Source organism: Pseudarthrobacter sp. WHRI 8279 (assembly GCF_040224115.2).
Taxonomy (GTDB): domain Bacteria; phylum Actinomycetota; class Actinomycetes; order Actinomycetales; family Micrococcaceae; genus Arthrobacter.
In genome coordinates, this window is the sequence record NZ_CP168162.1 from 1,031,901 (window position 1) to 1,088,925 (window position 57,025).

Below are 57,025 nucleotides of genomic sequence, written 5' to 3' on the forward strand. Positions count from 1 at the left end.
TCGGGTACGCCCGAGCAGCTTGCCAAGTCCACCGCCAGCCACACGGCAGCATTCCTGGCAGAAATCCTGGAGTAGGGGCAGAAAACTACCCCGTTATATTCCCTTGCGCGTATGCGAGTTTCAGGCTTGAGTGCTGTCGTGAGAAACTAACCCGGTGACTCAAACAACAGTGCCCGTGATCTTTGACCTGGACGGCACTCTTGTCGATCCGGCCGGTGGGATAACAGACGGAATAGCGTCGGCACTGCGTGCCGTCGGGCTGCCGGCTCCCGGCCAGGACCTGCTGCACTCGATGATCGGCCCGAAGCTCAGTGATTCGCTGCTGACCGTGGCGCAGGTGCCGGCGGAGCTGCTGGACGAGGTGATCCGCCTCTACCGCGAGTATTACGTGGCCACCGGAATCGCGCAAAGCCGGATCTATCCTGGCGTCCGCGAAGTCCTGGAGTCCTTCGCTGCGGCCGGGCTTCCGGTTGCTGTTGCCACCCAGAAGCCGCAGCGCCTGGCCCGCACGGTCTTGGAGCACCATGGGGTGGACGGGCTTTTCCACGGCATCCACGGTTCCGCGGATGACGAGAGCGCTGTGGAAGGGGTCCCGGTGGGCAAGACCGGGATCATCGCTGCTGCCCTCAAGGATCTGGACACGCAGCATGCCGTGATGGTTGGGGACCGGGCGCAGGATGTTTCCGGCGCCCTCGCCAACGGCCTGGACTGCATAGGAGTGGCGTGGGGATTCGCCCCGGACGGCGAACTGGAGGAGGCCGGCGCGGTGGCCATCGTGGAAACCGCGGAAGGCCTCGCGGAACTGATCGGACGGATGCAGGCTGCCCGCGCGGCTGCAATGGGCGGGGTGAGCAACGATGGCCATGTTTGATGCGGTGCGCTGGACCACGCGCAGCCTGATCTCGGGCACCTGCCGGCCCACCGTCGTCGGCCTCGAAAACGTCCCGGATGACGGGCCGTTCATCGTGGCCCCCAACCACCTCTCCTTTTTCGACAGTGTCATCGTCCAGGCGCTGATGCCGCGGCCGGTCGCCTTCTTCGCCAAAGCCGAATATTTCACCACCGGCGGCGTCAAGGGCAAGGTCATGAAGGCCTTCTTCGAGTCTGTCGGCTCCATCCCCGTGGAACGGGGCGAGCAGGCGGCCAGCGTGCAGGCGCTCAAGACGCTGCTGGACATCCTGGAATCCGGCAAGGGCATCGGCATCTATCCGGAAGGGACCCGCTCCCGGGACGGAATCCTCTACCGCGGACGCACCGGCGTCGGATGGCTTGCCCTGACCACTGGTGCCCCGGTCATACCCGTTGGACTGATCGGAACCGAGAATCTCCAGCGCGCCGGCGAAAGCGGGGTAAAACCCCAGCATTTCACCATGAAGGTGGGGGAGCCCCTGTACTTCGACAAGACTGGCCCGGACCACTCGCTGCCGGCCCGCCGGGAAGTGACGGACCGCATCATGGACGCCATCGCCGAACTCAGCGGCCAGGAACGGTCCACCAGCTACAACCAGAGCAAGGCTGCGGAGTAGCAGAATACCGCCGGCCGCGGCTGCGCAGGCCGGCCGGGTGGAATTTTCTACCCGGCGCGCCTCAGTAGACTGTATAGGTGGCAAATCCAGCAAGTTACAGGCCCAAGACGGGTGAAATTCCCACCAACCCAGGGGTGTACCGGTTCCGTGACCAGCACGGCCGGGTGATCTACGTGGGGAAGGCGAAAAGCCTCCGCTCCCGCCTGAACTCCTACTTCGCCAACCCTGCAGGACTGCTGCCCAAGACCTACGCCATGGTCCACGCTGCCAGCAGCGTCGAATGGACCGTGGTGGGCAGCGAACTTGAGTCGCTGCAGCTGGAGTACACCTGGATCAAGGAATTCAAGCCGCGCTTCAACGTGGTCTTCCGGGACGACAAAACCTACCCCTACCTGGCCGTGACCATGAACGAAAAGTATCCCCGGGTCCAGGTGATGCGGGGCGACAAGCGGAAGGGAACCCGCTACTTCGGCCCCTACACGGCCGGTGCCATCCGCGAGACGATGGACACCCTGCTTCGCGTCTTTCCCGTACGCAGCTGCAGCGCCGGTGTGTTCAAGCGCGCTGAAGCGAGCGGCCGGCCCTGCCTGCTGGGCTACATCGATAAGTGTTCAGCCCCCTGCGTGGGCCGGATCTCCCCGCCGGACCACCGCGCCCTGGCCGAGGACTTCTGCGCCTTCATGGGCGGTGAAGCCAAACGCTTCATCGTCAAGCTGGAAAAGCAGATGGCTGAAGCCGTGGCGGAGCTTGACTACGAGCGCGCCGCCCGGGTCCGCGATGACATCACCGCCCTGCGCAAGGTCTTTGAACGCAATGCCGTTGTGCTCGCAGACGAGACTGACGCCGATATTTTCGCCCTGCACGAGGATGAACTTGAAGCCGCCGTCCAGGTGTTCCACGTCCGCGGCGGGCGGATCCGCGGCCAGCGCGGCTGGGTGGTTGAAAAGGTGGAGGATTCCACCACCCCCGACCTCGTGGAGCATCTCCTGCAGCAGGTTTACGGTGAAGACGGCGACAGCCACGGAAGGCTGCCCCGCGAGGTCCTGGTGCCCGTGACCCCGAGCAACGCCGAAGAGCTGGCGCAGTGGCTCGGCGGACTCCGGGGTGCCAAGGTGGACATCCGCGTGCCGCAGCGGGGGGACAAGGCCACGCTGTTGTCCACGGTGCGGGAGAACGCCGAACACGCCCTGAAACTTCACAAGACCCGGCGCGCCGGGGACCTCACCGTCCGGTCGCAGGCGCTCCAGGAGCTGCAGGAAGCACTTGACCTTCCGGTCCCGCTCCTGCGCATAGAGTGCTTCGACGTCTCACACGTCCAGGGCACCAACGTGGTGGCTTCCATGGTGGTGGTGGAGGACGGGCTGCCCAAGAAATCCGACTACCGGAAGTTCTCAGTCACCGGACCCGCTGCGGCCGACGATACCGCCGCCATGCACGATGTCCTCACGCGCCGGTTCCGCCACTACCTCCAGGACAAGTCCGCGCAGGTGGATGAGGCCGCCCTGGCCGGTGCCGCTGACAAAGCGGACCCGGACCCCACACCCGACCAGGCGCGGGACACCGCCCTGGACACCACCACGCCAGCACCACGGGCAAAGTTCGCCTACCCTCCCAACCTGGTGGTGGTGGACGGCGGCAAGCCCCAGGTGAACGCTGCAGCCCGCGCCCTTGCGGACCTGGGCATCGAGGACGTGTACGTGGTGGGCCTCGCCAAACGCCTGGAGGAGGTATGGCTGCCGGACAGTGACTTCCCGGTGATCCTCCCCAGGACCTCGCAGGGACTCTACCTGCTGCAGCGCATCCGGGACGAGGCCCACCGGTTCGCTATTTCCTTCCACCGGCAAAAGCGCGGGAAAGCGATGACCGTCTCCGCCCTGGACGGGGTGCCGGGGCTCGGGGCGTCCAAACGCAAAGCCCTCCTGGCGCACTTCGGTTCGGTCAAGGGGGTCAAGGCCGCCTCCGCCGCCGAACTGTCGCAGGCGAAAGGCATCGGACCGGCCCTTGCCAGCGCGATCGTCAACCACTTCGCGGCGGACGGGCCGGGCGCTGCTCCGGTGCCGGCCATCAATATGACCACCGGCGAAGTGATCGAAACTTAGCGGAGTTCGGCGAAACTTGGCTAGGGTAAAGATCGGGGTTTCCGCCAACGCGGCAGCCTGCGCGACAACAACAGGAACGGGGCGGACCTAATGGCAGACACGACGGCGGAATCCGGAGCCGGGCAGGACGGGCTGCAGCCCGTCAAGCCCCTCGAAGCGGAGCTGCTGGTGGTCACCGGAATGTCCGGCGCCGGGCGGAGTACAGCCGCTGACGCCCTCGAGGACCACGGCTGGTACGTCGTTGAAAACCTGCCGCCGCAGATGCTGGGAACCTTGGCGGAACTGGTATCCCATGCCCCGCAGTCCATTCCGCGGCTGGCAGTGGTCATCGATGTCCGCAGCAAGGGCCTGTTCGCGGATATCCGCGCCGCGCTGGGAGCACTGGCCGCCAGCGGCGTCACGTTCCGCGTGCTCTTCCTCGATGCCAGCGACAACGTCCTGGTCCGCCGCTTCGAGCAGGGACGCCGGCCGCACCCCCTCCAGGGCGGCGGCCGCATACTGGACGGCATCGCAGCCGAACGGGAGCTGCTGCAGGAACTGCGCGACAGCTCCGACGTCGTGCTGGATACCTCCGGCTACAACGTGCACGGCCTGGCCACGGCCATCACCGAACTGTTCAGCGAAACCGGCCCCGTGGCACTGCGCCTGAACGTCATGAGCTTCGGTTTCAAATACGGCCTGCCCGTGGACGCCAACTACGTGGCCGACGTCAGGTTCATCCCCAACCCACACTGGGTTCCCCAACTGCGCCCGCACACGGGCCTGGACAAGGACGTCAGCGATTACGTGCTGGAGGCAGAGGGCGTCAAGAACTTCGTGGACCGCTACGTCATGGCCCTCGAGCCCGTCCTGGACGGCTACCGCCGCGAGAACAAGCACTACGCCACCATCGCCGTGGGCTGTACGGGCGGCAAGCACCGCTCCGTGGCAGTCGCCGTCGAGCTTTCCAAGAAACTGGCGCAGTACCCGCGCGTCACGGTGACCACCACCCACCGGGATCTGGGCCGGGAGTAATGTCGCTCTTCACCGGCGCCCTGCCACTGGTCCCGCCCGCGGGGTCCGCAGCGGGCCAGCATGACAAGGGCCCCAAGGTTGTTGCCCTGGGAGGCGGCCACGGCCTTTCCGCATCGCTTTCTGCCCTGCGCCTGCTCACCTCCGACCTGACGGCCGTGGTGACAGTAGCGGACGACGGCGGATCGTCAGGGCGTCTGCGCGAAGAGTACGGCGTCCTTCCGCCCGGCGACCTACGGATGGCGTTGTCCGCCCTGTGCGACGACACGGACTGGGGGCGGACCTGGCGGGACGTCATGCAGCACCGGTTCCGCCCAGGCAGGGGCTCGGGCGGTTCCCTGGACGAACACGCCATGGGAAACCTGCTCATTGTGACCCTCTGGGAGCTGCTGGGCGACGCCGTTGCCGGGCTCCGCTGGGCAGGCGCACTGCTGGGCGCACGCGGCCAGGTACTGCCCATGTCCACGGTGCCGCTCACCATCGAAGGGGACGTCCGGGTCAACGCACCCGACGGCGGCTCCGACCTGCACACCATCCGCGGCCAGGCCCGCTGCGCCGTGGCGGGGTCGCTGGAGCAGGTGCGGCTCCTTCCCGAAGCGGCGCCAGCCTGCGTCGAAGCCCTCACGGCCATCGAACTGGCTGACTGGGTCATCCTGGGCCCCGGCTCCTGGTACACCTCCGTGCTGCCCCACCTCCTCCTGCCCGAGATGCGCCAGGCTCTGTGCCAGACTCCGGCCAAGCGCTGCCTGACCATGAACCTGGCCACGGACACGAAGGAAACAACAGGCATGACCGCCGCCGACCACCTCGACGTGCTGCGGCGCTACGCCCCGGACTTCAGCGTGGACGTGGTCCTTGCCGATCCCGCCTCCGTCCCGGACCGGCAGGAGTTCGAGAAAGCCGCCGCGATGATCGGCGCCGAGGTTGTCTTGGGTAAAGTAGGGGCGTCGGGCCGCCGTCCCGTCCACGACCCTTTACGTCTGGCAACGGCGTACCAGGACATTTTTGGGAACAGTTAGGAAGGTGCCATGGCACTGACAGCATCGGTCAAAGAAGAACTGTCCCGTCTGGACATCAAAAAGTCATCAGTGCGCAAGGCCGAGGTCTCCGCCATGCTCCGCTTTGCGGGCGGGCTGCACATCATCTCCGGCCGGATCGTCATCGAGGCGGAAGTGGACCTCGCCTCCACCGCCCGGCGCCTGCGGGCAGCCATCGCCGAAGTCTACGGACACCAGAGCGAAATCATCGTGGTCTCCGCCGGGGGACTGCGCCGCGCCAGCCGCTACGTGGTCCGGGTGGTGCGCGACGGCGAGGCGCTGGCACGCCAGACCGGCCTCCTCGACGGCCGCGGCCGTCCCGTGCGCGGACTGCCGTCCGCCGTCGTTAACGGTTCCGCCGCGGACGCCGAAGCCGTCTGGCGCGGCGCCTTCCTGGCGCACGGTTCCCTGACCGAACCCGGACGTTCCTCGTCCCTGGAGGTCACGTGCCCGGGGCCGGAGTCCGCGCTGGCGCTTGTGGGCGCGGCACGCCGGCTGGACATCCAGGCGAAAGCCCGCGAAGTCCGCGGCGTGGACCGGGTGGTCATCCGCGACGGGGACACCATCGCGGCCCTCCTCACCCGGATGGGCGCCCATGACGCCCTGATGGTCTGGGAAGAACGGCGGATGCGCAAGGAAGTGCGTGCCACCGCCAACCGCCTGGCAAACTTCGACGACGCCAACCTGCGGCGCTCGGCCCAGGCGGCCGTGGCGGCCGGCGCACGCGTGGACCGTGCCCTTGAAATCCTTGGCGACGACGTTCCGGACCACCTGAAGTACGCCGGTGAACTCCGGGTGGCGCACAAGCAGGCCAGCCTGGATGAGCTGGGACGCCTGGCGGACCCGGTCATGACCAAGGACGCCATTGCGGGCAGGATCCGCCGGTTGCTGGCCATGGCGGACAAGCGCGCCCTCGACCTGGGCATCCCCGGGACTGACGCCAATGTGACGCCTGAAATGCTGGACGAGTGACAGCCCCATAGAATCAAAAAGATTCCGGGCGCCAGCCGCCCGGATGCATAATCCGAGAGTTACCAACCGGACCGAATGTCCACGATATTGGAGGATTTTGTGACCGAGTACGTATTGCCCGAACTCAGCTACGATTACGCCGCCCTGGAGCCGCACATTTCCGCGCGCATCATGGAGCTGCACCACAGCAAGCACCACGCAGCCTACGTGGCCGGCGCCAACAACGCCCTGGCCCAGCTGGCGGAAGCCCGGGAGAAGGGCGACTTCGCCAACATCAACCGGCTCTCCAAGGACCTCGCATTCCACACCGGCGGGCACGTCAACCACTCGGTGTTCTGGAACAACCTTTCCCCGGACGGCGGCGACAAGCCCGAAGGCGAACTCGCGGCAGCCATCGATGACGCGTTTGGCTCCTTCGACGCCTTCCGTGCCCAGTTCTCCGCGGCAGCACTTGGCCTGCAGGGTTCCGGCTGGGGCTTCCTGGCCTACGAACCCATCGGCGGCAACCTGGTCATCGAGCAGCTGTACGACCAGCAGGGCAACGTGGCGCTCGGCACCACCCCGCTGCTGATGCTGGACATGTGGGAGCACGCCTTCTACCTTGACTACGTCAACGTCAAGGCCGACTACGTCAAGGCGTTCTGGAACATCGTCAACTGGGCCGACGTCGCAAAGCGCTTCGAAGCAGCCCGCACCAACGCCACGGGCCTCATCACCCTCCCGTAGTGAGGTACACCGCACCAACGTGTAACAAACTTCACAATCCGGACATATAAAGGCCGGGATGTGGACGGTCCGCCCCCGCACTTGCGGGGGCGGACCAAGTTAAACGTAAGATAGGTCACGGAAGGCGGTTAGCCTTCAGCAATGAGGCTGGTCGCCCTCCGTATGTAAATCATCTCTGCCCAATGGCGTGCGGGATCTGTTAGTTGGCTTGATAGCCCGCTCAACTAGTTGTGCTTCTGAAAGCACCAAGGAGACTGAAAAAGTGACGACCCGTATTGGTATCAACGGCTTTGGCCGTATTGGCCGCAACTACTTCCGCGCAGCACTCGCACAGGGCGCGGACCTGGAGATCGTTGCCGTCAACGACCTCACCAGCCCCGAAGCACTCGCGCACCTCTTCAAGTACGACTCCGTCGGCGGCCGCCTGAAGGAAACCATCGAGGTCAAGGACGGCAACATCGTCGTCAACGGCACCGTCGTCAAGGTGCTCGCCGAGCGCGACCCCGCCAACCTGCCGTGGGGCGAGCTGGGCGTGGACATCGTGATCGAATCCACCGGCTTCTTCACCAAGGCTGCCGATGCCCAGAAGCACATCGACGCGGGCGCCAAGAAGGTCCTGATCTCCGCACCGGCCTCGGACGAGGACATCACCATCGTGATGGGCGTGAACCACAACCTCTACGACAACGCCACGCACCACATCATCTCCAACGCATCCTGCACCACCAACTGCCTCGGCCCGCTGGCCAAGGTGGTCAACGATGAGTTCGGCATCGAGCGCGGCCTCATGACCACCGTGCACGCCTACACCGCGGACCAGAACCTGCAGGACGGCCCGCACAAGGACCTGCGCCGCGCCCGCGCCGCCGCCATCAACATGGTGCCCACGTCCACCGGTGCTGCCAAGGCAATCGGCCTGGTCCTGCCGGAGCTCAAGGGCAAGCTGGACGGCTACGCCATCCGCGTGCCCGTGCCCACCGGCTCCGCCACCGACCTCACGGTCACCGTCTCCCGCGAGACCACCGTGGAGGAAGTCAACGCCGCCCTCAAGCGCGCTGCCGAATCCGAGGAGCTGCAGGGTTTCCTGACCTACACGGACGAGCCCATCGTCTCCAGCGACATCGTCGGCGATCCCGCTTCGTCCATCTTCGACTCCGGCCTGACCAAGGTCATCGGCAACCAGGTCAAGGTTGTTTCCTGGTATGACAACGAATGGGGCTACTCCAACCGCCTCGTCGACCTCACGGAGCTTGTCGCAGCCAAGCTGGGCTAGGGTTAGAGACATGACATCAAACACCCTCAACGAACTCATCGCTGAAGGTGTCCGCGGGCGGTACATTCTGGTTCGAAGTGACCTGAATGTGCCGCTCGACGGCTCTACAGTCACTGACGACGGCCGCATCAAGGCCTCACTGCCAGTGCTGTCAAAGCTCACGGACGCCGGTGCCCGCGTGCTGGTAACAGCCCACCTCGGCCGCCCCAAGGGTGCACCCGAGGAGAAATACTCCCTTCGGCCCGCAGTAAACCGCCTGGCTGAACTGGCCGGCTTCAAGGTCACCCTCGCCGCCGATACCGTCGGCAGCGCCGCCAAAGAAGCAGCAGCATCCCTGCAGCACGGCGAAGTGCTCGTCCTCGAGAACGTCCGGTTCGATCCCCGCGAAACCAGCAAGGACGACGCCGAGCGCGGCGCCTTCGCTGACGAGCTGGTGGCCCTGACCGGCGGGAACGGCGCCTACGTGGACGACGCCTTCGGGGCGGTGCACCGCAAGCACGCCAGCGTGTACGACGTCGCCACCAGGCTTCCGTCGTACCTTGGCGACCTTGTGCACACCGAGGTGGAGGTCCTGCGGAAGCTGACCACGGACACCCAGCGCCCCTACGTGGTGGTGCTCGGCGGCTCCAAGGTCTCGGACAAGCTTGCGGTCATCGACAACCTGCTGGGCAAGGCCGACACCATCCTGGTGGGCGGCGGAATGCTCTTCACGTTCCTCGCGGCAGCCGGGCACAAAGTGGCCTCCAGCCTGCTCGAGGAGGACCAGATCCCCGTGGTCCAGGACTACCTCAAGCGCGCAGCAGACGCCGGCACGGAGTTCGTGGTCCCCACGGACGTCGTAGTGGCTGAGAAGTTCGCGGCAGACGCCGGCCACGAGACTGTCCCCGCGGACAACATCGAGGGCAGCAGCTTCGGCGCCCAGGGCATCGGGCTGGACATTGGTCCGGATTCGGCGGCAGCATTCGCCGAACGGATCAAGGGGGCCAGGACGGTGTTCTGGAACGGTCCGATGGGGGTCTTCGAGTTCGAAGCGTTCTCCGCCGGAACCCGCGCCATCGCCCAGGCACTCACGGAAACCGAAGCTTTCACCGTCGTGGGCGGCGGCGACTCAGCCGCTGCGGTACGCACGCTCGGGTTCGCCGACAACCAGTTTGGGCATATTTCCACCGGCGGCGGCGCCAGCCTGGAATACCTCGAAGGCAAGGAACTGCCGGGGCTCAGCGTCCTGGACCGTTAGGCCCTGCCCGGTACTTCCGGCAGCAGTACCTGAACCTTCAGTCCCTCCGGCCGGCAGGTTGCCCACGGCAGCCTGCCGGCCGAACACTTATCAAGAACTTTTTGGAGAACACGTGACAACGTCAACGAACGGCGCTTTCGACCGCAAACCATTCATCGCGGGCAACTGGAAGATGAACATGGACCACGTGCAGGGCATCACCCTGCTGCAGAAGCTTGCCTGGACCCTTTCCGACGCCAAGCACGACTACAGCCGGGTCGAGGTTGCCGTCTTCCCGCCGTTCACCGACCTCCGCGGCGTCCAGACCCTTGTCCAGGGCGACGACCTGGACATCGCCTACGGTGGACAGGACCTCTCACAGTTCGACTCCGGCGCGTACACCGGCGACATCTCCGGACAGTTCCTGAACAAGCTCGGCTGCAAGTACGTCCTGGTGGGCCACAGCGAACGCCGCACCATCCACAACGAATCCGACGACGTCCTCAACGCCAAGGTCAAGGCTGCCTTCAAGCACGGCGTCACGCCCGTGCTCTGCGTCGGTGAAGGCCTGGAGATCCGCCAGGCGGGCACGCACGTCAACCACACCCTGGAGCAACTGCGTGCCGGTGTGTCCGGGCTGACCGCTGACCAGGCCGCCGAACTGGTAGTCGCCTACGAGCCCGTCTGGGCCATCGGCACCGGTGAAGTAGCCGGGCCGGAAGACGCACAGGAGATGTGCACGGCCATCCGTGCCGAGCTCGAGCAGCTGTTCGGAGCGGACACCGCCGCGAAGACCCGCCTGCTGTACGGCGGCTCGGTCAAGGCCAACAACGCCGCCGCAATCCTCAAGGAACGCGACGTTGACGGTCTGCTGGTGGGCGGGGCGAGCCTCGATCCGGCCGAGTTTGCTAATATTGTCAGGTTCGAGAGTCACCTGGTGACGGACTAGTCCGTCCCGCCGCACACACTCCCGCAATTCCAACTTCCTGAAAGGCCGTCGTGGACGTTCTTCATGTCATTCTGCAGATCCTCCTGGGCATCACCAGCCTCCTGCTGACGCTGCTCATCCTCCTCCACAAGGGACGGGGCGGCGGGATGTCGGACATGTTCGGCGGCGGCATGAGCTCCGGGCTCAGCTCCTCGGGTGTGGCCGAACGCAACCTGAACAGGTTCACCGTGGTCCTCGGAGTAACCTGGGGCATGGTCATTATTGCCCTGGGCCTCATCATGCGCTTCAGCGGCGGCGGGGACTCCTGATCCCGTAGGTTGGGACAAGGCCCTGCGCGGACACTGCCGCCGCGCGGATCAGGGAACTAAACTGTGGCTGTCGGTTCCCGACAGCCACAGTTTCTGTTTAAGCAGGCAGGAGTCCTTCGATGATTCACCCGGCATCAGGCTTTCGCGGTACCCGGGCGGGCGTCACGGAAGGGACGGGTTCAAGCTTCCAATCTGAGGACCACGGCAAGGCGCTTCCCCGCATCCAAATCTCCTACTGGTGCGCAAAGGGGCACGAGACGAGGCCGGTTTTCATCAAGCTTCCCGACGACCAGATTCCACCGGTGTGGGACTGCCGGCGCTGTGGCGCCCCCGCCTCACGGGACGGCCAGGCAGCTGCTGCCGCGGACGCCATGGACGACGGCTACAAGACACACCTTGAATACGTTAAAGAGCGGCGCTCCGGCCAGGACGCCGAAGACGTCCTGGCCGGAGCGCTGGAAAAGCTACGCGCCCGCGGCGTCCTTCCGGACGAGCTGCTGCGGGACACGTGAAGCGGCGTTCTCGTCAATCAGCCACAGGGTCCGGGACGTGCCCCGCGGACCGGCTGCCGGAACCTGGACCGGATTGGCGCCGGCCAGCGCCAGCCCTACGGCGCCTGCCTTGTCCTCTCCCGCCACCACCATCCAGACTTCAGAAGCGGTGTTGATGGCCGGCAGGGTCAGGGAAACCCGCAGCGGCGGCGGCTTGGGTGAATTCCTGACACCCACCACGGTGCGTTCCTTTTCGCGGACGCCGCCCTGCTCAGGAAAGAGCGAGGCGATGTGCGCGTCCGGGCCCACACCCAGCAGGACAACGTCCAAGCGGGGGAGGGCGGCGGGTTCCTCCGGCCGGTCATCGGACATGTCCGCAGCGTGTTCGGCCGACGCAGCCTGCCGAAGCCTCTCCGCGTAGTCCTCGGCCGCTTCTTCTGGGCTGTCGAAGTCATCCGAAGTCCCGGGCTCGTGGATCCGTTCAGGGTCCACAGGAATGTGCGAGAGCAGGGCCTCGAACGCCTGGGTGGTATTCCGGTCGGGGTCCCCGGCGGGAAGGAAGCGTTCGTCGCCCCACCAGAAGTTCACCTTGGACCAGTCCACGGCGGGAGCCGCCGGGGAGTCCGCAACAGCCTTGAGCGTGCCGATACCCACGGTTCCGCCGGTGAGCACCACGGTGGCCTCGCCGAATTTATCCTGCACATCAACGAGCTTTGTGATCAGGCGGGCGGCAATGGCGGCCATCAGGACGGACGAGTCAGGATGAATGCTTACTCTTGGGTCAACGCTCACTGGGTCGGACGCTCCTTAGATTGGTACGTGGCAGTCCAATAGTAATCACTTCCCCAAACACCTCGTCGGGGTCCAGGCGGCGGAGCTCCTCGGCGAGGCAGTCCCGCAGGCTGCGGCGCGGAAGCGAAATCCGCTGCGCCGGCTGGCCGGGCTGGGTCAGCTCGGCCACTGACAAACCGGGCCGGAAGAGCTGGATGTCCCCGCCGGGCCGCGTCAGCCGGACACGCCGGATGCCCGTCCCGGCAGGGTCGGCGACAATGGTCACCGGAGCGTCCAGGGTCAGCGTCAGCCAGGCCGCGAGGAGGATGGTGCTCGGGGAATCCGAGGCACCCTCGACGGCCACGGACGTGACGGGGGAGGAGTCCACCTGGTCGAGGACGGCCGCAAGCTGGATGCGCCAGTTGGTCAACCGGGTCCAGGCGAGGTCGGTGTCCCCGGCTTTGTACGTTGACCGGATGTTCTCCAGGGCACGCTGCGGGTCGGGTTCGTTGGCGGAGTCGGTGATGCGGCGGTGGGCGATGCGGCCGATGGAGGTTTCGCAGGCGTTCTCCGGGGCGCCGTGCGGCCACCAGGCCACGATCGGTGCGTCCGGGAGCAGCAGCGCGGCCACCAAGGACTCGCTCTCGTGGGAGAGCTGGCCGTAGCCGCGCAGCACGATCACCTCGGAGGCACCGGCGTCACCGCCCACGCGGATCTGGGCGTCCAGCCGGTCCGGGGCCGTAGCTCCGGCGTCGGCCAGGACGATGATCCGGCAGGGGTGTTCACGGCTGGCTTCGTTGGCGGCCTCGATGGCCTCCTCCTCCAGCCCGGATTTGGTGACCACCACGAGGGTGAGCACCCGGCCCAGCGCAATCACGCCGCCCTGCTCGCGCAGGGACATGATCTTTTTGGAAACCGTTGAAGTTGTGGTGTCCGGCAGGTCTACAATCATGGCCTTCTCCAGGTTCGTCCGTCGCGGGCCAGCAGCTCGTCAGCCGAGGCGGGGCCCCAGCTGCCCGGGGCATAGGGCTCGGGCTGCTCGTTCAGCTGCGCCCAGTACTCCTCGAACGGGTCCAGGATCTTCCAAGACAGCTCCACTTCCTCGTGCCGCGGGAACAGCGGCGGCTCGCCCAGGAGCACGTCCAGGATCAGCCGCTCGTACGCCTCTGGGCTGGACTCGGTGAACGAGTGCCCGTAGCCGAAGTCCATGGTCACGTCCCGGACTTCCATCTGCGTGCCCGGGACCTTGGAACCGAACCGGATGGTGACGCCCTCGTCCGGCTGGACACGGATCACCACGGCGTTCTGGCCAAAGTCGTCCTCGGCATGGTCGCGGAACAACAGGTTGGGTGCCCGCTTGAACACGACGGCGATTTCCGTCACCCGCCGTCCCAGGCGCTTGCCGGCGCGCAGGTAGAACGGCACCCCGGACCAGCGGCGGGTATGGATGTCCACCCGGATGGCGGCGAAGGTTTCGGTGGTGGAATTGGCGGGGATGCCTTCCTCTTCCAGGTAGCCCTGGACCTGTTCGCCGCCCTGCCATCCGCCGGTGAACTGCCCGCGCGCCGAATGCGCGGAAAGGTCCTCGGGGAGCTTGACGGCGGCGAGTACCTTTTCCTTCTCCGCGCGCAGGTCGTCGGCGTTGAAGGAGATGGGCTCCTCCATCGCCGTCAGGGCCAGCAGCTGGAGCAGGTGGTTCTGGATCACGTCGCGGGCCGCGCCCACGCCGTCGTAGTACCCCGCCCGGCCGCCCGTGCCGATGTCCTCGGCCATGGTGATCTGGACGTGGTCCACGTAGTTGGCGTTCCACAACGGCTCGAACAGCTGGTTCGCAAAACGCAGCGCCAGGATGTTCTGGACTGTTTCCTTGCCCAGGTAGTGGTCGATCCGGAACACCGCGTCCGGCGGGAAGACGGATTCGACGATGTCATTGAGCTGCCGGGCGGACTCCAGGTCGTGCCCGAACGGCTTCTCGATCACCACGCGGCGCCACTTGTCGCCCTCGGCCTGTGCCAGGCCGTGCTTGGACAGCTGCCGGCACACCTGCTCAAACGCCTTGGGCGGGATGGAGAGGTAGAACGCATGGTTCCCGCGGGTGCCGCGCAACTCATCGAGCTCGTCGATGACTTCACCCAACCGCTCAAAGGCGTCGTCGTCGTCGAACTCCCCCTGCACAAACCGGATGCCCTCGGACAGCTGGTTCCACACCGCCTCATCAAAGGGGGTGCGGGCGTAGGCCTGCACGGAGGCCTTCACCTCGGCGGCGAAGTCCTCCTTGTCCCATTGGCGCCGCGCGAAACCCACCAAGGCAAAACTGGGGGGCAGCAGGCCGCGGTTGGCGAGGTCGTACACGGCGGGCATGAGCTTCTTGCGGGCAAGGTCGCCGGTCACTCCGAAGAGGACCAGTGATGACGGACCGGCGATCCGGTTCAGGCGGCGGTCACGCGGGTCGCGGAGCGGATTCCGCCCACGGCCAGCAGACTTCCTGCCGTATTCAGTTTCTGGCATGGTGCTTTTTGTGCCTTAGCTTTCAGTAACGGAGGCTGACCTGGCGGACAGCGCAGCAATGATGTCCTGCAACTGTGCCACACCGGCGGCCCGGTCAGTGAGGTGCAGGCGAAGCACGGGACGGCCGTGGTCGGTCAGGACCTGGGCATCGCCGGCAGCCTGCGCGGCAATCAGCTCCCCGAACGTGAAGGGACGCTCCGGGATGGCAAGGTCCTCCGCGGAGGCGGCCGTGACCTGGAGGAACACCCCGATGCCCGGGCCGCCCTTGTGGAACTGGCCCGTGGAGTGGAGGAACCGCGGGCCCCAGCCAAACGTCACGGGCCGGCCGGACACGGTGGCCAGCTCGTCGCGGATGCCTTCGAGCTGTGCGAACGAGAGGCGGTCGAAGTAGGCCTGGACGCTGAGGTAGCTGTCGCTCTCCAGCGTGTCCAGCAGTGCCTTCACGGCGTCCTCAGCGGTACGGGCGTCACCGAGCCAGTCACCGCCGCGGACTTCGATGGACCCGTCAACAAACGCTGCCGGAGTGGGCTCGGGCTGGGCGTCCAGCAGTCCGCGCGCGGCCACCTTGGCGGCCTCGACGTCGGGCTGGTCGAAGGGGTTGATGCCCAGCAGGCGTCCGGCCACGGCGGTGGCGAACTCCCAGACCATCATCAGGGTGGGCAGTCCGCCGGCGATGGCAACCTCGTTCTCACCGAGTTCGACGTCGGCATCGGCTGCCACCAGCCGCACCACCAGGACGTCCGGCGCGCCGATGGTGGCCTCGGGTGAATTGGGGCCGGCAACTACCGGAAGCACACCGGTACCCAGCTTGCCCGTGGACTCTGCGATCAGCTGCTCAGCCCAGTCAGCGAAGCCCACAATGCCCGAGCCGTCCTCGGCGATGACGATCTTGTTCCGTAGGGGGCTGGTTCCGCCCAGGGCGGTTCCGAGTGCCAGGCCGATGTTTTCCGGCGCGTCATCGTTCAGGATCTCCGCTGCCTCCTCGGCCTCATCCAGGAAGGCCTGGATGTCCACCCCGGCCAGGCCGGAGGGAACAAGACCGAAGGCGGTCAGCGCGGAGAAGCGGCCGCCCACGTTGGGGTCGGCGTTGAAGACAGCGCGGTAGCCGGCCTCGCGGGATGCCTTGTCCAGCGGGGAACCGGGGTCGGTGACGATGATGATCCGGCTCCTGGCATCGATTCCGGCGTCGTTGAACGCCTTCTCGAAGACCCGCCGCTGGGAGTCCGTTTCAACGGTTGAGCCGGACTTGGACGAGACCACGATCGCGGTCCCGTCCAGCCGGTCTGCGAGGGCGGCGCGGACCTGGTCGGGGTCCGTGCTGTCCAGCACTGTCAGCTCGACGCCGGCGGTGCCGGCAATAACCTCTGGAGCCAGCGAGGAGCCGCCCATGCCGCACAGCACGATGCGGGTAACGCCTTCTGACTTCAGGGCGTCACGGAGTTCCAGGATGTCCTTGACCAGCGGCTGGGAGACGGTGGCCGCCTCCACCCACCCGAGGCGGATTGCCGACTCGGCCTCCGCATCGGGACCCCACAGGGTGTGGTCCTTGGCGAAGATGCGGGTGGCAATACGGTCCTCCACGAGGACCGGGAGGTGCAGTTCCAATGCCTGCTGTGCGGCACCGGTGGCGTCGTAGCTGAGAGTGGTCATAGTGGGTTAGGAAGCCTTCCGTGCAGAGGCGAGGGCGCCCTCGACGTCGGCCAGCAGTTCCTTCCAGCTGGCCACGAACTTGTCCAGGCCTTCGGATTCGAGGATTGCGACGACGTCGTTGTAGGAGATGCCGAGCTTCTCCAGGGCGTCGAGGGTGGCGTTGGCTTCGGTGTAGGTGCCGGTGACGGTGTCCCCGGTGACCACGCCGTGGTCGAAGGTGGCGTCCAGGGTCTTCTCGGGCATGGTGTTCACGACGCCCGGGGCTACGAGTTCTGTGACGTAGAGGGTGTCCGGGTAAGCCGGGTCCTTCACGCCGGTGGAGGCCCACAGGGGGCGCTGGGGGAGTGCGCCGGCTTCGGCCAGCAGGGCCCAGCGCTCGGTGGCGAAAAGCTCCTCGTAAACCTGGTAGGCCAGGCGGGCGTTGGCCAGGCCGGCCTTGCCCTTGAGTGCCTTGGCTTCCTCGGTGCCGATGGCGTCGAGGCGCTTGTCGATTTCGGAGTCCACGCGGGAAACGAAGAACGAGGCAACGGAGTGGATCTTTGACAGGTCGTGGCCGTTTTCCTTGGCCTGCTCCAGGCCTGACTGGAAAGCGTTGATGACGGCTCGGTACCGCTCCAGGGAGAAGATCAGGGTCACGTTGACGCTGATGCCTTCAGCCAGGGTGGCGGTGATGGCTTCGAGGCCCTCAAGGGTGGCCGGGATCTTGATAAGGACGTTGTCCTTATTGACCCGCTTGAACAGGTGCTTGGCTTCGGCAATGGTGCCTGCCGTGTCCCAGGCCAGGCGGGGGTCCACCTCGATGGAAACGCGTCCGTCCACGCCCTTGGTGGCTGCAGCCACCGGTGCGAAGAGGTCGCAGGCGTCGGCGACGTCGGTGGTGGTGATCTCGAAGATGGTGTCCTCGACGCTGGCACCGGCTGCTGCCTGCTTGGCGATGGTGGCGTCGTAGTCGGTGCCTGCCGTGATGGCGGCATGGAAGATGGACGGGTTGGTGGTTACGCCAACCACGTTCTTCTCTTCGATGAGCTTGGCCAGGGTGCCGGTATCCAGACGTCCGCGGGAAAGGTCATCGAGCCAGATGGAAACTCCGGCGTCGGAGAGCTGCTTGGTGGGAGTAGTCATAGTTCTGTATCTCCTGGAAATCGTTGGTTAGGCCTGGAGGCCTGCGAGGGAGTCCTTGGCGGCAGCGGCGACGGCCTCTGCGGTGATGCCGAACTCCTGGAAGAGGCGCTTGTAGTCTGCGGAAGCGCCATAGTGCTCAAGGCTGATGGAACGGCCGGCGTCACCGACGAATTCCTTCCAGCCGAGGGCAAGTCCTGCTTCGACCGATACGCGGGCCTTGACGGCGGCGGGCAACACGGATTCGCGGTAGGCGGCGTCCTGCTTGTTGAACCATTCAACGCAGGGCATGGAGACAACGCGGGCGGCGATGCCTTCGGCCTGCAGGGCCTCGCGGGCCTGCACGGCCAGCTGGACCTCGGATCCGGTGCCGATGAGGATTACGTCCGCCGGGACGGTGGCGCCGTCCTTGGACGCTTCGGCAAGGACGTAGCCGCCCTTGGCGACGCCGGCAACGGAACCGAAGGTGTCGCCGTCGGCCTCGCCGTCGCCGCGCTCCCATGTGGGGATGTTCTGGCGGGTCAGCACAATGCCGGCGGGGTTGCTGTGGTTCTCCAGCATGGTCTTCCAGGCGACAGCTACCTCATTGGCGTCACCGGGGCGGACAACGTCCAGGCCCACGATGGCGCGCAGGGATGCGAGCTGTTCCACCGGCTGGTGGGTGGGGCCGTCTTCGCCGAGGCCAATGGAGTCGTGCGTCCAGACGTACAGCGACGGAACACCCATCAGGGCGCCGAGGCGGATGGCGGGGCGCTGGTAGTCGCTGAAGATCAGGAACGTGCCGGAGAACGCGCGGGTGCGACCGTGCAGGCTGATGCCGTTCACGATCGACGCCGCGGCGTGCTCGCGGATGCCGAAGTGCAGCACGCGGCCGTACGGGTTGCCGGACCAGGCGTCGGTCTGCTTGGAGGCAGGAACGAACGACGGCGAGCCTTCGATGGTGGTGTTGTTGGACTCCGCGAGGTCCGCCGAGCCGCCCCAGAGTTCGGGGAGGACCGGGCCCAGGGCGTTCAGGACCTTGCCGGAGGCTGCGCGGGTGGAGACGTCCTTGCCGGCCGGGAAGACCGGAAGGGCTGCGTCGAGGCCCTCGGGCAGTTCCTTGGCCTCGATGCGCTGCAGCAGCTCTGCTCCAGCGGGGTTGGCGGCCTGCCAGGCGTTGAAGGATTCCTCCCACTCCTTGCGGGCGGCAGCACCGCGGTCCACCACGGCACGGGCGTGCGCCAGGACGTCCTGGTCAACATCGAAGGACTTCGCGGGGTCGAAGCCCAGGACTTCCTTCAGCGCCGCTACTTCCTCGGCACCCAGGGCTGAACCGTGAATCTTGCCGGTATTCTGCTTCTTGGGCGCCGGGTAGCCGATGATGGTGCGCAGCGAAACGATGGAGGGCTTGGACGTCTCGGCCTTGGCAGCGAGGAGCGCCGAGTAAAGCTCCTGGACGTCCTCCTTGTATTCGCCGGTCTTGGTCCAGTCAACGCGCTGGACGTGCCAGCCGTAGGCCTCGTAGCGCTTCAGGACATCCTCGGTGAACGCGATGTCGGTGTCGTCCTCGATGGAGATGTGGTTCTCGTCGTAGACCACCACGAGGTTGCCGAGTTCCTGGTGGCCGGCCAGTGAGGAAGCCTCGGCCGTGACACCTTCCTGGAGGTCGCCGTCGGACGCGATGACCCAGATGGTGTGGTCGAAGGGGCTTTCGCCGGCGGGAGCATCGGCGTCGAACAGGCCGCGCATCCGCCGCTGCGAGTAAGCGAACCCAACGGACGACGCCAAGCCCTGGCCCAGCGGGCCCGTGGTGATCTCGACGCCGGCGGTGTGCTTGTACTCGGGGTGGCCGGGGGTCAGCGATCCCCAGGTGCGCAGGGCCTCGAGGTCCTTCAGTTCCAGGCCGTAGCCGGAAAGGAACAGCTGGATGTACAGCGTGAGGGAGGTATGGCCCGGGGACAGGACGAACCGGTCACGGCCCAGCCAGTCCGGATTGCGGGGGTCGTGGCGCATCAGCTTCTGGAAAAGAAGGTACGCGGCCGGCGCCAGGCTCATGGCCGTTCCGGGGTGGCCGTTTCCAACCTTCTCCACCGCGTCCGCGGCCAGCACGCGGACAGTGTCCACCGCACGCTGGTCCAGGCTGGTCCAGGACAGTTCTTGCTCTTCCAAATGTGGCACGAAAACCGGGCCCCTCTCTGTGCTGATGGCAGGTGGCACACCGGGTCCGCATGAAGGCACGCTGTGTGGCGCCCGCTGCGGTGTGTACCAGCCGTTCACCATCGAAACGTTGATCTTTCACTCAGCCACTGGCAGCTGGGAATGCGTTTTCCACCGCTTCCTTGCTGCGTGCTGATCTGGTGACAGCTTAGCTCTATTCCATTCTGCGGGCGGCCCAAATCTCACGTTTTGGACGCAATTTCCGCTTATGTGAATGCGTCTGAAGTGAGGTTGAGTTAATCTGCTCGAATTGGCGCGCGAGCGATCATCAGCACCAACAGAACACTTGCCGGGCGCCGCCGGGCGCCGTCGGTGGACCGGCCGTGGCGGGGAAGCCGGCGCGGTATGATATTCGGAGGCCAGCGCCGGGCTGGGGGACACGTGCCAGCCGCCCGGACTCCCGCTGTTGCGTGGATCACTGCTCCGCGGGCGCCCGGTTCAGGGCGGGGCCGGATGACATAGCTGGACAGCCAGACAGAACTGCCAACAGAACGGGTGACTGCCACCGTGAGCACAACAGGTACGACGCTGAACGCATCACGGGCTTCCCGGCCCGGGATCGCCCGTAAGGCAAAGGCGTATCTCGCCCTCACCAAGCCCCGGGTCATCGAATTGCTCCTGGTCAGCACGCTGCCCACAATGATTTACGCAGAGCGCGGGTTTCCGTCCATCGGGCTCATCCTTGCCACCCTGGTTGGCGGCGCCTTCGCCGCAGGCAGCGCCGGGGCCTTCAACTGCTACATCGACCGGGACATCGACAAGCTGATGCACCGTACCGAGAACCGCCCGCTGGTTACCGGTGAAGTCACGCCGCGTGAAGCACTGATCTTCTCCTGGCTCCTGGGTGCTGCCGCCATTGCGATCCTCTGGTTCGGGGCCAACCCCCTGTCCGCCTGGCTCGGTTTGGGTGCAATCTTCTTCTATGTGGTGATCTACACGATCATCCTCAAGCGCCGGACTGCCCAGAACATCGTGTGGGGCGGTGCCGCCGGGTGCTTCCCGGTGCTGATTGCCTGGGCTGCGGTCACCAACTCTGTGGAATGGCCGGCCGTCATTCTCTTCATGGTCATTTTCCTGTGGACGCCCCCGCACTACTGGCCGCTCTCCATGCGCTACGGCGAGGACTACCGCAACGCCAAGGTCCCCATGCTCGGCGCCATCGCCGGCGCCAAGGTGGTCTCGGTGCAGGTGGTCCTCTACGCCTGGGCCATGGTGGCCTGCTCCCTGCTGATGGTTCCGGCCGGCGGAGCGGGTTGGGTCTACACCGTCACCGCAGTCCTCGCCGGTGCCTGGTTCCTCTACGAATCACACGCGCTCTACAACAGGGCACAGCGTGAGGACATCTCGGACAAGCGGGCCATGAAGGTCTTCCACGGTTCCATCAGCTACCTCACCCTCCTGTTTATCGCCCTGGCCGTCGACCCGTTCATCGGGCCCGCCGTCATGGCGGGCTGACGGCCACACCATCGAATTCCTAGACCTCCCCTGGCCGCGGCCGGGGGAGGTTTTTTATTGAGCACTGCGTAAGGGAACGCCACGGCAAGCATTCATGAAAAGGACCGTGACAAATCTGTCATGTGGGTCACTTTAACCTGTCATGACACGTGATGCTGTGGTTACGGTGGGTCTGAACCTGCTCCCGATCAGAGGAATGTCAATGCCGCAGCCGCCCCACGCACCCATCCATACGGTCCCGAGCCACAGCCCGCCCAGGGCGGGCGGCAACAATAGGTCCGGGTTCCGCCGGCCGGGCTTCCTGTCGCATCTCGGGGCCGACGTCCCTGCCTCACTGGTGGTGTTCCTCGTTGCCCTGCCCCTGTCCCTGGGCATCGCCGCAGCATCCGGGGCCCCCGTCATGGCCGGTCTCATCGCTGCGGCGGTTGGCGGCATCGTGGCGGGAAGCCTGGGCGGATCACCCCTGCAGGTGAGCGGACCGGCGGCCGGGCTGACCGTCGTCGTCGCCGGCATTGTCCAGGAGTTCGGTTGGCAGGTGACCTGCGCGATCACCGCGGCTGCCGGTCTGGTCCAGCTCCTGCTGGGCATCAGCCGCGTGGGACGCGCCGCCCTTGCCGTCTCGCCTGTGGTGGTCAAGGCCATGCTGGCCGGCATCGGCGTCACCATCATCCTTCAGCAGCTCCACGTCCTGCTCGGATCGCAGGCAGCCGGCCCGGCCCTCGAGAACCTTGAAGCCCTGCCGGCAGCCATCACGGGAGTCGAACTGCACGCCGCGCTGCTGGGCCTTACCGTCGTCGTCATCCTCCTCGGCTGGAAGTACCTGCCCGCCGCGGTGCGCCGTGTGCCGGGACCGCTGGCCGCCGTCGCTGCCGGAACGGCACTCTCGGCGGCGTTCGCCCCCAACGTTGAACGCATCTCCTTCACCGGCTCGATACTCGATGCCGTCACCCTGCCGCAGCTGCCTGAGGGCAGCTGGCGGGCAGCAGCATTTGCCGTGCTGACGATGGCTCTGATCGCCAGCATTGAATCCCTCTTGTCCGCCGTGGCCGTGGACAAGATGCAGAACGGGCCGCGAACCAACCTGAACCGTGAACTCGTGGGGCAGGGTGCTGCAAACATCGTTTCCGGGTCGCTGGGCGGGCTGCCCGTCACCGGAGTGATTGTGCGCAGTGCCACCAATGTGGAGGCCGGGGCTGTGTCCCGGGCCTCCGCCGTGCTGCACGGTATTTGGGTTGTGGCCTTCTCCGCCCTTTTCGCAGGGCTGATCCAGCTGATTCCCCTGTCCGTCCTTGCCGGACTCCTGGTGGTCATTGGCGCACGCCTGATCAAGGTGGCAGATATCCGGACCAGCCTCCGGACCGGTGAGCTGCCGATCTACGCAGTAACCCTGCTCTGTGTGGTCTTCCTGAACCTACTCGAGGGCGTCATGATCGGCCTTGCCTTCGCAGCGGCCAGCGTACTGTGGCGTGTCCTGCGGGCAACAGTCCACGCCCAGGCACCCGTGCTGCCGTCCGGATCCTGGCGGGTCGGCATTGAAGGGTCGTGCAGCTTCTTCGCCCTGCCGCGGCTTAACCGAGTGCTGCACTCGGTACCGGCCGGCAAGCACGTGCTTGTGGAGCTCAACGCGGACTACGTGGACCATGCATTCCGGGAGGCGCTGCTCGCCTGGCAGCGGCAGTACCAGGCCGCCGGCGGTACGGTGGTCCTTGAACATCACGGGAACACGCTGTTCCGGGACGCGGCGGACCAGGCGCCAAAACGGCAGGAATCGCAGGAGCTTCCGCTGCCGCCGCGGACCTCGTGGCAGCCCGCCCAGGACGAACTGGCGGTGGGAATTGCAGGACAAAGCACGCGGCCGCCGTCGCCGGTTCTGCTGGGCATCAACAAGTACCACCGCCGCTTCGCGGACAAGGTCCGGCCCCTGGTCCAGGACCTGGCAGAGGGGCAGAACCCGGACACCCTGTTCGTGGCCTGCGTGGACTCGCGGGTGAACCCCAACCTGATTACCAGCAGTGGTCCAGGCGACCTGCTGACGTTGCGCAACATTGGCAACGTCGTCTGCCACGACGGCCAGGACGCCTCGATCGACTCTGCCCTCGCCTTTGCCCTGAAAGGCCTGGAGGTGGACTCCATCGTGATCTGCGGGCACTCCAACTGCGGGGCCATGAAGGCCCTGATGGAGGACGCGGAGGGCAAGGGGTCCGGCGCGCTGGGCGCCGGCTTCGACGCCTGGCTGGACCACGCCAGGCCAAGCTACGACAGACTCCTGGGCCATCATCCCGTGGCGGCCGCCGCTGCTGCCGCCGGCTATTCCGCGGTGGACCAGTTGGGCATGGTGAACGTGGCCGTCCAGCTCGCCAAGCTGGAAAGCCATCCGCTGGCAGGTCCCGCCCTCGCCTACGGACGGGTCCAGGCAACAGGCCTCTTCTATGACATCGCCACGGCCCGGGTGGTGCTTGTCCGTCAGGAGGGTATCGAGTTCCTGGACCCGGAACAGGCTGCGGACATGTCCAGGGCCCGGGCGCAGGCCGGCTAAGAACGGCATCGCAGGCAAGCAAAAGGCCGCCCCGGTTCAGGAACCGGGGCGGCCTCTTCGGTTGCAGGCAGATGTAGTTAGGCCACGGGGCTTGACCTGGCGATGTCCCACGCGTTTGTTGCAGCGCCCATAAGCATTGCGGCGCCGAGCATGTGGGCTGCCACCAGCAGCGCCGGGATGCCGTTGTAGTACTGGGTGAAACCGATGACGGCCTGCAGCACAGTCACGCCGAGGAGGCCCAGGACAGCTGTCAGGATGGGGCCCGTGATCCGCCGCAGCAGCACCAGCGCCAGCGCAACCAGGGTTCCGGCGGTCACCAGGTAGGCCGGGACGGCGTGGATGTGCGAGAACAGGTCCCAGTCCAGCCCGTTGCGCGGTGCATCGGCGTCGCCTGCGTGCGGACCGGCTCCGGTGACCACCACACCCAGCATGACGGCGACGGCGGAAAAAAGCGCGACGGCGGCCGTCACCGGACGCATGACCCCCGGCAGGGCGGCCAGGGCTGCCGTGCGGAACCGGCCGGTCCGGCCGAAGGCCCGGTTGACCAGCAGCGTGGCCAGCACCACCAGTGCCATGGAGACCAGGAAGTGGAGGCCTACCACCCAGGGGTTGAGGTTGGTGAGGACCGTGATGCCGCCGATCACGGCCTGCGCGGGAATGCTGGCCAGCAGGCCCAGTGCCAGCAGGAAAAGGTCGCGCCGCTCCTTGCGGAGGTTCCACAGGTAGACCAGCATCAGTGCGGCGACGGCGGCCAGCGCGAAGGTGAGGAGGCGGTTGCCGAACTCGATGAACCCGTGGATGCCCATCTCGGGCGTGTTCACCAGGGACGTGTCCGTGCAGCGGGGCCAGGTGGGGCAGCCTAGGCCGGAGGAGGTCAGCCGGACCGCTCCGCCGGTGAGCACCAGCAGGGTCTGCCCGATCAGGGATGCCACGGCCAGACGGCGGACGCTCTTGTCCACGGTGCGGGGCAGCCGTGACGCCAGGCGGCCGGCGAACTGGGGAAGGCGGAAGGCGGTGCTCACGAGTATCTCAATTCCACTTGAACCAACGGATTGCTGCGGCCCCGGCAGTAACTGTCCAGAGCACCAGTATGAGGGAGGCTGCGCCGTTCAGCGCACCGTGCAGGAAGGCGTCCCGGAGGGCTTCGCCGAGCGCGCCCGAGGGGAGGAGTCCCACGATCTGCTGGGCGGCGGCGGGCAGCCGTTCGGCAGGAATAACGATTCCGCCGAGGGCTCCGAGGAGGATCCAGAGCAGGTTGGTGATGGCGAGCGTGGCTTCGGGGCGGACCGTCCCCGCTACCAGCAGCCCCAGGGCGGTGAACGCCGCCGCGCCCAGCGCGAGGAGGAGCAGCCCGGGAACCCACCCCGCCGCCGTCGGCTGCCATCCGAGGGCAAACCCGACCGCTGCCACCACGGCAACCTGCAGGCACAGCACTGCCAGGACGGAGAGCACCTTGCCGGCAATCAGCCCGCCCCGGCCCAAGGGGGTGGTGGACAGGAAGCGCAGCACACCGTACCGGCGGTCGAATCCCGTAGCGATGCCCTGCCCGGTAAACGCCGTGGACATGGCGCAGAGTGCAAGGATCCCCGGGACTGCCACATCAATGCGGCTCGGACCCAGGCCGTCCAGGAACGGCGTAACGGTCAGGCCAACGAGCGCAAGCAGCGGCAATACCACCGCGAGGATCAGCTGCTCGCCGTTGCGCAGCATGGCAAGTGCCTCGTATTTGCCCTGCAACAGGATGCGCCGGAGCAGGGGGGCCGGCCGCTGCAGGGCAGGTGCTCCCGCCCCGGTGGCGGGTGCGGTGCCCGCGGGGGTCGGGTTCATCGGATGTCCTTTCCCGAGATGTCCAGGAAGACGTCTTCAAGGCTACGCGCCTGCAGGGCCATGGCGGCGGGCATGACGTCGTGCAGTGCCCACCATTCGGCCAGTGCGGCAAGGTGCTTGGGAGTCAGGGCGCCGGTAGCGGTATAGCTTCCCGCCCGTTCCTCCAGGACCACGACGTCGGCCGGCAGCACGCCGGACAGGTCCAGCCCCGGCGCCGCGTCGAAGGAGAGGGTGCGCACATGGTCTGCGCCGGCGTCCACGGCGGGTCCGCGCTGCAGCAGCTCCTGGACTGTTCCCTCCGCGACGTTCCGGCCGCCGTCAATGATGTACACGTAGTCCGCCAGCCGCTGGGCGTCGTCCATCAGGTGAGTGGTGAGGATGATTCCCATCCCCGCATCGCGCAGTTCCCCAATCAGCTCGAACACCAGCTGGCGGGACTGCGGATCCAGGCCGGCGCTCGGCTCGTCAAGGAACAGAACCTCCGGCCTCCCCACCAGAGCGGCGGCGAGGGCCAGGCGCTGCTTTTGTCCGCCCGAAAGCCGCCGCACGGTGGTCCGGCTGAAGGTGTCGATGCCGAGCCTTTGGACAAGGTCGTCCACGGGCCAGGGGTGTGCATAAAGGCCGGCAATGTGCCGCAGCAGGGGGAGGGGACGGGCCGACGGCGGGAGGCCGCCGTCCTGAAGCATCACACCGACGCGGGAGCGCAGGTCCGCGCCTGCGGTTGCGGGGTCCTCGCCGAGCAGGGAGATGGTACCGCCGCTGCGCCTCTGCAGGCCCTGGGCACATTCCAGGGTGGTTGTCTTTCCGGCACCGTTGGCACCCAGCAGCGCTGTGACCTGCCCGCGCCCCGCTGTCAGTGAGACGCCGCTCACCACGCGGAGCATTTTTCCGTCCATGCTGGAGAGCGGGCCTACATCTTTAACAAGCCCGTTGATGGACAGGACGGGGGACAGGGGCAATCGCACCCCAGTATTCTACGGGAAGTAGTATTAGCGGCAGTCCGCTGCGTCCCGTCAACGGGAGTTTTTGTCCAGATATGCAGGGTTCCGGGCCGGCAATGTCAAGTGGTGGGAGCAACGCGGGGTGGTTAGGCCGCTTGCAGCAGCTGGTTTAGCCGGTTGGCTGGGGTATCGAGGTTGAGGGTCGGTCGGGGGCGGCGGTTGAGCTTTGCCGCGATGCGGTTGAGGTCCTCAGGGGTATGGGCCGAGAGGTCGGAGCCTTTTTCGAACCAGAACCGCAGGAGCCGGTTGGTGTTTTCATTGGTGCCGCGCTGCCAGGGCGAGTGCGGGTCGCAGAAATAGAGCGTGGTTTCCAGCGCGGTCTGGATCTTCGCGTAGCCGGCGAGTTCTGTGCCGCGGTCCCAGGTGATCGAGCGGCGCAGGTGCTCCGGGAGGTTCGCCATTTCCCGGATCATCGCGGCGGCGACGGTTTCGGCGGTATGGTCCCCGGGCAGGTGCAGCAGGATCGTGAACCGGGTTGAGCGCTCCACGAGAGTGCCGATCGCGGTCCCGTCAGAACCGATGATCAAGTCACCTTCCCAGTGCCCGGGGACCGCCCGGTCCTGGACCTCGGCGGGGCGTTCGCTGATCTTGAACGCCTCCTTGTAGGGGCTGCTCTTGAGCCGGTCGGCGGTGTGGGGGATGCGTTGTTTACGTTTCAGGCTGAGGTTTTCGGCCAGGTCTTTCCGCAGGCTTCCGCGGGTTTGGACATACAGGGCCTGGTAGATCGTCTCGTGGCTCACCTGCATAGTCTGGTCACCGGCAAAGTAAAACGCCAGCATCGACGAGATCAGCTTCGGACTCCACCCATCGTCCATCCACACCGCGATCAGCCGGCACAAATCCTCGTCCTCGATGAGCTTGAAGGGCTTGGGCCGGCGGCGTGCCTGATGGGCTCTGGTGTGCGCGGCTTTAGCGTTGTACCTGCCCTCGGCGTCACAGTTGCGGTTGACCTCCCGCCAGATGACGGACTTGTCCCGTCCGATGGCCGCACCGATCTTCGCGTAGCTCATCCCGGCTTGCCGGCCCATCTGGATCATCCCCCTCTCGGCTTCGCTTAGTGCCCGCCCGCAGGAGACCTCCACGGACGGGGCAGGATCTGCCAGGCCGCCATGGGCCGAGATGCTCAGCGTCATCTGACCAGACTCGGCCCACCACTTCTTCCCGGTCCCGCGCGAGGCTCCGACACGCCGTGCAGCCTCACTGACGGACGCGCCGGAGCACACCAAATCAAGAAAATCATCACGAACATGGACAGGAAACAACTTCGGCATCAAACGCTCCATCAATCAGAACGTTGCAACCACCATATGAATCTGCCGCCGGTGAGGTCTGCATATCTGGACAAAAACTAGAAGGTGGGGGCGGGAGGTCAGGTCAGCCTCGCCTTACTGGAATGCGGGACTAAATTACGACACTATTGTGTTGTGTATTCCATGACCAACGCTACTGCTGTGCCTGTTGCCCGGCACGGGGCCTCCGCTGTTACAGCGGAACGCGGCGCCATGCCCGCGGGCCCGGTGGCCGACGCCGATGAGCGCACCCGCGACCGCGTCCTTGCGGCCGTGCTGGAACATGGACCCGTCAGCGCCGCCGAACTCGGGGACCTCCTCGGATTCACACCGGCCGCCGTCCGCAGGCACCTGGACCACCTCTCCCGTGCCGGCGTCATTGAAGTCAAGCGGGTTGCCAAATCCGGCAGCGGCGCAGGCCGTCCGGCACGCCGCTACGTCCTCAGCTCCCAGGGCCAGTCGAGCCTCGGCAACGACTACCTGGACATCGCCGCCCTCGCCCTCCAGCAGCTCCAGGAGATTGCCGGGCCGGACGCAGTGCGGGCCTTCGCCGTCGAGCGTTTCGCCGACATGGAACGCAGGTATGCGCCGGAAATCGAAAAAGCCGGCCCCGACATCACCGACCGCGCCAAAGCGCTGGCAGAGGCCCTGAGTCGCGATAACTTCGTGGCCTCGGCAGCCTCCATCGAGGCCAAAGCTCCACTGCCGGCCGCCCTTTCCAGCGTCCAGCTTTGCCAGGGCCATTGCCCCATCCAGCAGCTCGCTGCCCGCTTCCCCGTGTTCTGCGACGTGGAAACCGACGTGTTCTCCAGGCTGGTGGGCGTTGACGTACGCCGGCTTTCCACCCTGGCCCGCGGCGGCCACGTGTGCACCACCCACATACCCACAGGCAGGCTGTCTTCAGGAGGGCCCACAAGCCCCCCGGAAGCCCCCGCCAGCCTGAATGAAGTAACCAACCATCAGCAAGAAAGGCCGTGATGACGGACCAACTATCAGAGAAAGCAGTAGCCGAAAACACTGTGATCTCGGAGATTCTCGAGAAGAATCCCGAGCTTCACGGCATCGGCAACTACGAGTACGGCTGGGCCGACAAGAACGATGCCGGCGCCAACGCACGCCGTGGGCTCAACGAAGAAGTGGTCCGGGACATTTCGGCCAAGAAGAGCGAGCCGGAGTGGATGCTCGATCTCCGCCTCAAAGGCCTGAAGTACTTCGACCGCAAGCCCATGCCCACCTGGGGCGCGGACCTTTCGGGCATCGACTTCGACAACATCAAGTACTTCGTCCGCTCCACCGAGAAGCAGGCTGCCACCTGGGAGGACCTGCCCGAGGACATCAAGAACACGTACGACAAGCTGGGCATCCCGGAGGCCGAGAAGCAGCGCCTGGTTTCCGGCGTCGCCGCCCAGTACGAGTCCGAGGTTGTCTACCACCAGCTTCGTGAGGACCTTGAGCGCCAGGGTGTCATCTTCCTGGACACCGACACCGCACTCAAGGAACACCCGGAAATCTTCCAGGAGTACTTCGGTACGGTCATTCCGGTGGGCGACAACAAGTTCGCGTCGCTGAACACCTCAGTCTGGTCCGGCGGCTCCTTTGTCTACGTCCCCAAGGGCGTCCACGTTGACATCCCGCTGCAGGCATACTTCCGCATCAACACGGAAAACATGGGCCAGTTCGAGCGGACCCTGATCATTGCGGATGAGGACTCCTACGTCCACTACATCGAGGGTTGCACCGCGCCGATCTACACCTCGGACTCGCTGCACTCCGCCGTTGTGGAGATCATCGTGAAGAAGGGCGCCCGCGTCCGCTACACCACCATCCAGAACTGGTCCAACAACGTGTACAACCTGGTGACCAAGCGCGCCATCTGCGAAGAGGGCGCCACCATGGAATGGGTCGATGGCAACATCGGCTCCAAGGTCACCATGAAGTACCCGGCCGTCTACCTCGTGGGCGAGCACGCCAAGGGCGAAACACTGTCCATCGCGTTCGCAGGCGAAGGCCAGCACCAGGACACCGGCTCGAAGATGGTGCACATTGCGCCGAACACCAAGAGCTCCATCATCTCCAAGTCCGTGGCCCGCGGCGGCGGACGCGCGGCCTACCGCGGCCTGGTCCAGGTCCGCGAAGGTGCCAAGCACTCTGCCAACACCGTCCGTTGCGACGCGCTGCTCGTTGACACGATCAGCCGCTCGGACACCTACCCGTACATCGACATCCGCGAGGACGACGTTGTCATGGGACACGAGGCAACTGTTTCCCGGGTCAGCGAAGAGCAGCTCTTCTACCTGATGTCCCGCGGCATGCGCGAAGACGAGGCCATGGCGATGATCGTCCGCGGCTTCATTGAGCCGATTGCCCGCGAGCTCCCCATGGAGTATGCACTTGAGCTGAACCGCCTGATTGAACTGCAGATGGAAGGGTCCGTCGGATAACGATGACTGAAATCACTACTGAAAAGGCACGCATCGGCGCGCCTTCAGCCCAGCCGTTCATCGACGGCTTCACCGAAGAAGGCGAGAGCCTCTCGCCGATTAACGCCGCAGCCTCCAAGGCCCCGCTGGCCGGCGAAGCGGTCAAGAGCCACTCCCACGGTGGCGGCGTTGGCATCCCGGACAGCTCGCGTGCCGGCCGCCTCACGTCCTACAAGCTTGCCGACTTCAAGCCGCTCACCGGCATGGAGGAAGACTGGCGCTTCACCCCGCTCAAGCGGCTCCGCGGGCTGCACTCGGAGGTCCTGTCCGGCGCGGCACCCACCGTCGTCGTCACCGGCCCGGAGGAAGTCACCGTGGAGAGCGTCGGCCGCGACGACCGCCGCATCGGCACCGCCGGTATTCCCGAGGACCGCGTCTCCGCCAACGCCTGGGAGAACTTCGCCGGCGCCACCGTGGTGACCATCCCTTCGGAGTTCGAAGCACTGACCGAAGTCAGCGTCGACATTGAAGGCACCTCGCTGGACCCGGCTGCCCAGCACCTGGTGATTGTTGCGGAGAAGTTCTCCAAGGCAGTTGTTGTCCTGAACCACCATGGATCCGCCATCGTGTCCGAGAACGTGGAGATCATCGTGGAAGACGGCGCCAGCCTGACCGTCATCACGCTCCAGGAATGGAACGACGACGCCGTCCACGCCTCGTCCCAGCAGGCGAAGATCGGCCGCGACGCCAAGCTCAAGCACGTCATGGTGAGCCTCGGCGGCGACCTGGTCCGCGTTACGCCGTCGGCCCGTTTCACCGCCACCGGCGGTGAGGCTGAAATGTTCGGCCTGTACTTCGCCGACGCCGGACAGCACCTTGAGCAGCGCCTGTTTGTTGACCACGCCGTGGCCAACTGCAAGTCCAACGTGCTTTACAAGGGCGCACTGCAGGGCCGCAACGCCCACGCGGTGTGGGTTGGCGACGTCCTGATCCGCAAGGAAGCCGAAGGCACCGACACCTACGAGGCCAACCGCAACCTGCTGCTGACGGACGGCGCGCGCGCCGACTCCGTGCCCAACCTCGAAATCGAGACCGGGCTGATCGAGGGTGCAGGCCACGCCAGCGCCACCGGCCGGATGGATGACGAGCACCTGTTCTACCTCATGGCACGCGGCATTCCCGAGGATGTTGCCCGCCGCCTGGTGGTCCGCGGCTTCCTGAACGAGATCATCCAGCAGATCAAGGTCCCCTCCATCGAGGAGCGGCTGACCGAGGCTGTTGAGCACGAACTCGCTCTGACGGACAACTAGAAAGCACGGAGCACGGTTACAGATGACTGACCAGCCAAAGGGCGAGCTTGTCTGCAAGGTGGATGAAATCCAGCTGAAGCAGGCGCTGCGGATCCTGATTGATGACTACCCGGTGGCGATCGTCAAGGACTCCATGGGGGAGATCCACGCGATCGGCGACACCTGCTCGCACGCGGACATTTCGTTGTCCGAGGGCGAGGTGGAGGGCTGCGCCATCGAGTGCTGGGGCCACGGCTCACAGTTCGACCTGCGCAGCGGCGAACCGCTGCAGCTGCCCGCCTACGATCCCGTTCCGGTGTTCGCCGTCGAGATCGTCGGGGACGAGGTCTATGTGGACGTCACCAATGTCCTCAACGGCGCCGAGGCTCCCAACTTCAGCTAGCACCACAGAATTACGAACCACCTTCCAGACAGAGACCGCACCGCCGCCGCCCAGGCCCGGTGCAGAGGAGAACAAGACACATGTCTACTCTTGAGATCAAGGACCTGCACGTCAGCATTGAGACGGAGCAGGGCACCAAGGAAATCCTGAAGGGCGTCAGCCTGACCATCCGGACGGGCGAAACCCACGCCATCATGGGCCCCAACGGCTCCGGCAAGTCCACGCTGGCTTCCACCATCGCAGGCCACCCGCGCTACAACGTCACCAGCGGCACCATCACCTTGGACGGCGAAGACGTCCTGGAGATGAGCGTTGACGAGCGTGCCCGCGCCGGCGTGTTCCTGGCCATGCAGTACCCGGTGGAGGTCCCCGGCGTGAGCATGACCAACTTCCTGCGCACCGCCAAGACCGCCATCGACGGCGAAGCACCCAAGCTCCGCACCTGGACCAAGGACGTCAAGGCTGCCATGGAGCAGCTGCGCATCGACGCCGACTTCGCCCAGCGCAACGTGAACGAGGGCTTCTCCGGCGGTGAGAAGAAGCGGGTGGAAATCCTCCAGCTGGAACTCTTCAAGCCCAAGTTCGCCATCCTGGACGAGACCGACTCCGGCCTGGACGTTGACGCGCTCAAGGTGGTTTCCGAGGGCGTCAACCGTGCGCACGCCGAAGGCAAGATGGGCACGCTGCTCATCACCCACTACACCCGGATCCTGCGCTACATCAAGCCTGATTTCGTACACGTGTTCGTGGACGGCCAGGTTGTTGAGGAAGGCGGCCCGGAGCTTGCCGACCGCCTTGAAGAAGAAGGCTACGACCGCTACGCCAAGGGTGCCGGCGCTGCCGCTGCACCCGCCGTGGCGCAGGCCTAGTAAGGACGCCCGCCATGACCGAAATCAACGCGGCACGCACCAGCCTCGAGGACGTCGAGGAGGCGCTGAAGGATGTCATCGACCCTGAACTCGGCGTCAACATCGTTGACCTTGGCCTGCTGTACGGCCTGAAGTACTCGGACGACGACGGCGCGCTGCTGATCGACATGACCCTGACCACCGCGGCCTGCCCGCTCACCGACGTGCTCGAGGAGCAGGTGGGAAAGGCCCTGGACGGCGTTGTTGACGACTGGCGCCTGAACTGGGTCTGGATGCCGCCGTGGGGTCCGGAACGGATCACCGACGACGGCAAGGACCAGATGCGGGCCCTCGGCTTCAACATCTAATTTAAGTACGACGACGGCCGGTTACCTTCATCGCGAAGGTGACCGGCCGTCGTCGTTGGGGCTAGTAGGCGGGGAGACCTCGACGGGTTACAACGTCGGTGCCGAGAACGTGTCGCACTGGTTGATGTCGCCGGTTTCGTAGCCCGTGTAGAACCAGCGCTGGCGCTGCTCGCTGGAGCCGTGGGTCCAGGCCTCGGGGGAGACCCGTCCGGTGGCCGCCTCCTGGATCCGGTCGTCACCAACAGCGGAGGCAGCGGACAGGGCGTCGTTCAGGTCCTGCTGGGTGAGGGGCTCCAGGAACGGTTGGCCGTCGGGTCCGGGCTGGGTTGATGCATGCTTGGCCCAGAGCCCGGCGTAGCAGTCGGCCTGGAGCTCAACGCGCACGGCCCCGGATTCAGGTCCCTGCGGATCCTGCTGGGCCTGGTCCAGGGTGCCCAGCACGTTCTGGATGTGGTGCCCGAACTCGTGTGCCACCACATACTCCTGGGCCAGGGGTCCGCCCGAGGAGCCGAACCTGTCCACCAGCTCCTGGAAGAACCCGGGATCGAAGTAGGCAGTGGTGTCGGCGGGGCAGTAGAAGGGTCCTACGGCGCTGGACGCCGTGCCGCAGCCTGTGCTGACGCCCTGCTCGAAGATCACCGTCTCCGGCTGCGGGTACTGCACGTTGTACTGCTGCAGGTAGGCAGGCCAGAAGGCGTTCAGGCTGTTCACGGTGCCGGTGATGCGGCAGTCCACCCGGGCGTCCGCGTCCGCTCCTGTCTGGCAGGCCGGCGCGGTGCCCTGGCTCTGCGGCTCCTGGCCCGCTCCTGCCAGGCCTTCCAGCAACTGTGGATTGACACCCAGGAGTGTCGCGATGAGCAGGATGAGCCCACCGCCGATGCCGCCGCCCACTTTTACTCCGCGGCCCATGCCGCGCCGGTCCTGGACCTGGGAGGGGTCCAGCTGCACGTTGTCGTTGAAACTCATAAAGTCACATTACCCGCGGACCCGGAGATCAACCGGTGCCGGCCGGTAAAGTTGATCCGATGCCTTTCCTGAACAGAATCCAGCGCTGGGCCGGGGAACGGCCCCACGACACCGCCGTCGTGATTGCCGGACGCCGCCTCTCCTGGGCGGAGCTCCGGGATTCCGCTGCGGCGCTGGTGCCCCACACCAAGTCCGTGACCTCCCTGTGCGAAGCCAACTCGGTCCACTTTGCGGCAAAATTTGCGGCGGCACTGGCCAGAGGACGGCAATGCGCCGTCCTGGACCCCTCGTGGCCGGGCCCGCTGCAGGAGGACATGAAGCGGCGCGTGGAGGCGTGCGCGCAGCCAGCAGCGGTATCCCCGGATGATGAGCTCGCAGACGGCGATCCCGGGTCCACCTTCCTGATAGGCCTCACCTCCGGCACCACCTCCATCCCGAAAGCCTTCACGCGGTCCCGGCGGTCCTGGCAGGAATCCTTTGAGGCCTCCATCGAATTCTTCGGGCTCCGCGCGGACGATGTGACCCTGGCCCCGGGCCCCCTCGCCGCCAGCCTCAACCTGTACGCCCTGGCCGAATGCCTCTACGCCGGTTCGGAGTTCCAGACCCTCGAAAGCTTTGATGTGGGCGACGTCCATGCCGCCATCACCCACGACCGGGTCACCCGGCTGGTCCTGGTGCCCACCATGCTGCGGATGCTCAGCGAGCGCGGCCTGACCGGATGCGTCGACGCTTCCGGCGTGCGGACCATTATCTGTGCCGGCTCGAAGCTCGACGTGAGGACCCTTGAGGCAGCCCGCCGCTGGGCTCCGAACGCCACCATCTTCGAGTACTACGGTGCTTCCGAACTGAGTTTCGTCTCGGGGGCGGGGCTGGCCGCGAGCCAGCCGGCCGTGCTCGGCGAAACCGGGATCGGCCGGGCGTTCCCGGGTGTCGACGTGCGGATCCTCGATGACGAAGGGCTGCCGCTGCCAGACAGGGAACCCGGAAACATCTGCGTCCGCAGCGCCATGGTGAGCAACGGTTATCTCTGGGGTGACGACGGGGAGGCGCTGAAGTCCTATGGCGGCTGGTTCACTGTGGGGGACCAGGGGTACCTGGCCGGCGGGGAACTGCACATCCTGGGCCGCCGCGCGGACATGATCCTCACCTCAGGCAAGAACGTCTATCCGCATGAGGTGGAGCTGGCACTGTCAGCGGTACCCGGTGTGTCCGCCGCCGTCGCGGCCGGGATGCCCGACGACCTGCGCGGTGAACGGGTTGTGGCCGGCATTGTTGCATCCCATGGTGGAATAACTGCCACCCAGCTTCGTACCGGCCTTGAGGACATCCTTGCCCGGGACAAACGCCCCCTCCAGTATTACCTGCTGAGCGACCTGCCCACCACGGACCGGGGCAAAGTCAGCCGCAGCCTGCTGCTGGACTGGATCAGGTCCCGGGACCGCAGGGTACGCAGCCTTGACAGCTGAGATGCTCCCTCCGGACCGGCAGCCCGTCATCATTGCCGCCCTCCGGACCCCGGTGTGCCGCACCAACGGTGCGCTCCGGAGCCTGCGGGCCCACGAGCTGCTCGCGCCCGTGCTCCGTGGACTCCTGGCTGGAACGGGGGTGGAACCTGGCAGCGTGGCCGATGTCGTGATCGGCAATGCCGTGGGCGGCGGGGGAAACGTTGCCCGCCTGGCCCTGCTGGCGGCGGGACTGCCCGTCAACGTTCCGGGGATTACGGTGGACCGCCAATGCGGCTCCGGGCTCGACGCGGTGGTCCTGGCGTCGCGGCTGGTGGCAGCGGGCGGAAACCCGCTGTACCTCGCCGGAGGGGTGGAGAGCACCAGCACAGCGCCTTTGCGCGCGTACAGGAACGGCGACGGCGGCCCGGAGTTTTACGCCCGGGCACAGTTTGTGCCGGACAGCTTCGGCGATCCGGACATGGGAGTGGCCGCGGAAAACGTGGCGCGGGAGTTTGGCGTGGGCAGGGAACGGCAAGACGCATTCGCGCTGCGCAGCCACCGGCTGGCATTGGCGGCCAGGGACGCAGGAGTGTTCGACGGCGAACTGGTTCCGTTGGACACGGACGCCGGGACTGCCGGCGCGGACGATGGTCCCAGGCGGGGACTGACCGCCGCGGTCCTGGCGCGGTTCCCGGCGGCCTTTGTGGACGGGGGAACTGTCACCGCAGGGAACTCCTGCTTCGACGCCGACGCCGCATCCGCCGTCGTCGTCACGTCCCTGCAACGTGCGAGGCAATTAGGGGCGGGCGACGGGTTCCTGGTGCTGGGCAGCGGCACTGCGGGAGTGGCCCCGGAACTGCTGGGCGTCGGTGCGGCCGCCGCGGCGCGGGACGTGCTGTCAGCCGCGGGGGTCCCGGCGGACCAGGTGGACCTGGTGGAATTCAATGAGGCTTTCGCATCGCAGACGCTTGCCTGCCTTGACCAGGTGGGGATTGACGCTGAACGGGCCAATCTCGACGGCGGCGCGCTGGCCCTGGGCCATGCTTACGGCGCGTCCGGGGCAGTCTTGGTGACCCGGCTGCTGGCCCAGGCACGCCGGTCCGGAACCCCGGGCAGCCTTGCGCTGGCCATGATCAGCAGCGCCGGCGGCATGGGAACTGCGGCGCTGCTGGAATACCAGCGGCTTTGAACCCTTCCCGGGGCTCAGTCTTCCGCTTCGCCGAGGCCGCGGGCGGCGAGCGCCTCGCCCGTCTGGCGGGCGAATGCCACCGACGTGATGAAGACAGGCAGGATCAGGGCGCGCGGATTGCGTTCCAGGCCCCTTGCCCGGGCGGAGTCCCGGACGTCGGCGAAGGTGCCGGCGATGTAGGGGATGCTGCGCAGCATGATGGCGATGGTCAGGGCAAACCGCTCGGGGTCGGCGCCAAACCGTTTGAAGGGGCCGGCTGCGCTGACCACTCCGTCAAGGAGCCGCTGTACGGGGGTGGTGGCGGTGAGCAGGGAGGCTGCCACCACGCAGACCAGGATGTTCAGGACAATGCGCGCGGCCGTGGGTGCTCCCAGCATCCACCACTGGAACACGCCGATAACCAGCAGCACGGCGGCGAGCGGGCGGACGGCGGCCCAGAGCTTCTTCAATCCGGCGCCCGTCAGCAGGAACAGGCAGCAGAGCCCGCCCAACACGGCCAGCGACACCCGCCAGTCCACCACGATGAACGAGGCCAGGCCGCAGCCGAAGACCAGCAGGAACTTCAGCGCCAGCGGTGCCCGGTGGATGAGGGAGTGTCCCGGCACGTAGTTGGCCAGCAGGAAGCCGTGGCCCCTCACCGCGGTTCCCCAGCCGGGAGGCCGTCAGTGCAGAGTATCCGGTAGTGGTCGACGGCGGCTGCCGCGCCGCCGTCGAACACTACCTCTCCCTGTTCGATGACCAGCACCCTGTCCATCTCCAGTGCCAGCCCAAGGTCATGGGTGGACATGATGATCTGCTGGTCGAGTCCGGCCAGAGTCCTGCGGAGGAGTTCGCGGTTGCGGAGGTCCAAAAGGGTGGACGGCTCATCGAGGACCAGCACGGAGGGATTCACGGCGAGCACTGCGGCCAGGGCCATCAGCTGCCGTTCCCCGCCGGACAGTTCGTAGATGCTCTGGTCCGCCAGTTCCAGCAGGCCCAGCCGGTCCAGTGCCGCGTCGGCTGCCCTCCGCCGCTCCGTTCCGTTGCGGATGGAGCGGCGCAGGGACAGCTCCACATCCTCCCGGCCAGTGGGCATCACCAGCTGGGACAGGGGATCGGTGAAGACAAAACCCACGTTCCGGCGCACCGCCCGGACGTCGCGGACCGTGTCCTGGCCGTCCACCGTGACCTGGCCTGCCGTTGGCTGGACGAGCCCGTTGACCAGGCGGAGCAGGGTGGACTTGCCGGAGCCGTTGGCACCGATGACACCGATCCGCTGTTCGGTGAGCTGCAGGCTTATGGCGTCGAGCAGGACTTTGGGTTCCGGTTTGCTGTCCGTTTCCACGGCAACCGTTACGTGGTCAAAGGCTACGGCGGGCATGGCGGGTCCCTTAGGCCTTGGCGGGCTGGGCGGCACTGCGCCGGACACGGCGCACCAGGATGTCCGGGAAGGCGCGGTGGAGGGCCACGGCGATGACGGCTGCCAGGATGTTCTTCACCATGTCACCCGGGTAGAACACGAGGTCGCTCAGGAAAGCCTGCCCCAGGGTGGCCTTGGTGTTCAGCGCGATCCCCAGTATGCCGAGGGAGTGCACCACCACGGCACTGGTGACGGCGGCGGAGACGAAGAACCAGAGCGCCCTGGCCTTGGTGGTCTGCCGGATCACGATGGTGGCCAGCCAGCCGACAATGAAGGCAGCGATGGGGAACGCAATAATGTAGCCGGCTGAGGGGCCTGCAAGAATGCCCAGGCCACTGCGGCCCTGGCTGAAGATGGGCAGCCCGGCAAGTCCCAGGAGGGTGTAGAGCCCTACGGCTGCGAAGGCCCGTCCCGGGCCCAGCACCAGGCCGGTCAGCATCACGGCCAGGGTCTGGAAAGTGATGGGGACGCCGAATCCGTTCACGGCCAGGCCGGGGACAAGGGCGGCGCCGGCCACGAGGGCGGCGAAGACCGCGATCAGGCCAAGGTCGGTGGCGTTCCAGCGGCGGCGGCCGGCGCTGGGGGGATTCTTGACGGCGGTGTCGGTGTTGCTCATGGGAGTCCTGTCGGTGTTGTACAAGCGGAATCTAATGTACTGCCGACGTTACTGGGGTGGAACCGCGGGTATTTTGTAGGGGGTCTACTAAGCGGGTTGCCGGATGCTTCATGCAGGGCACAAAGCCGTGCGTTGTCGTGCCGGCGTGGGGTGGTGCAGTGGTGGAGCCGGCTATTCGATGACGAAGCGCTGCATCATGTCGTTGTCTTCGTGTTCCAGGATGTGGCAGTGCCAGACATATTCGCCCTTGAAGGATGAGCCGATGGCCAATGGTGCTCCACCTGCTGCGCCTGCCCCGAACGGGACACGGATCCGGGTCACTTCGCCGGGCATCGCCACCACGGTGTCCTTCCAGCCACGCTCGTTGGCGGGTGCCGCTGCAGGGCGGCCAATCAGGAACGGCGTGACGGGAACGGTGCCGCCCTGGCCAGGGGTCACCAGCCCGGTGGCAGGGTCGACGTATCCGGTGGCGGCAAGGTAGTCCCCAACGTCGAAGCGCTGGCGGTTGAGGGTTTGGAACTGGGTGAAATGAAGGTGGATCGGATGCGCGTCCACGGTTGTATTGATCAGCTCCCACTCCTCAAGCGTGTCGCCTTCCACCTCGGTGATGTCGGCGGTGTGGAACGGTCGGTTGTTCAGCAGCGCCATGATGGGAATGCCCGCCGTATTGAGAACCTCCACCATGGTCATCTGGCGGGTCGCCGCGGTGGACAGGCCCGCGAGCCTGGTCATGGGCTGCGCTCGCAACTGCGCCGGCAACGGCTTCGTGTAGCCCGCCTGGCTTTGCACCGTGAACTGCATGATGTCGCGGAGGGGGACCCCGCCCTGTTTCGCCGACACGGGACCGTCCGGATACGGGGTGGGGGCGTTGTTGCCCAAAACCACTTTGGAGCCGGCAGGCAGGGCGGCAAAGTCCACCACAAGGTCCGCCCGCTCGCCCGGGCCCAGGACCAGCTTGTTGAGTTTGGCCGGGGTGTCCAGGAGGCCCCCGTCCGTGCCGATCTGGGCGAACGGCAGCGCGTTTCCGTCCGCCAGGAACTTGAGGTTGTAGAACCTGGCGTTGGAGCCGTTGAAGACCCGGAACCGGTACTTTCCCCGGTCCACGTCCAGGTTGGGCCAGGATTTCCCGTTGACCGTCGCAACATCCCCGAAGAACTCCGGTGCCCAGGGCCGAGGGGTGCCGTCGCTGTCCGTCAGCTCCGGATTGGGCGGGTAGGCGAAGGATCCGCCGGGGTTGAACATCCGGTCCTGGATGACCAGCGGCACCTCGTAAGGGGGCGGGGGAAGGTGCGTTCCGTCTCCGGTGTCGATGCCGGTCCCGGACGGGCCCGGGGTGTCCCGGATGAGGTAGCCGCCGGCCAGCCCGGCGTAGACATTGAGACGGGTGATGCCCAGCGCATGGTCGTGGTACCAGAGTCCGGCGGCATCCTGGTTGTTGTCGTAGTGGTAGGTATAGGAGCTGCCGGGGGAAAAGACCTGTTCAGGGCCGCCGTCGGACCCTGCCCTGGTGTTGCCGCCATGCAGGTGGGTAGAGGTGCGCGGGGCTGTGGCGTCGTCGCTGCCGGGCGGCACCAGTTCACGGTCGACGGCGAAAGCCAGCGGGTGCGCTCCGAGCTGATTGTGCACGGTGAGGGCGAAAGGGGTGCCCCGTTGGGCGATGATGACGGGCCCCAGGTAGGTCTGCGATGCGCCCGCGGCCCGGTAGGTGAACGTATTCGTCGGGCCAAGCTGGCTGTGGAAGCTGTGCTCGGCGTTGCGCATCCACAGTTCGGTCGCGCCGCCGGCCCGCATATCGAGGACTCCCAAATCGGCCAGCGTGGCCAGTTGCTCGGAGAACATGGTCAGGGGACCGGCCTTGCGGGCAACTGTGCGGGTGGCCAGGGCGGCGTCCGGACGGACCAGGACGCCGGCGCCGGCTACAGCACCGGCCTGCAACAGCTGGCGTCGGGTTAGCTGCATCGCAGGCTCTTTTCGCTCGAAGGTGGGTCCCCTAATCGACCGTACGAGCCCGGCCGGATCTGGAACAGGGCCGTTGGGCCCGCCATCCCCGGCACCTCAAGATTCGCTGAAGAAACCGGAAGGATGGAAACGTTCCCTTCCTTCCGCCATCACTGCTTCCTATGGTGATCTAACAAGCTCGTCTGATCTAACAAGCTCGTCAGGGGGAATTCTGTGGTAGCCGCCGTTGCGCCTGGTGGGATCAGGAAATGTAACGCCATTCACCAGCAGTCAGGTCCCGCACCCGTTCTGTTTGGCCCTGGCCCGGGACCAAACGCGCCCTGCCTCGCTGAAGGCCGTGCGGACTTCGACGTCCACCGAGTGAGTGGGGCCCGCTGATGGGGAATTCCCTGCCCGCACTCCTGGCCGACGGTCCCGCCGGGAAGACACGCCGAATTGCCTGGATTGTCCTTGGCGTGATGGTGGCAGTCTCGCTGGTCGCCTTCGCGGTGTTTACCGCCACCAGGCCGGCGCCTGCGGCCCTTCAATCACCGGCGAAGAATGTCATTTACCTGCTGGGTGACGGCATGGGCCGCTCCCACGTCACGGCTGCCAGGGAGCGCTTTTTCGGTGCCGGGGGCAGGCTGGTGATGGAAACCCTCCCCTCCCACGGTTCTGTCAGTACCTATTCCGTGGAGAAGAACTCCGGCCAGCCTGGTGAGGCCGACTTCAAGCCTGAAATGGTCACCGCGTCTCCTGCCGCAGCCACGGCCTTCGCCACCGGCGTGAAGACATACAACAATGCCATCGGGGTGGATGCCAAGGGCACTGTGGTGCCCACCATCATGGAGCTGGCCAAACAGGCCGGCTACCGGACAGGCAACGTTTCCACTGCAGAAATTACGGACGCGACCCCTGCCGGGCAGATGAGCCACGTCCTTGCGCGAGGGTGCCAGGGACCTGACTATTCCGCCGACGCGTGCCAGGATACCGATGTCACCGGCGACAAGTTGTCCACCAGCGATGTCCGGGTAACCCCCATCGCTGACCAGATCGCCCGCAACGGCACTGCCGACATTATCTTCGGCGGGGGCATGGCCCGCTTCGACGCCGAGGATGAAACGGCGCTGAAGGAGCAGGGTTACTCGATCCTGGGCTCGGTCTCGAGCCAGATCGCCGCCACACGGGCAGACCTGAACGGGGCCTCCGGTGAAAAGGTCTTCGGCCTGTTCAATACAGGAAACCTCACCCTCGAAAAGTCCAAGAAGGACAACCCTGAAGCACCGGAGGCGGACGAGCCCTCCTTGCAGGAGATGACAAAGAAGGCCATCGAACTGCTAAACCAGGAGCAAGCAAACGGCAAAGGTTTCTACCTGCAGGTGGAAGGCGCCTTGATCGACAAGCGCTCCCACGACAACGACGCTGCCCAAACGCTGGATGAAGTCAAGGCCTTTGACGACGCCGTCGCCGCGGCCCTTGATTTCGCGAAAAAGGACGGCAATACCCTGGTAATTGCCACCGCAGACCACGAAACGGGCGGGTTCAACATCATCGAAAAGGGCTCCTTCACCAACGCCGAAGCAGCAGTGCCCCCAGCCAATGTGGATTCCAGGAACAGCGCGAACAACTCCACTCCGGCGCGGAGCGGCGGAATCTTCAAAGACGAGGAGCGCTCCACAGGCATCATCAACGGCGAGGGCGCCACCGATCCAAAGAACTTCGGCCCTGCCACCTTCCGAACCCCCAACGATCCCGCCGACGTCGAGGACGGCTCCAAGGACGCGAGTCTGTGGCTGTCCTATGCCTCCGGAAACCACACCGGGGCCGACGTGCCCGTCTATGCCCACGGGCCGGGTGCGGAACAATTGCAGGGCAGCGTGGACAACACCGATTTCTTCGACATCGTGGGCCAGGCTTTGCGTGTTTTGCGCTGAGAACAGCCATAGACACAGCCGGCTGGCCGGCGCTGTCCGGGCGGTGGACCAGCCCGCTGCCGCGGCACACCCAAGGGGGACACGATGAACCGCAAGTCCCGGGTCCTCCTGCTCGGGATCCTCGTCGCCGCGTCGCTGCTACTGCTGACCGCCGTCGTGCTCATCGGACCCGTTTCCACTCCGGGCCCCGCGGCCGTTGCCCCATCTGCTGCCGCCGCCAAAACAACCTTTCCCGGCCTTGCCAGAGCCGAGGGGGAACCGGACCTGCCAGGACTGCGGACAACCCGCCCGTCCCCGGGCCAAATTCTCCAGATTCAGGGTGCTTTTGATGACAGGCTTGAGTTCGAAGGCCTGGCTTTCGATGGACAGGCCGCCACCGGATCCGTCAAGGTCACCAGTGATGTCAGCGACCTGCTCGAACTTCAGGTGCTGGCCGGGTTCTACGATGAACGCGGCAACCTCCTTGGCACTGCCCGTTTCGTTCACCATCTCGGCGGTGAAGGCCATGGCCACTCCGGACCGTCCGACAACGGTGAAGAGTTCAACATCCCCGTACCGGCAGAGTTCCAGCCCCAGGCTGTGTCCGCGGCAGTAGGGGTGCCAGTCCTCGTCAACGAATAACGCGGCATAGCGCACCCGCACCCGCCTGGGTGCAGGGGCCAGGCGTGCTGCAGGTTGCCGCTGGCGGTTTCCCTGCCCGCTGCCGCCGGATAAACTCGCTGGTGAAATCTCGGTGAGGACATCCCCGGCAATGCAACCACTTCTGGGACCACTAAGCCGCCGCACACTCCTCAAAGGCGCCGGCGCCGCCGTCGTGGGTTCTGCTTTGTTCACGGACGAACACACCCCGGCCGGCGGGGGCAGCACTACCCGGTACCTAAGCGTCTTTGGTTCCGACTCGGGGGCGGGCACCGAGGCAGCCCCGTGGCATAGTCTCTCCCGCGTCAGTGCCGCGCTCCGCGAAGGGGAGCTGCGCCGCGGCGACACCGTCCTGCTCAAGCGCGGCGACACATTTTTCGGCACTCTCCACGAGCCTTCCCTCCAAGGCACGGCCGGTGTTCTCACGGTGGGCGCCTACGGCACCGGTCCGCGGCCGAAAGTCAGCGGCTACAAGGTCAGCAAAGCAGCCTGGATCCAGCACGCTGAAGGGATATGGAAGCTGGACATCACCGCCCGTTCCGGCCAGTACAGGGGCAACACCGCCGCGCCGTCCACCAACGTTGGCTTCCTGAAGGTGGCAGGCCTCATCCGCGGATGGAAGCGGAACAGCCTGGAGGCACTGCAGAACCAGTGGGACTTCTATAGCGACGGGACCTTTGTGTACGTTAGATCGTCCTTTGCCCCGGGCGACGGCGTCGCTATCGCAGTCCAGCAGGACGGCATCCGGCCGGCCTCCCACAGCATCCTGGACGGCATCCACATCGAGGGCCATGGAGCCCACGGTATTGCGACGGGCGGCTCCGAACATCCGCATCAGGAACTGCCGCCTGGAGGAGCTTGGCGGATCCCAGCTCGCCTCCGACGGAACGCGTTACGGCAACGGCGTCGAGGTCTGGATCGGCGCGTCCAACATCATTATCGAAAACAGCACCATCCGCGAATGCTATGACGTCGCCTTCACCATGCAGGGGACGGCAACCAAGGAGGTCAAGGCATGGACTGACATCCACTTCCGGAACAACCGCGTAGAGAACTGCAACCAGACCTTCGAGATGTGGTCTGCCGGCGAACCGACCCCGGGTTCGGGACACATCCGCTGTAATTTCAGCCACAACATCTGCAGCAACGCGGGCTACTCGTGGGCTGCCACCCTCCGGCCGGACACGGAAGGCAAGGGCACCCACATCCTGATGTATGACACGGACCTGCCCATGGATGTGGAGGTCACCCGGAACCGGTTCATCGGCGCCCGGGACAGCTACATCAACATCAGCGGCGGCAAGAAGGCACCCAAAGGGCTGAACCTGCACCACAACACCATCAAGCTCGGCCCGGGCACAAAGACCGCCTACGGCAGTGCGGAGACAATCGAGCGGGCCGCATACTGGCAGGCACGCACCGGCAATGAACGCGGTTCCACTTTCGGTGTGCTCACCACCGGCCGCTGCGAAGCGCAGGCATGAACATCCGGGGCGGTACCCGGGTCCAAATGCTCAGGTTTTGATCAAGAGCATTGATTCGCCGGCTGGCGAGGCCTACGGTCGGGGGCATGACTCCAAGATCGAGCAGGGAAGGCGCCCGTGCGGCGGGACCCGACAAGTGAAAGACCCGATGCGGCAGCGGACCTTCCCCAGCGCGGGCGGACTCTGTGTCGGAGGCCTGATCCTCGCCATATCGCTGATTGCCCAGGCCAGTGACCCTGCGTCTGCGACAGCCAGGGACCTCCTGATCACCATCAGCGCCGTCTTCACCGGAGCCAATGCTGTTGGGCTCCTGGAACTGCGACGGCGGCAGCAAGTTCCGGACCTGCTGAACAAAAAGCCCACCTAGGATTTTCTGCACACTGCAGTACTCCCTTAGGGAGCCGCCGGAGCATCCTCCGGCCACCCGCCGTCACGGACCTAGCTTGACGTTCTCGCCGCTGAGCCTGGCACGAAAACCGTCTTCCTGGACCGTGACCTCCTGGAGCACGAGCCCCTCGGGCAGGCCCTCGATGTCGTGTTCAATGGTCACGAGCCCGTTCACCACGGCCCCGACTGCGTCGGAGACAAAGCCCGGCCCGCCAAAGTCGATCGAACGCGGCTCGACAACCAGCCTGCCGGCGTCGGCCTCAACCGTGCCAGTAGCGGTGACGGCCAGTTGGCGGCCCAAGGCCTCGACGGTGCGGACCACCATGACTTGGCCGCCACCGGCGGCGCGGACCTCGGTCCCGTCACCGAGTTCGCTGGCGACGACCTCGAACGGGACGGTGGCGTCCACCGTGAGCCGCTCGGCGGCCATCCCGTCCGGTCCCGTAACCACGTCCTGCCCTATGGCCCTGACGTCATGGAGCACCGAGCCTGCTGCCGCCAGCGTCCCGGCGTCGAGGGCGACATCACCGAGCCACACCTCGTCCGCGCCCAGGCCTGCGGGAGGCTTAGGGTCTGGCTGGCGCTCACCCGGCGTCGGGGTTGGCGCAGGCGCAGCCTCAACCCCGCTGGCCGGATCGCTCACTATCCACCACGCGATTGCAGCCGCGACCCCAAGAGCGAGGACCATCCCAACAGCACCGATCAGCCAGTCCTTCGCACGAGTCCACTCCATTAGGACAGTCTGATGGCTCACCCCCTGAGCTGGGAAACGCCATAACCGCCCACGCTTGCACCCGCTCTGCCTCAGGCGTCCAAGAATTGTCTGAGGGCCTTCATCCAGGAGCCGAACGAATCCAGATGGCTGTCATGGGAAGCTCCCGCCAGATCCACGCGCTGGACGTTACGGCCGCGCCCACAGAATTCGGTTTTGTCCTCCGCAAGGAACATCCCGTGTTCTCCATAAACAACGAGCGTCGGAGCGGCAATGCTCTCCCACTCGTCCCAGCGCGGCGCGGCCACTGCCTTGATGGCGGCCACCATCACGTCAGCCTCAAACCGCGGCCACAGGCCATCCGCTCTTTCCTCCAGGTCAGCCACCCACGCCTGGGCCAGGGGGCCGTCCCCAAGGAACTCTTTGGCTGCCGCGCGGCTTGCAAAGGGCAAGGGCCAGGACCGGAAGTATTCATCGAGATGTTCTTGGTCCTCCCCGCTTCCGCCGCCGGCGCCGGACTCAAGGAGCACCAGCCGGGACACCAGGTCAGGGCGCGCGGCCGCTACCAGCATCGCCGTATGCCCGCCCAAGGATTGTCCAATGAGCGTCACGGGTGCGCTGGCCACTGATTGGATAACACGTACGACGTCGGCAACGAAGGCTTCGCGGGAAAGGTCGCCTGGCCGGGTGGTACTTCTGCCGTGCCCGCGCAGATCCACCACGATGCTCCGGAACTCCGGCAACGCACGTGCCGTCGCGAAGAACTCACGCGCACTGCCGGCCAATCCATGCAGGATGACAACAGGCGCTCCGTCGGCCGGCCCCGAGTCGAAGCCGTGGATGTGGACTCCGGGCCCCGTCCCGACGACAAAAGTCCGGGCAGGGAAGTCCATCGCAGTCATGCCCCCAACGCTAACTGAACAGGCGGCAGGAGACGGAGCGTTCTGCGTGGACGGCCCTGGACGGTAGACTTGGATGGGCCGTTCTCCGGCCACTCTGCCCCGGCTCCCTCCCAACATCGTGTGAGGGCTGCGGCGTTCCCTGTTGTGAAAGGCCTTACCTGCTGTGATTACTGTCCAGGATCTTGAACTGCGTGCCGGCGCCCGGCTCCTGATGGACCAGGTGAGCTTCCGCATCGACAAGGGAGACAAGATCGGCCTGGTAGGCCGTAACGGCGCCGGGAAGACCACCCTCACCAGGGTCCTTGCCGGCGAAGGACTCCCCGCCGCGGGGAAAGTGACCCGCACGGGCGAGATCGGCTACCTGCCGCAGGATCCCCGGACGCCGGACATGGAGCAGCTCGCACGGGACCGCATCCTGTCCGTCCGTGGCCTGGACATCGCCGTCGGCAAACTGCGCGTGGCCCATGAAGAAATGGCCAGCGAGGACGCCGCGGTCCAGCGCAAGGCAATGAACCGCTATGACCGGCTTGAGTCCGAGTTCCTGGCAGCCGGCGGCTACGCGGCCGAGGCCGAGGCGGCGGCCATCTGCTCCAACCTCGCCCTCCCGGACCGCCTGCTGAACCAGCCGCTCAAGACCCTTTCCGGTGGCCAGCGGCGCCGTGTGGAGCTGGCACGCATTCTCTACTCGGACGCCGAGACGATGCTCCTTGACGAGCCCACCAACCACCTCGACGCCGACTCCATCGCATGGCTGCGTGACTTCCTCAAGAACCACCAGGGCGGCCTGATCGTGATCAGCCACGACACCGAACTGCTCGAAGCCACCGTGAACAAGGTGTTCCTGCTGGACGCCAACCGCGCGCAGATCGACTTCTACAACATGGACTGGAAGCGCTACCTCACCCAGCGCGAAACGGATGAGCGCGCCCGTAAGCGGGAACGCGCCAACGCCGAGAAGAAGGCCCAGGTCCTCTTTGACCAAGCCAACAAGATGCGCGCCAAGGCCACCAAAGCGGTTGCAGCCCAGAACATGGCCAAGCGCGCCGAGCGCCTGCTGAGCGGCCTGGAAGCCGTGCGCGAAAACGACCGCGTGGCAGCCCTGCGCTTCCCGGACCCCTCGCCGTGCGGCCGGACGCCGCTCACCGCGGAGGGCCTCAGCAAGTCCTACGGTTCGCTGGAGATCTTCACCGATGTGGACCTGGCCATCGACCGCGGCTCCAAGGTGGTCATCCTGGGCCTCAACGGTGCCGGCAAAACCACCCTCCTGCGGATGCTCGCTGGTGTGGACCAGCCTGACACCGGCGACGTCATTGCCGGCCACGGCCTGAAGGTGGGCTACTACGCCCAGGAGCATGAAACCCTGGACGTGGACCGGACGGTCCTGGAAAACATGCGCTCCGCCGCCCCGGACATGAAGGACGCCGAGGTCCGCGGCATCCTGGGTTCGTTCCTGTTCTCAGGCGACGACGTGGACAAGCCCGCGGGCGTCCTCTCCGGCGGCGAGAAAACCCGTTTGGCCCTTGCCACCATTGTGGCCTCCAGCGCCAACGTCCTCCTCCTCGACGAGCCCACCAACAACCTGGACCCTGCCAGCCGCGCAGAGATCCTGGGCGCCCTCCGGAACTACAGCGGCGCCGTCGTCCTGGTCAGCCACGATGAGGGGGCAGTCGAAGCCCTCAACCCCGAGCGCGTTGTCCTCCTGCCGGACGGCGTCGAGGACCACTGGAACGAAGACTACCTGGACCTCATCACGCTGGCTTAAGCCTTCCCTCCCTCCGTGCGCCTGGTCGCTTTCGCTCCGCAGCGCGCGTGATTTCCCGCGTGCTCGCTCGTTCCTCGCTTAGACGCACGCTACATAAATCACCCGCACTACCTCGCGTGTGGGTTCGTTGCCGGTCAGGGTGGTTCAGGTGTTAGCGGACCGGCATCTCTTCGGCGCCGGTGATCCTGAGCACGTTTTGGTAGGTGACGCTGAACATTGAGTTGTGGTCGCCTGCTCCCGCCCAGAGGAGATCGTGCTTCTGGAGCGACTCGTCCAGGAGCGTCCTGATCTTTTCGGGATGGCCTACCGGGGCTACTCCGCCTACATGCTGACCCGTGTGCTTCAGGACGAAGTCGGGGGAGGCGGGGCAGATCCTCCCTGTTCTAACCCTCCGCGACCGAACGCCAGGTAACTGTGGGCGCCAGGCCCGCCGCAGTCCGTTGCACGTTGGCCCGGGCAGCACCAGCGCAGCAGCGTGGGTGATTTATGTAGCGCGCCCTCGGCGTGGGCCCACGCTGTCAGGGTTCCCTGACCGAGCTTGCGAGGTTAGGGAGACGGTGGGGCGAACGAGCCAGCACGCGGGAAATCACGCACAGTGCGGAGCGAACGCCCCCATGTACGCAGACGCGAATCGACGGCGCCAAACGGGAGACGTTCAGTACCCCTGCGCATCCAGAAGGGCGTCTTCCTCTTCCTCGGACGTCGCCTTCTTCCGTTTCCTGGGGGGTGACGGACGACGGCGTGGCCCGCCGGCTGCGGGGCGCGGCGCACCCTCCGGTGTCCCGTCGTCGTCCTCCGCGTCAATGGCGGCATTGCGCGCCTGCTGCCGTGCGGCGTAACCGAAGCCGACGAACATCAGGACGCCGAACGCGAACCACTGCAGCGAGTAGGAGAGGTGCGTCCCCTCTTCGGTGGAAGGCTTCGGGAACGGGAACGGCATGTCCGCCGCCGGCGGAGTCTCCGACGCCAACTGGCCGTACGCCCCGGTCAGCAGCGGGTACCCGAGCTGCCCGGCGTACGCGGCGAGGTCGATGGACGCCAGCTGGCCTTCAGGGGCACCACGCTGGAGTTCGGGCTCGGGATGCTTCAAACGCACGACGGCGGTCACGTCACCCGCGGGCGGTTCCGGCACCGAGTCGGGCGCGCCCGGATTATCGTTGCCGATCGGCAGCCATCCCCTGTCGATGACCACGGTCTCACCTGAAGCGAGGCGGAACGGGACAACCACTTCATAGCCAGGCTGGCCATTGAGCGGACGGTTCCGGACCACGCGCTGGCCATCGGTGAGGTAGGTGCCCCGCAGCTCCACCTGGGTCCACTCCATAGCGGGGTCCAGTTGGTTGAACTGCTCCCGGGCATCCGAGAACGGTATGGGAGTTGCCGAGTAGTTGGTCACCACGCGGTTGATCTCAGCCAGGGTTTCAGCGCGCCGGTCCATCTGCCAGCGTCCCAGGAACACGCACGCAGAGGCGAAGATGGCAGCCAGCAGCAGATAACCCAGCCACTTGCTGGAGAAAAGGAAGCGGTACATTCAGCTGTCCCGCCCAGGGTCACCGGACGCCCGCGAGTCCTCGAGGGGAAGGGTTTCCTTCCAAAGGCCCCGGGTCTGCAGGTAGTCCTCCAGCCAACCCCGGTGCTCGGCGCAGGCAAGCCAGGTCTTGCGGCGTTCCGGGGAGTGGATCTTCGGGTTGTTCCACAAAAGCTGCCAGGAAGCCTGCGCGCGGCACGCCTTGCGGGAACAGATGGCACCGGCGTCCGCCGCTGCGGGATCGGTTCCGGCGGCGAAGTCAAAGATGCTCACGAGGCCTTCCTTTCCTGCCCGGACGGAGATTCGTCGTCGTCAATAATCAGCTCGCCCTGCAAAAGTTCACTGCCGGGATCCTCCCCGGCTGTCGGCGCCGGCGGACTTTCCAGCTCAGCCAGCGGGGCCGAGTCCAGCAGCAGGTCGCTGTGGCCCTCCGCTTTGTCATTCCCGTTCGCGATGATCACTGCAATCCAGGGCAGGAACACCGCGCCGGCCACTGGAATGATCTTGAACCAGCCGTCCACCACGAAAATCAGGACCAGGCACACCATGCGGATTCCCATGGCCAACGCGTACTTGATCATGCGCTGGCGCATGTCTTCCGAATGGGCTCCAGCGGCATCCGTGATGCTGTGGACTTCCGAATCGCCGGAGAACCGTCCGGGTTCTCCAGGCGCGGATTGTCCCGCATGGTTTTCAAGGGTCACAGTGGTTTATCACGCTCCAAAGGCTTGCATCAATTCTCTCACCATCAGCAGTGGCGCCCAAACCCGGACCGGGGCGGGCGCTAAGATCGAAGTCAGCCAAATCACCCCCAGCTACAGCGGCCCCCGCGCGCCGCAGATTCCGGAGCCCCTACATGACTGAAGCAGCCACCGCACCCCGCAGCGTCCTGATCACCGGCGGCAACCGCGGCATCGGCCTGGCCATCGCCGAGGCGTTCCTGGCCAACGGCGACAAGGTTGCCGTGACGTACCGCAGCGAGACGAAGCTGCCGGAGGGGATCCTTGGCGTCAAAGCCGACGTCACGGACGAGGCTTCCGTAGACGCGGCGTTCAAGGAAGTGGAAGCTGCCCACGGTCCGGTGGAAGTCCTTGTGGCCAACGCCGGAATCACCAAGGACATGCTGCTGCTGCGCATGAGCGAAGAGGACTTCACGTCCGTCATCGACACCAACCTCACCGGCGCTTTCCGCGTGATCAAGCGCGCTTCCAAGGGAATGATCCGGCTCCGCAAGGGCCGCGTTGTCCTGATTTCCTCCGTGTCGGGCCTTTACGGGGCCCCGGGTCAGATTAACTACTCGGCGTCGAAAGCCGGCCTGGTGGGCATCGCCCGCTCCCTGACCCGTGAACTCGGTTCCCGCGGGATTACCGCCAACGTCGTGGCGCCCGGGTTTATCAACACGGACATGACCGCCGAGCTCCCCGAAGCCACGCAGAAGGACTACCTCTCCAGCATTCCGGCAGGCCGTTTTGCCGAGGCCAGAGAGGTTGCCAACGTTGTCCGCTGGATCTCCAGCGACGAGGCAGCCTACATCTCCGGAGCTGTTATCCCCGTTGACGGCGGCCTGGGCATGGGTCACTGACCAGCCCGCAAAACTAGCAGCAAGGCGCTTCTTTGTGTAGGTCACACAAGGGAATTGGCTTTTGCCGCTGGCATGATGGACTGCAGGCCATCAGCAATTTAGACGTTTCAGACAAAAGGAGCCCGCATGGGACTGCTGGATAACAAGACTGCCATCGTGACCGGATCCTCACGGGGAATCGGCGCGGAGGTCGCCAAGAACCTTGCCCGCGAGGGCGCCGCCGTCGTGGTGAACTACCGCCAGAAGGCGCCGCGCGCCAACAAGGTTGTCCAGGGCATCGAGGCCGACGGCGGCCGGGCCGTGGCCGTGGGCGCGGACCTCACCACCCAGGAAGGCGTGCAGGCTCTCGCGTCCGCAGCCATGGAAAACTTCGGTTCCCTGGACATTCTGGTGCTGAACGCATCAGGTGGAATGGAAACCGGCATGGGCGAGGACTACGCGCTGAAGTTGAACCGCGACGCCCAGGTCAACATGCTCAACGCGGCCGTGCCCCTGATGAAGGAAGGCTCGCGGGTGGTCTTCGTGACCAGCCACCAGGCCCACTTCATCAATACCGTGCCCACCATGGAGGCCTATGAGCCGGTGGCCCGCAGCAAGCGCGCCGGCGAGGACGCCTTGCGCGAACTCATCCCCAACCTTGAGGAGAAGGGCATCTCCCTGGTTGTTGTCTCCGGCGACATGATCGAGGGAACCGTTACGGCCACGCTGCTTGACCGCTCCACGCCGGGCGCCATCGAGGCCCGCCGCGCTGAAGCCGGCAAGCTGTACTCGGTGGAGGAGTTTGCCGGGGTTGTGGCCGGCATGGTTACAGCCGACGTCGAATCCGGCCACACTGAATACGCCGGCGGAGCGGACTACTTCGGTAAGGGCACGAACTAGGCCAAACGGGTAGCCCCACGCTGCCCCACGCGAGATGGCAGTTGGCGGCAATGTTCCTTTCGGACACTGCCGCCAACTGCCATCTCGCGGTTAAAACGAGAATCAGACGCCGGCCACATGCCGGACGGCGTCGAGGTACGGCATGTTGACGGCGGCGTCCGCTACGGCCCGCACCGCAGGTTTGGCGTTGAACGCCACACCGATGCCGGCGGCACCGAGCATATCCAGGTCGTTGGCGCCGTCGCCCACCGCCACCGTGTGCTCCAGGGCGATGCCCTCGGCAGCTGACCATTCGCGCAGGAACTTCTCCTTCGCAGCGCGGTCCACCACCGCGCCCAGCACCTTGCCCGTCAGCTCGCCGTCCACAATCTCCAGCTCATTAGCCTGCCAGTAATCCAGGCCCAGTTCCGCGGCGATCGGCTCCAGGATCTGGTTGAAGCCGCCGGAGACCACGGCTACCACGTGCCCCGCGGCCTTGAAGGCGGCCACGAGTTCGGCGGCTCCAAGGCTCAGTTTCACTTCCTTGCGGACGGAATCGACGACGGCGGCGGGCAGCCCTGCGAGCACCGCCACACGGGCGTGGAGGCTTTGGGTGAAGTCCAGCTCGCCGCGCATGGCGGCCTCGGTAACGGCTGCCACTTCTTCCCGCTTGCCCGCGTAGGCGGCCAGGAGTTCAATGACCTCCTGCTGGATCAGGGTGGAGTCCACGTCCATAATCAGGAGCTTGCGTTCCGCCGACCGCAAGCCGGCCGGGACAAGCGCCGTGTCGAAGCCGGCGATGGGGGATTCGGCCACGGCGTGGCGGAGTGCGGCAAGCCCGGCGGCCGTCGCGTCCGGAAGCTGGAGTTCGGCCATCTGGACCTGGTACCGCCCGTCGCCGGAGGAGGTTTCGGACAGCACTGCGGCGCCCTGTGCAGCGAGGATGGAACGGAGCTGCTCCAGCCCGGTCGGAGACACATTCAGGCCATAGCTGACCGCAGTCACGTTCGAAGTCATGCCTGCCATCTTAGCCAGCGGGGGAGAAGTCCCTTGAATTCATTTCACGGCTGCTGGAAGGTTGCAACCGGACAGTAGGTACGGTCACGACTGGAGGAACCATTGATTGAACTGCTCACCCCGCAAGAGATTGACCATGCGCGCCCCTCAGGCCAGTTCGTGGCTAATACGCTGCAAAACCTGAGGGAGAGGACCGGGCCAGGCACGAATCTCCTGGAGATCAATGACTGGGCCGCGGGCTTGATCCGTGCAGCGGGAGCCCGCTCCTGCTATGTCGACTACGCACCCTCGTTTGGGCGCGGCCCCTTCGGGAAGGTGATCTGCACGTCCGTCAACGATGCCGTGCTGCACGGGCTCCCTCATGACTACACCCTCAGGGACGGGGACCTGCTGACGCTGGATTTCGCAGCCAGCGTCGACGGTTGGGTCACCGACTCCGCCATCAGCTTCGTCGTAGGGGAATCCGCTGCCCCCGAAGACAAGAACATGATCGAAACCACCGAGCGGGCACTGATGGCGGGCATCGGTGCGGCGCAGTCCGGAGCACGGATTGGGGACATCTCCCACGCAATCGGCTCCGTGCTCGAGTCAGCACACTTCAAGGTCAACACCCAGTTTGGCGGGCACGGCGTTGGAAGCACCATGCATCAGGACCCCCACATTCCGAACACCGGCAAAGCAGGCCGCGGATACGTGCTGCGCCCAGGCCTGCTCCTGGCGATAGAGCCATGGGTCATGGACGGCACCAGCAAGCTTGTGACCGCACCTGACGGCTGGACCCTGTGCAGTTCCAACGGCCGCCGGACCGCCCACTCCGAGCACACCATCGCTGTCACCCAATCCGGACCCGTCATCCTTACGCAACCGGCCTGACGGGCACCTGGCGGAGCTGCGCAATCAGCGTTCCGCTGTTACCTTGCCCCGGTTATCAGTCGGCCTCTTTTTTGTCCTAGTGTCTACTCCTATGAGTGATGTTCTGGAATTGGCTTCCGTCAGCGTTGTCCGAGGTAAAAAAACCCTGCTGGACAAGATCGACTGGGAAGTCAATGAAGGCGAGCGCTGGGTAATCCTTGGGCCGAACGGTGCCGGCAAGACCACCCTCCTGCAGATCGCGGCCGCGCGCCTGCACCCCAGCAGCGGCAAAGCCGGCATCCTGGATGAGACCCTGGGCCGGACCGACGTCTTCGAGCTCCGCCCCCGCATCGGCCTGTCCTCCGCCGCGCTGGCCACCCAGATCCCGGAGCAGGAGAACGTCCTCAACGTGGTGGTGACCGCCGCCTACGGCGTCACCGGCCGCTGGCGGGAGGGATACGAGCGCGACGACGAGCGGCGGGCTTTCCGCCTGCTCAACGACTGGGGGATGGGGCCGCTCCTGAACAGGACCTTCGCCACCCTGTCCGAAGGGGAGCGGAAGCGTGTCCAGATTGCCCGCGCACTGATGACCGACCCCGAACTGCTGCTCCTCGACGAACCGGCGGCCGGCCTGGACCTTGGCGGCCGCGAGGAACTCGTCCACAAGCTGGGAGAACTGGCACAGGATGAGGACGCCCCGGCCATGGTCCTTGTCACCCACCACCTTGAGGAAGTTCCGCCGGGCTTCACGCACGCCATGCTGCTGCGCGACGGCGGAGTGGTCGCCGCCGGCCCCATCACGGATGTCCTGACGGCGGAGAACCTTAGCAAGACGTTCGGGCTTGACCTGGACATGAGCGTCAACGCTGGCCGGTACACCGCCGTCGCCCGCCGCTAAGGCGGCAGCGCATCACCTTGGATCTTCTCAGCAGCTTTTTTGTGGCCATCGCCGGCCTCTGGGCCGGAACCATCAATGCCGTGGTGGGCTCCGGCACCCTGGTGACGTTCCCCGTCCTGATCGCCCTGGGGGTGGCCCCGGTGGTGGCCTCCATGAGCAACGCCATGGGCCTGGTCTTCGGCACGGCAGCCGGAGCGTTCGGCTACCGGCGTGAACTGAAGGGGCGCGGCCGCCAGCTGATGCGGCTCCTGCCGGCATCCCTCCTGGGCGGCATCTCCGGCGCCTGGCTCCTCCTGCACCTGCCGGAGGAGGTCTTCCACTATGTCGCCCCCGTCCTGATTGTCCTTGCCCTCCTGATGGTGGTGTTCCAGCCCCGGCTGCAGGCCTGGGTCCGGTCCCGTGAGGAGAACCCGGAACACGCTGTGCGCGACAAGCGGCACGGCGTGCTGCTGGTGGTCCTGGTGTACCTGGCCGGGGTGTACGGCGGCTACTTCGTGGCCGCCCAGGGGATCCTGCTGGTGGGCATCCTGGGCGTCTTCCTCACCGGCACCATCCAGAACGCCAACGCCATGAAGAACATCCTGGTGCTGGGCGTGAACCTCGTGGCCGCCGTCTCCTACGTGCTCTTCGCCTTCGACAGGATCAACTGGCTTGTGGTCCTGCTGATCGCCGTCACCTCCAGCATCGGCGGACTTCTCGGGGCGAAGGTGGGCCGCCGGCTCTCACCCTCCGTGCTCCGCGCGGTGATCCTGGTCCTGGGCCTGGTGGCGCTGGGATTCATGATCGCCAATCTGCTGAAATAATCACCCGGTGACAATCCACTATCTTGAATCCGCCGCGGACGCCCGCGTCTCCGACTACACGCAGCTCACCGACGTCCATCTGCGCAAGCTGCGTGAACCGGCCGAGGGCATGTACATCGCCGAATCATCCCGGGTGCTGCGGCGTGCCCTGGCGGCAGGACACCGGCCTCGCTCCTTCTTCCTGGCCGAAAAGTGGCTCGGGGACCTGCAGGATGTCCTGGATGCCTACCCCCAGGTACCTGCTTTCATCGGCAGCGCAGCCCTGCTGGAGGAAATCACCGGCTTCCACCTCCACCGCGGGGCCATGGCGGCCATGCAGCGCCCGGCGCCCGTCCCGCTGCCGGAACTGCTGGCCGGGGCGCGCAGGGTGGCCGTCCTCGAGGACATTGTGGACCATACGAACGTGGGCGCCATCTTCCGTTCGGCCGCCGCGCTGGACATCGACGCCGTCCTCGTCTCGCCGCGTTGCGGGGACCCCCTCTACCGGCGCAGCGTCCGGGTGAGCATGGGCACGGTGTTCCAGGTGCCGTGGGCCCGGCTCACCAGCTGGCCGGAGGACCTGCACGTACTGAAGGAGAATGGCTTCACCGTTGCAGCGCTGGAGCTCACCGCGGACGCGGAAGATGTGGACGCGGTGGCTGCCCGCAACCCGGACAAGCTCGCCTTGGTGCTCGGCACCGAAGGTGCCGGAATGAGCGCCGGGACGCTCGCCGCCGTCGACCTCGCTGTGAAAATCCCCATGCGCAACGGCGTGGATTCCCTGAACGTTGCCGCGGCATCGGCTGTCGCCTTCTGGGAGCTGCGGCCCCGGAACTAGGGTGTATTC

At 65.9% G+C, this 57,025-nt stretch carries 55 protein-coding genes and 1 pseudogene (1 of these 56 running past the window's edge); 34 read left to right on the forward strand and 22 right to left on the reverse strand.

The genetic code is table 11. The annotated features are described in order from the left end of the window. The 13 genes from uvrA to ABRP28_RS04625 all read left to right on the forward strand — a co-directional run. On the forward strand, positions 1–75 hold the end of the coding sequence (gene uvrA, locus ABRP28_RS04565) for an excinuclease ABC subunit UvrA (RefSeq protein WP_350002372.1). 2,850 nt of this gene lie to the left of the window's left edge; 75 of the gene's 2,925 nt are visible here — the last part of the coding sequence; its start codon lies off the left edge, out of view; the stop codon is at positions 73–75. A gap of 79 nt (positions 76–154) precedes the next feature. Beyond that, positions 155–871 carry an HAD hydrolase-like protein gene (locus tag ABRP28_RS04570; protein ID WP_350002373.1) on the forward strand — a complete coding sequence of 239 codons (717 nt, stop codon included), beginning with the start codon at positions 155–157 and terminating at the stop codon, positions 869–871. Next, positions 858–1,526 (forward strand): lysophospholipid acyltransferase family protein, encoded by a 669-nt coding sequence (locus ABRP28_RS04575; protein WP_350002374.1) that lies wholly within the window; start codon positions 858–860, stop codon positions 1,524–1,526. Before ABRP28_RS04570 ends, ABRP28_RS04575 begins: the two co-directional genes overlap by 14 nt. Before the next feature lie 77 nt (positions 1,527–1,603). Further along, complete coding sequence (gene uvrC, locus ABRP28_RS04580) at positions 1,604–3,625, forward strand: excinuclease ABC subunit UvrC (RefSeq protein ID WP_350002375.1); 2,022 nt, start codon at positions 1,604–1,606, stop codon at positions 3,623–3,625. Positions 3,626–3,715: 90 nt separating this feature from the next. Next, positions 3,716–4,639: an RNase adapter RapZ gene (gene rapZ, locus ABRP28_RS04585; protein WP_350002376.1), complete on the forward strand. Its 924-nt coding sequence runs from the start codon at positions 3,716–3,718 to the stop codon at positions 4,637–4,639. Next, the gene (gene yvcK / locus ABRP28_RS04590; RefSeq protein ID WP_350002377.1) at positions 4,639–5,655 is read left to right on the forward strand and encodes a uridine diphosphate-N-acetylglucosamine-binding protein YvcK; all 1,017 of its coding nucleotides are present in this window, start codon (positions 4,639–4,641) and stop codon (positions 5,653–5,655) included. The genes rapZ and yvcK overlap by 1 nt, the downstream gene beginning before the upstream one ends. Before the next feature lie 9 nt (positions 5,656–5,664). Next, positions 5,665–6,645: a DNA-binding protein WhiA gene (gene whiA / locus ABRP28_RS04595; protein WP_015937022.1), complete on the forward strand. Its 981-nt coding sequence runs from the start codon at positions 5,665–5,667 to the stop codon at positions 6,643–6,645. A 99-nt stretch (positions 6,646–6,744) separates the two neighbouring features. Then, positions 6,745–7,371, forward strand: a complete 627-nt coding sequence (locus ABRP28_RS04600; RefSeq protein ID WP_188808970.1) for a superoxide dismutase — start codon at positions 6,745–6,747, stop codon at positions 7,369–7,371. A gap of 262 nt (positions 7,372–7,633) precedes the next feature. Further along, positions 7,634–8,644, forward strand: a complete 1,011-nt coding sequence (gap, locus tag ABRP28_RS04605) for a type I glyceraldehyde-3-phosphate dehydrogenase (RefSeq protein ID WP_104187307.1) — start codon at positions 7,634–7,636, stop codon at positions 8,642–8,644. Positions 8,645–8,654: 10 nt separating this feature from the next. Next, positions 8,655–9,881, forward strand: a complete 1,227-nt coding sequence (pgk, locus tag ABRP28_RS04610; protein ID WP_350002378.1) for a phosphoglycerate kinase — start codon at positions 8,655–8,657, stop codon at positions 9,879–9,881. A 112-nt stretch (positions 9,882–9,993) separates the two neighbouring features. Continuing rightward, positions 9,994–10,809 (forward strand): triose-phosphate isomerase, encoded by an 816-nt coding sequence (gene tpiA, locus ABRP28_RS04615; protein ID WP_350002379.1) that lies wholly within the window; start codon positions 9,994–9,996, stop codon positions 10,807–10,809. A gap of 50 nt (positions 10,810–10,859) precedes the next feature. After that, positions 10,860–11,117, forward strand: coding sequence for a preprotein translocase subunit SecG (secG, locus tag ABRP28_RS04620; RefSeq protein ID WP_066275628.1), 258 nt, complete (start codon positions 10,860–10,862; stop codon positions 11,115–11,117). Positions 11,118–11,236: 119 nt separating this feature from the next. Next, positions 11,237–11,629 (forward strand): RNA polymerase-binding protein RbpA, encoded by a 393-nt coding sequence (locus ABRP28_RS04625; RefSeq protein ID WP_350002380.1) that lies wholly within the window; start codon positions 11,237–11,239, stop codon positions 11,627–11,629. Here ABRP28_RS04625 and pgl read toward each other — a convergent pair. From pgl to tkt, 6 genes are read right to left on the reverse strand one after another with little or no spacing between them, the layout of a single operon-like run. Then, a complete protein-coding gene (gene pgl, locus ABRP28_RS04630; RefSeq protein WP_350002381.1) occupies positions 11,582–12,400 on the reverse strand; it encodes a 6-phosphogluconolactonase in 819 nt (272 codons plus the stop codon). The genes ABRP28_RS04625 and pgl overlap by 48 nt on opposite strands. Then, positions 12,390–13,331 carry a glucose-6-phosphate dehydrogenase assembly protein OpcA gene (locus ABRP28_RS04635; protein ID WP_066275634.1) on the reverse strand — a complete coding sequence of 314 codons (942 nt, stop codon included), beginning with the start codon at positions 13,329–13,331 and terminating at the stop codon, positions 12,390–12,392. Before ABRP28_RS04635 ends, pgl begins: the two co-directional genes overlap by 11 nt. Beyond that, a complete protein-coding gene (gene zwf / locus ABRP28_RS04640) occupies positions 13,328–14,887 on the reverse strand; it encodes a glucose-6-phosphate dehydrogenase (RefSeq protein WP_350002382.1) in 1,560 nt (519 codons plus the stop codon). The genes ABRP28_RS04635 and zwf overlap by 4 nt, the downstream gene beginning before the upstream one ends. 15 nt (positions 14,888–14,902) lie before the next feature. Continuing rightward, a complete protein-coding gene (locus tag ABRP28_RS04645; RefSeq protein ID WP_350002383.1) occupies positions 14,903–16,537 on the reverse strand; it encodes a glucose-6-phosphate isomerase in 1,635 nt (544 codons plus the stop codon). Positions 16,538–16,543: 6 nt separating this feature from the next. Continuing rightward, positions 16,544–17,659, reverse strand: coding sequence for a transaldolase (gene tal, locus ABRP28_RS04650; protein ID WP_350002384.1), 1,116 nt, complete (start codon positions 17,657–17,659; stop codon positions 16,544–16,546). 27 nt (positions 17,660–17,686) lie between these two features. Next, entirely contained in the window at positions 17,687–19,804 is a 2,118-nt protein-coding gene (gene tkt / locus ABRP28_RS04655) for a transketolase (protein ID WP_350002403.1), read from the reverse strand. A 543-nt stretch (positions 19,805–20,347) separates the two neighbouring features. On the opposite strand from tkt, the gene ABRP28_RS04660 reads away from it, so the two are divergent. Further along, positions 20,348–21,307: a heme o synthase gene (locus ABRP28_RS04660; protein WP_350002385.1), complete on the forward strand. Its 960-nt coding sequence runs from the start codon at positions 20,348–20,350 to the stop codon at positions 21,305–21,307. A gap of 202 nt (positions 21,308–21,509) precedes the next feature. After that, complete coding sequence (locus ABRP28_RS04665) at positions 21,510–23,843, forward strand: bifunctional SulP family inorganic anion transporter/carbonic anhydrase (RefSeq protein ID WP_350002386.1); 2,334 nt, start codon at positions 21,510–21,512, stop codon at positions 23,841–23,843. A gap of 77 nt (positions 23,844–23,920) precedes the next feature. Here ABRP28_RS04665 and ABRP28_RS04670 read toward each other — a convergent pair whose 3' ends face one another. The 4 genes from ABRP28_RS04670 to ABRP28_RS04685 form a co-directional block, all read right to left on the reverse strand. Next, a complete protein-coding gene (locus tag ABRP28_RS04670) occupies positions 23,921–24,865 on the reverse strand; it encodes a COX15/CtaA family protein (protein ID WP_350002387.1) in 945 nt (314 codons plus the stop codon). A gap of 7 nt (positions 24,866–24,872) precedes the next feature. After that, positions 24,873–25,670 (reverse strand): ABC transporter permease, encoded by a 798-nt coding sequence (locus ABRP28_RS04675; protein ID WP_350002388.1) that lies wholly within the window; start codon positions 25,668–25,670, stop codon positions 24,873–24,875. Beyond that, complete coding sequence (locus ABRP28_RS04680; protein WP_350002389.1) at positions 25,667–26,635, reverse strand: ABC transporter ATP-binding protein; 969 nt, start codon at positions 26,633–26,635, stop codon at positions 25,667–25,669. Before ABRP28_RS04680 ends, ABRP28_RS04675 begins: the two co-directional genes overlap by 4 nt. Positions 26,636–26,757: 122 nt before the next feature. Continuing rightward, complete coding sequence (locus ABRP28_RS04685) at positions 26,758–27,942, reverse strand: IS30 family transposase (protein ID WP_374152928.1); 1,185 nt, start codon at positions 27,940–27,942, stop codon at positions 26,758–26,760. A 153-nt stretch (positions 27,943–28,095) separates the two neighbouring features. Between ABRP28_RS04685 and ABRP28_RS04690 the strand changes: the two genes are divergently transcribed. From ABRP28_RS04690 to ABRP28_RS04715, 6 genes are all read left to right on the forward strand, one after another. Beyond that, a complete protein-coding gene (locus ABRP28_RS04690) occupies positions 28,096–28,938 on the forward strand; it encodes a helix-turn-helix transcriptional regulator (RefSeq protein WP_374152929.1) in 843 nt (280 codons plus the stop codon). Beyond that, complete coding sequence (gene sufB, locus ABRP28_RS04695) at positions 28,938–30,401, forward strand: Fe-S cluster assembly protein SufB (protein ID WP_104187272.1); 1,464 nt, start codon at positions 28,938–28,940, stop codon at positions 30,399–30,401. Before ABRP28_RS04690 ends, sufB begins: the two co-directional genes overlap by 1 nt. Before the next feature lie 2 nt (positions 30,402–30,403). After that, positions 30,404–31,690 carry a Fe-S cluster assembly protein SufD gene (sufD, locus tag ABRP28_RS04700; protein ID WP_350003398.1) on the forward strand — a complete coding sequence of 429 codons (1,287 nt, stop codon included), beginning with the start codon at positions 30,404–30,406 and terminating at the stop codon, positions 31,688–31,690. 22 nt (positions 31,691–31,712) lie between these two features. Further along, positions 31,713–32,072: a non-heme iron oxygenase ferredoxin subunit gene (locus tag ABRP28_RS04705; protein WP_066275674.1), complete on the forward strand. Its 360-nt coding sequence runs from the start codon at positions 31,713–31,715 to the stop codon at positions 32,070–32,072. Between the two features lie 80 nt (positions 32,073–32,152). Further along, positions 32,153–32,941 carry a Fe-S cluster assembly ATPase SufC gene (gene sufC, locus ABRP28_RS04710; protein ID WP_188808955.1) on the forward strand — a complete coding sequence of 263 codons (789 nt, stop codon included), beginning with the start codon at positions 32,153–32,155 and terminating at the stop codon, positions 32,939–32,941. Positions 32,942–32,955: 14 nt separating this feature from the next. Beyond that, positions 32,956–33,288 carry a metal-sulfur cluster assembly factor gene (locus tag ABRP28_RS04715; RefSeq protein ID WP_066275677.1) on the forward strand — a complete coding sequence of 111 codons (333 nt, stop codon included), beginning with the start codon at positions 32,956–32,958 and terminating at the stop codon, positions 33,286–33,288. Positions 33,289–33,375: 87 nt separating this feature from the next. Here the strand turns inward: ABRP28_RS04715 and ABRP28_RS04720 are convergent, their stop codons facing one another. After that, positions 33,376–34,254, reverse strand: a complete 879-nt coding sequence (locus ABRP28_RS04720; RefSeq protein ID WP_350003395.1) for a neutral zinc metallopeptidase — start codon at positions 34,252–34,254, stop codon at positions 33,376–33,378. A 59-nt stretch (positions 34,255–34,313) separates the two neighbouring features. On the opposite strand from ABRP28_RS04720, the gene ABRP28_RS04725 reads away from it, so the two are divergent. Together ABRP28_RS04725 and ABRP28_RS04730 are read left to right on the forward strand one after the other, a co-directional pair. Next, positions 34,314–35,720 carry an AMP-binding protein gene (locus tag ABRP28_RS04725; RefSeq protein WP_350003393.1) on the forward strand — a complete coding sequence of 469 codons (1,407 nt, stop codon included), beginning with the start codon at positions 34,314–34,316 and terminating at the stop codon, positions 35,718–35,720. Next, complete coding sequence (locus ABRP28_RS04730; protein ID WP_374152930.1) at positions 35,710–36,888, forward strand: thiolase family protein; 1,179 nt, start codon at positions 35,710–35,712, stop codon at positions 36,886–36,888. Before ABRP28_RS04725 ends, ABRP28_RS04730 begins: the two co-directional genes overlap by 11 nt. A gap of 14 nt (positions 36,889–36,902) precedes the next feature. Here ABRP28_RS04730 and ABRP28_RS04735 read toward each other — a convergent pair whose 3' ends face one another. The 4 genes from ABRP28_RS04735 to ABRP28_RS04750 all read right to left on the reverse strand — a co-directional run bounded on the left by ABRP28_RS04735 (position 36,903) and on the right by ABRP28_RS04750 (position 40,862). After that, positions 36,903–37,526, reverse strand: a complete 624-nt coding sequence (locus ABRP28_RS04735; protein WP_350003390.1) for an energy-coupling factor transporter transmembrane protein EcfT — start codon at positions 37,524–37,526, stop codon at positions 36,903–36,905. Next, positions 37,523–38,248 (reverse strand): ABC transporter ATP-binding protein, encoded by a 726-nt coding sequence (locus ABRP28_RS04740; protein ID WP_350003388.1) that lies wholly within the window; start codon positions 38,246–38,248, stop codon positions 37,523–37,525. Before ABRP28_RS04740 ends, ABRP28_RS04735 begins: the two co-directional genes overlap by 4 nt. Positions 38,249–38,258: 10 nt before the next feature. Further along, positions 38,259–38,903, reverse strand: a complete 645-nt coding sequence (locus ABRP28_RS04745) for a biotin transporter BioY (protein ID WP_350003386.1) — start codon at positions 38,901–38,903, stop codon at positions 38,259–38,261. A 171-nt stretch (positions 38,904–39,074) separates the two neighbouring features. After that, a complete protein-coding gene (locus tag ABRP28_RS04750; RefSeq protein ID WP_350003384.1) occupies positions 39,075–40,862 on the reverse strand; it encodes a multicopper oxidase in 1,788 nt (595 codons plus the stop codon). A gap of 377 nt (positions 40,863–41,239) precedes the next feature. Here ABRP28_RS04750 and ABRP28_RS04755 point away from each other — a divergent pair, with 377 nt between their 5' ends. The 4 genes from ABRP28_RS04755 to ABRP28_RS04770 all read left to right on the forward strand — a co-directional run bounded on the left by ABRP28_RS04755 (position 41,240) and on the right by ABRP28_RS04770 (position 45,265). Next, the gene (locus tag ABRP28_RS04755) at positions 41,240–42,775 is read left to right on the forward strand and encodes an alkaline phosphatase (protein ID WP_350003383.1); all 1,536 of its coding nucleotides are present in this window, start codon (positions 41,240–41,242) and stop codon (positions 42,773–42,775) included. A gap of 84 nt (positions 42,776–42,859) precedes the next feature. Then, positions 42,860–43,396, forward strand: coding sequence for a hypothetical protein (locus ABRP28_RS04760; protein WP_350003381.1), 537 nt, complete (start codon positions 42,860–42,862; stop codon positions 43,394–43,396). 809 nt (positions 43,397–44,205) lie between these two features. Further along, positions 44,206–44,898, forward strand: coding sequence for a hypothetical protein (locus tag ABRP28_RS04765; RefSeq protein WP_350003379.1), 693 nt, complete (start codon positions 44,206–44,208; stop codon positions 44,896–44,898). Between the two features lie 148 nt (positions 44,899–45,046). Further along, positions 45,047–45,265, forward strand: a complete 219-nt coding sequence (locus ABRP28_RS04770) for a hypothetical protein (RefSeq protein ID WP_374152931.1) — start codon at positions 45,047–45,049, stop codon at positions 45,263–45,265. 63 nt (positions 45,266–45,328) lie between these two features. On the opposite strand, the gene ABRP28_RS04775 is transcribed toward ABRP28_RS04770, so the two are convergent. Together ABRP28_RS04775 and ABRP28_RS04780 are read right to left on the reverse strand one after the other, a co-directional pair. After that, positions 45,329–46,018, reverse strand: coding sequence for an LmeA family phospholipid-binding protein (locus ABRP28_RS04775; protein ID WP_350003376.1), 690 nt, complete (start codon positions 46,016–46,018; stop codon positions 45,329–45,331). 71 nt (positions 46,019–46,089) lie between these two features. Then, positions 46,090–46,899 carry an alpha/beta hydrolase gene (locus ABRP28_RS04780; RefSeq protein ID WP_350003374.1) on the reverse strand — a complete coding sequence of 270 codons (810 nt, stop codon included), beginning with the start codon at positions 46,897–46,899 and terminating at the stop codon, positions 46,090–46,092. A gap of 163 nt (positions 46,900–47,062) precedes the next feature. Here ABRP28_RS04780 and ABRP28_RS04785 point away from each other — a divergent pair, with 163 nt between their 5' ends. Then, the gene (locus ABRP28_RS04785; protein WP_066275709.1) at positions 47,063–48,661 is read left to right on the forward strand and encodes an ABC-F family ATP-binding cassette domain-containing protein; all 1,599 of its coding nucleotides are present in this window, start codon (positions 47,063–47,065) and stop codon (positions 48,659–48,661) included. 151 nt (positions 48,662–48,812) lie between these two features. On the opposite strand, the pseudogene ABRP28_RS04790 reads toward ABRP28_RS04785, so the two are convergent. From ABRP28_RS04790 to ABRP28_RS04805, 4 genes and pseudogenes are all read right to left on the reverse strand, one after another. Beyond that, positions 48,813–49,040 (reverse strand): annotated as a pseudogene (locus tag ABRP28_RS04790) (YbaK/EbsC family protein); the annotation flags it as partial. Between the two features lie 276 nt (positions 49,041–49,316). Then, positions 49,317–50,192 (reverse strand): SURF1 family protein, encoded by an 876-nt coding sequence (locus tag ABRP28_RS04795; protein ID WP_350003372.1) that lies wholly within the window; start codon positions 50,190–50,192, stop codon positions 49,317–49,319. Beyond that, on the reverse strand, positions 50,193–50,462 hold the full coding sequence (locus tag ABRP28_RS04800; RefSeq protein WP_350003370.1) for a hypothetical protein: 270 nt from the start codon (positions 50,460–50,462) through the stop codon (positions 50,193–50,195). Then, complete coding sequence (locus tag ABRP28_RS04805) at positions 50,459–50,893, reverse strand: DUF3099 domain-containing protein (protein WP_350003368.1); 435 nt, start codon at positions 50,891–50,893, stop codon at positions 50,459–50,461. Before ABRP28_RS04805 ends, ABRP28_RS04800 begins: the two co-directional genes overlap by 4 nt. A 152-nt stretch (positions 50,894–51,045) precedes the next feature. Between ABRP28_RS04805 and ABRP28_RS04810 the strand changes: the two genes are divergently transcribed. Then, the gene (locus ABRP28_RS04810) at positions 51,046–51,771 is read left to right on the forward strand and encodes a beta-ketoacyl-ACP reductase (protein ID WP_350003367.1); all 726 of its coding nucleotides are present in this window, start codon (positions 51,046–51,048) and stop codon (positions 51,769–51,771) included. Positions 51,772–51,897: 126 nt separating this feature from the next. Next, a complete protein-coding gene (locus ABRP28_RS04815) occupies positions 51,898–52,650 on the forward strand; it encodes an SDR family oxidoreductase (protein ID WP_350003365.1) in 753 nt (250 codons plus the stop codon). Positions 52,651–52,752: 102 nt separating this feature from the next. On the opposite strand, the gene serB is transcribed toward ABRP28_RS04815, so the two are convergent. Continuing rightward, positions 52,753–53,646 carry a phosphoserine phosphatase SerB gene (gene serB / locus ABRP28_RS04820; protein WP_350003363.1) on the reverse strand — a complete coding sequence of 298 codons (894 nt, stop codon included), beginning with the start codon at positions 53,644–53,646 and terminating at the stop codon, positions 52,753–52,755. A gap of 102 nt (positions 53,647–53,748) precedes the next feature. Here serB and map point away from each other — a divergent pair, with 102 nt between their 5' ends. The 4 genes from map (at position 53,749) to ABRP28_RS04840 (ending at position 57,016) form a co-directional block, all read left to right on the forward strand. Beyond that, on the forward strand, positions 53,749–54,519 hold the full coding sequence (gene map / locus ABRP28_RS04825) for a type I methionyl aminopeptidase (RefSeq protein ID WP_350003361.1): 771 nt from the start codon (positions 53,749–53,751) through the stop codon (positions 54,517–54,519). A gap of 91 nt (positions 54,520–54,610) precedes the next feature. Further along, a complete protein-coding gene (locus ABRP28_RS04830) occupies positions 54,611–55,396 on the forward strand; it encodes an ABC transporter ATP-binding protein (RefSeq protein ID WP_066275729.1) in 786 nt (261 codons plus the stop codon). Between the two features lie 17 nt (positions 55,397–55,413). Then, on the forward strand, positions 55,414–56,199 hold the full coding sequence (locus ABRP28_RS04835) for a sulfite exporter TauE/SafE family protein (protein WP_350003359.1): 786 nt from the start codon (positions 55,414–55,416) through the stop codon (positions 56,197–56,199). A gap of 7 nt (positions 56,200–56,206) precedes the next feature. Beyond that, positions 56,207–57,016, forward strand: a complete 810-nt coding sequence (locus ABRP28_RS04840; RefSeq protein ID WP_350003358.1) for an RNA methyltransferase — start codon at positions 56,207–56,209, stop codon at positions 57,014–57,016. The last annotated feature ends 9 nt before the right edge of the window (positions 57,017–57,025 follow it).

Coding starts and splice junctions, on each gene's coding strand:
- ABRP28_RS04575 (WP_350002374.1), top strand. CDS start 858: ATGGCCATGTTTGATGCGGTGCGCTGGACCACGCGCAGCCTGATCTCG.
- rapZ (WP_350002376.1), top strand. CDS start 3,716: ATGGCAGACACGACGGCGGAATCCGGAGCCGGGCAGGACGGGCTGCAG.
- yvcK (WP_350002377.1), top strand. CDS start 4,639: ATGTCGCTCTTCACCGGCGCCCTGCCACTGGTCCCGCCCGCGGGGTCC.
- whiA (WP_015937022.1), top strand. CDS start 5,665: ATGGCACTGACAGCATCGGTCAAAGAAGAACTGTCCCGTCTGGACATC.
- pgk (WP_350002378.1), top strand. CDS start 8,655: ATGACATCAAACACCCTCAACGAACTCATCGCTGAAGGTGTCCGCGGG.
- ABRP28_RS04625 (WP_350002380.1), top strand. CDS start 11,237: ATGATTCACCCGGCATCAGGCTTTCGCGGTACCCGGGCGGGCGTCACG.
- ABRP28_RS04635 (WP_066275634.1), bottom strand. CDS start 13,331: ATGATTGTAGACCTGCCGGACACCACAACTTCAACGGTTTCCAAAAAG.
- zwf (WP_350002382.1), bottom strand. CDS start 14,887: ATGCCAGAAACTGAATACGGCAGGAAGTCTGCTGGCCGTGGGCGGAAT.
- ABRP28_RS04645 (WP_350002383.1), bottom strand. CDS start 16,537: ATGACCACTCTCAGCTACGACGCCACCGGTGCCGCACAGCAGGCATTG.
- tal (WP_350002384.1), bottom strand. CDS start 17,659: ATGACTACTCCCACCAAGCAGCTCTCCGACGCCGGAGTTTCCATCTGG.
- ABRP28_RS04665 (WP_350002386.1), top strand. CDS start 21,510: ATGCCGCAGCCGCCCCACGCACCCATCCATACGGTCCCGAGCCACAGC.
- ABRP28_RS04675 (WP_350002388.1), bottom strand. CDS start 25,670: ATGAACCCGACCCCCGCGGGCACCGCACCCGCCACCGGGGCGGGAGCA.
- ABRP28_RS04685 (WP_374152928.1), bottom strand. CDS start 27,942: ATGCCGAAGTTGTTTCCTGTCCATGTTCGTGATGATTTTCTTGATTTG.
- sufB (WP_104187272.1), top strand. CDS start 28,938: ATGACGGACCAACTATCAGAGAAAGCAGTAGCCGAAAACACTGTGATC.
- sufD (WP_350003398.1), top strand. CDS start 30,404: ATGACTGAAATCACTACTGAAAAGGCACGCATCGGCGCGCCTTCAGCC.
- ABRP28_RS04705 (WP_066275674.1), top strand. CDS start 31,713: ATGACTGACCAGCCAAAGGGCGAGCTTGTCTGCAAGGTGGATGAAATC.
- sufC (WP_188808955.1), top strand. CDS start 32,153: ATGTCTACTCTTGAGATCAAGGACCTGCACGTCAGCATTGAGACGGAG.
- ABRP28_RS04715 (WP_066275677.1), top strand. CDS start 32,956: ATGACCGAAATCAACGCGGCACGCACCAGCCTCGAGGACGTCGAGGAG.
- ABRP28_RS04720 (WP_350003395.1), bottom strand. CDS start 34,254: ATGAGTTTCAACGACAACGTGCAGCTGGACCCCTCCCAGGTCCAGGAC.
- ABRP28_RS04725 (WP_350003393.1), top strand. CDS start 34,314: ATGCCTTTCCTGAACAGAATCCAGCGCTGGGCCGGGGAACGGCCCCAC.
- ABRP28_RS04740 (WP_350003388.1), bottom strand. CDS start 38,248: ATGCCCGCCGTAGCCTTTGACCACGTAACGGTTGCCGTGGAAACGGAC.
- ABRP28_RS04745 (WP_350003386.1), bottom strand. CDS start 38,903: ATGAGCAACACCGACACCGCCGTCAAGAATCCCCCCAGCGCCGGCCGC.
- ABRP28_RS04750 (WP_350003384.1), bottom strand. CDS start 40,862: ATGCAGCTAACCCGACGCCAGCTGTTGCAGGCCGGTGCTGTAGCCGGC.
- ABRP28_RS04755 (WP_350003383.1), top strand. CDS start 41,240: ATGGGGAATTCCCTGCCCGCACTCCTGGCCGACGGTCCCGCCGGGAAG.
- ABRP28_RS04760 (WP_350003381.1), top strand. CDS start 42,860: ATGAACCGCAAGTCCCGGGTCCTCCTGCTCGGGATCCTCGTCGCCGCG.
- ABRP28_RS04765 (WP_350003379.1), top strand. CDS start 44,206: ATGGAGCCCACGGTATTGCGACGGGCGGCTCCGAACATCCGCATCAGG.
- ABRP28_RS04770 (WP_374152931.1), top strand. CDS start 45,047: ATGCGGCAGCGGACCTTCCCCAGCGCGGGCGGACTCTGTGTCGGAGGC.
- ABRP28_RS04775 (WP_350003376.1), bottom strand. CDS start 46,018: ATGGAGTGGACTCGTGCGAAGGACTGGCTGATCGGTGCTGTTGGGATG.
- ABRP28_RS04780 (WP_350003374.1), bottom strand. CDS start 46,899: ATGACTGCGATGGACTTCCCTGCCCGGACTTTTGTCGTCGGGACGGGG.
- ABRP28_RS04795 (WP_350003372.1), bottom strand. CDS start 50,192: ATGTACCGCTTCCTTTTCTCCAGCAAGTGGCTGGGTTATCTGCTGCTG.
- ABRP28_RS04810 (WP_350003367.1), top strand. CDS start 51,046: ATGACTGAAGCAGCCACCGCACCCCGCAGCGTCCTGATCACCGGCGGC.
- ABRP28_RS04815 (WP_350003365.1), top strand. CDS start 51,898: ATGGGACTGCTGGATAACAAGACTGCCATCGTGACCGGATCCTCACGG.
- serB (WP_350003363.1), bottom strand. CDS start 53,646: ATGACTTCGAACGTGACTGCGGTCAGCTATGGCCTGAATGTGTCTCCG.
- ABRP28_RS04830 (WP_066275729.1), top strand. CDS start 54,611: ATGAGTGATGTTCTGGAATTGGCTTCCGTCAGCGTTGTCCGAGGTAAA.